Origin of the sequence: Rothia aerolata, assembly GCF_014635585.1 — a bacterium.
Taxonomy (GTDB): Bacteria; Actinomycetota; Actinomycetes; order Actinomycetales; family Micrococcaceae; genus Rothia; species Rothia aerolata.
Window position 1 is genome coordinate 1 of record NZ_BMDC01000003.1, and the last position, 57229, is coordinate 57229.

Annotated in this window: 54 protein-coding genes and 1 rRNA gene (1 of these 55 cut by a window edge); 38 read left to right on the forward strand and 17 right to left on the reverse strand. The window is 58.7% G+C overall.

Going from position 1 to position 57229, the window contains the following annotated elements:
• Window positions 1-82: ribosomal RNA gene (gene rrf, locus IEV00_RS07960) — 5S ribosomal RNA — on the forward strand; the annotation flags it as partial.
• A 127-nt stretch (window positions 83-209) separates the two neighbouring features.
• Here rrf and IEV00_RS07965 read toward each other — a convergent pair.
• Window positions 210-890 (reverse strand): SinI family restriction endonuclease, encoded by a 681-nt coding sequence (locus tag IEV00_RS07965; protein ID WP_188359839.1) that lies wholly within the window; start codon window positions 888-890, stop codon window positions 210-212.
• Between the two features lie 93 nt (window positions 891-983).
• Here IEV00_RS07965 and IEV00_RS07970 point away from each other — a divergent pair, with 93 nt between their 5' ends.
• From IEV00_RS07970 to IEV00_RS07990, 5 genes are all read left to right on the forward strand, one after another.
• Window positions 984-2393 (forward strand): DNA cytosine methyltransferase, encoded by a 1410-nt coding sequence (locus IEV00_RS07970; protein ID WP_229723148.1) that lies wholly within the window; start codon window positions 984-986, stop codon window positions 2391-2393.
• Window positions 2394-2824: 431 nt separating this feature from the next.
• A complete protein-coding gene (locus IEV00_RS07975) occupies window positions 2825-3931 on the forward strand; it encodes an enoyl-CoA hydratase/isomerase family protein (RefSeq protein ID WP_188359840.1) in 1107 nt (368 codons plus the stop codon).
• Between the two features lie 72 nt (window positions 3932-4003).
• Entirely contained in the window at window positions 4004-4279 is a 276-nt protein-coding gene (locus tag IEV00_RS07980) for a DUF6457 domain-containing protein (RefSeq protein WP_188359841.1), read from the forward strand.
• Window positions 4266-5099, forward strand: a complete 834-nt coding sequence (gene fdhD / locus IEV00_RS07985; RefSeq protein ID WP_188359842.1) for a formate dehydrogenase accessory sulfurtransferase FdhD — start codon at window positions 4266-4268, stop codon at window positions 5097-5099. The genes IEV00_RS07980 and fdhD overlap by 14 nt, the downstream gene beginning before the upstream one ends.
• Window positions 5100-5151: 52 nt before the next feature.
• Window positions 5152-7452, forward strand: a complete 2301-nt coding sequence (locus tag IEV00_RS07990) for an FdhF/YdeP family oxidoreductase (RefSeq protein ID WP_188359843.1) — start codon at window positions 5152-5154, stop codon at window positions 7450-7452.
• Between the two features lie 109 nt (window positions 7453-7561).
• On the opposite strand, the gene IEV00_RS07995 is transcribed toward IEV00_RS07990, so the two are convergent.
• The 6 genes from IEV00_RS07995 to IEV00_RS08020 form a co-directional block, all read right to left on the reverse strand.
• Window positions 7562-7780 (reverse strand): ferredoxin, encoded by a 219-nt coding sequence (locus IEV00_RS07995; protein WP_188359844.1) that lies wholly within the window; start codon window positions 7778-7780, stop codon window positions 7562-7564.
• Window positions 7781-7790: 10 nt separating this feature from the next.
• Complete coding sequence (locus IEV00_RS08000; protein ID WP_188359845.1) at window positions 7791-8993, reverse strand: NADH-ubiquinone oxidoreductase-F iron-sulfur binding region domain-containing protein; 1203 nt, start codon at window positions 8991-8993, stop codon at window positions 7791-7793.
• Window positions 8990-9553 (reverse strand): ferric reductase-like transmembrane domain-containing protein, encoded by a 564-nt coding sequence (locus tag IEV00_RS08005; protein WP_188359846.1) that lies wholly within the window; start codon window positions 9551-9553, stop codon window positions 8990-8992. Before IEV00_RS08005 ends, IEV00_RS08000 begins: the two co-directional genes overlap by 4 nt.
• Window positions 9546-10523, reverse strand: coding sequence for an FAD:protein FMN transferase (locus IEV00_RS08010; RefSeq protein ID WP_188359847.1), 978 nt, complete (start codon window positions 10521-10523; stop codon window positions 9546-9548). Before IEV00_RS08010 ends, IEV00_RS08005 begins: the two co-directional genes overlap by 8 nt.
• Entirely contained in the window at window positions 10523-10765 is a 243-nt protein-coding gene (locus tag IEV00_RS08015; protein ID WP_188359848.1) for a hypothetical protein, read from the reverse strand. Before IEV00_RS08015 ends, IEV00_RS08010 begins: the two co-directional genes overlap by 1 nt.
• A 155-nt stretch (window positions 10766-10920) precedes the next feature.
• Window positions 10921-12366 (reverse strand): glyceraldehyde-3-phosphate dehydrogenase, encoded by a 1446-nt coding sequence (locus tag IEV00_RS08020; protein ID WP_268234173.1) that lies wholly within the window; start codon window positions 12364-12366, stop codon window positions 10921-10923.
• 236 nt (window positions 12367-12602) lie between these two features.
• Here IEV00_RS08020 and IEV00_RS08025 point away from each other — a divergent pair, with 236 nt between their 5' ends.
• From IEV00_RS08025 to IEV00_RS08045, 5 genes are all read left to right on the forward strand, one after another.
• On the forward strand, window positions 12603-13541 hold the full coding sequence (locus IEV00_RS08025) for a carbohydrate kinase family protein (RefSeq protein WP_188359850.1): 939 nt from the start codon (window positions 12603-12605) through the stop codon (window positions 13539-13541).
• 31 nt (window positions 13542-13572) lie between these two features.
• Window positions 13573-14091, forward strand: a complete 519-nt coding sequence (locus IEV00_RS08030) for a YbhB/YbcL family Raf kinase inhibitor-like protein (RefSeq protein ID WP_188359851.1) — start codon at window positions 13573-13575, stop codon at window positions 14089-14091.
• Between the two features lie 3 nt (window positions 14092-14094).
• The gene (locus tag IEV00_RS08035) at window positions 14095-14901 is read left to right on the forward strand and encodes a Cof-type HAD-IIB family hydrolase (protein ID WP_188359852.1); all 807 of its coding nucleotides are present in this window, start codon (window positions 14095-14097) and stop codon (window positions 14899-14901) included.
• 10 nt (window positions 14902-14911) lie between these two features.
• Entirely contained in the window at window positions 14912-15703 is a 792-nt protein-coding gene (locus tag IEV00_RS08040) for a glycerophosphodiester phosphodiesterase family protein (protein ID WP_188359853.1), read from the forward strand.
• 777 nt (window positions 15704-16480) lie between these two features.
• Window positions 16481-17230 (forward strand): SGNH/GDSL hydrolase family protein, encoded by a 750-nt coding sequence (locus tag IEV00_RS08045; protein ID WP_188359854.1) that lies wholly within the window; start codon window positions 16481-16483, stop codon window positions 17228-17230.
• 58 nt (window positions 17231-17288) lie between these two features.
• Here the strand turns inward: IEV00_RS08045 and IEV00_RS08050 are convergent, their stop codons facing one another.
• Both IEV00_RS08050 and IEV00_RS08055 read right to left on the reverse strand, forming a co-directional pair.
• On the reverse strand, window positions 17289-18626 hold the full coding sequence (locus IEV00_RS08050; protein ID WP_188359855.1) for a uracil-xanthine permease family protein: 1338 nt from the start codon (window positions 18624-18626) through the stop codon (window positions 17289-17291).
• Window positions 18627-18743: 117 nt separating this feature from the next.
• Window positions 18744-19817 carry an alkene reductase gene (locus IEV00_RS08055; protein ID WP_188359856.1) on the reverse strand — a complete coding sequence of 358 codons (1074 nt, stop codon included), beginning with the start codon at window positions 19815-19817 and terminating at the stop codon, window positions 18744-18746.
• A gap of 386 nt (window positions 19818-20203) precedes the next feature.
• Between IEV00_RS08055 and IEV00_RS08060 the strand changes: the two genes are divergently transcribed.
• The 6 genes from IEV00_RS08060 to mnhG are packed head-to-tail and all read left to right on the forward strand — an operon-like array spanning window position 20204 to window position 26721.
• A complete protein-coding gene (locus IEV00_RS08060; RefSeq protein WP_229723149.1) occupies window positions 20204-23212 on the forward strand; it encodes a Na+/H+ antiporter subunit A in 3009 nt (1002 codons plus the stop codon).
• Window positions 23212-23763 carry a Na(+)/H(+) antiporter subunit C gene (locus IEV00_RS08065; RefSeq protein WP_188359858.1) on the forward strand — a complete coding sequence of 184 codons (552 nt, stop codon included), beginning with the start codon at window positions 23212-23214 and terminating at the stop codon, window positions 23761-23763. The genes IEV00_RS08060 and IEV00_RS08065 overlap by 1 nt, the downstream gene beginning before the upstream one ends.
• Entirely contained in the window at window positions 23760-25412 is a 1653-nt protein-coding gene (locus IEV00_RS08070; RefSeq protein WP_188359859.1) for a Na+/H+ antiporter subunit D, read from the forward strand. The genes IEV00_RS08065 and IEV00_RS08070 overlap by 4 nt, the downstream gene beginning before the upstream one ends.
• The gene (locus IEV00_RS08075) at window positions 25409-25957 is read left to right on the forward strand and encodes a Na+/H+ antiporter subunit E (RefSeq protein WP_188359860.1); all 549 of its coding nucleotides are present in this window, start codon (window positions 25409-25411) and stop codon (window positions 25955-25957) included. Before IEV00_RS08070 ends, IEV00_RS08075 begins: the two co-directional genes overlap by 4 nt.
• Window positions 25954-26382 (forward strand): MrpF/PhaF family protein, encoded by a 429-nt coding sequence (locus IEV00_RS11230; RefSeq protein ID WP_188359861.1) that lies wholly within the window; start codon window positions 25954-25956, stop codon window positions 26380-26382. The genes IEV00_RS08075 and IEV00_RS11230 overlap by 4 nt, the downstream gene beginning before the upstream one ends.
• A complete protein-coding gene (gene mnhG / locus IEV00_RS08085; protein WP_188359862.1) occupies window positions 26383-26721 on the forward strand; it encodes a monovalent cation/H(+) antiporter subunit G in 339 nt (112 codons plus the stop codon).
• Between the two features lie 5 nt (window positions 26722-26726).
• Here mnhG and pheA read toward each other — a convergent pair whose 3' ends face one another.
• Both pheA and IEV00_RS08095 read right to left on the reverse strand, forming a co-directional pair.
• Window positions 26727-27686: a prephenate dehydratase gene (pheA, locus tag IEV00_RS08090; protein WP_188359863.1), complete on the reverse strand. Its 960-nt coding sequence runs from the start codon at window positions 27684-27686 to the stop codon at window positions 26727-26729.
• A 66-nt stretch (window positions 27687-27752) separates the two neighbouring features.
• Entirely contained in the window at window positions 27753-28994 is a 1242-nt protein-coding gene (locus IEV00_RS08095) for a diacylglycerol/lipid kinase family protein (protein WP_188359864.1), read from the reverse strand.
• 74 nt (window positions 28995-29068) lie between these two features.
• Here IEV00_RS08095 and serS point away from each other — a divergent pair, with 74 nt between their 5' ends.
• From serS to IEV00_RS08115, 4 genes are all read left to right on the forward strand, one after another.
• Window positions 29069-30379, forward strand: a complete 1311-nt coding sequence (serS, locus tag IEV00_RS08100) for a serine--tRNA ligase (protein WP_188359865.1) — start codon at window positions 29069-29071, stop codon at window positions 30377-30379.
• 464 nt (window positions 30380-30843) lie between these two features.
• Window positions 30844-31791: a metal ABC transporter substrate-binding protein gene (locus IEV00_RS08105; RefSeq protein ID WP_188359866.1), complete on the forward strand. Its 948-nt coding sequence runs from the start codon at window positions 30844-30846 to the stop codon at window positions 31789-31791.
• Window positions 31788-32531 carry a metal ABC transporter ATP-binding protein gene (locus IEV00_RS08110; protein ID WP_188359867.1) on the forward strand — a complete coding sequence of 248 codons (744 nt, stop codon included), beginning with the start codon at window positions 31788-31790 and terminating at the stop codon, window positions 32529-32531. Before IEV00_RS08105 ends, IEV00_RS08110 begins: the two co-directional genes overlap by 4 nt.
• Window positions 32528-33418 (forward strand): metal ABC transporter permease, encoded by an 891-nt coding sequence (locus tag IEV00_RS08115; RefSeq protein WP_188359868.1) that lies wholly within the window; start codon window positions 32528-32530, stop codon window positions 33416-33418. Before IEV00_RS08110 ends, IEV00_RS08115 begins: the two co-directional genes overlap by 4 nt.
• Here IEV00_RS08115 and IEV00_RS08120 read toward each other — a convergent pair.
• Window positions 33345-34001, reverse strand: a complete 657-nt coding sequence (locus IEV00_RS08120; RefSeq protein WP_188359869.1) for a metal-dependent transcriptional regulator — start codon at window positions 33999-34001, stop codon at window positions 33345-33347. The two genes, IEV00_RS08115 and IEV00_RS08120, sit on opposite strands and share 74 nt — an antisense overlap.
• 108 nt (window positions 34002-34109) lie before the next feature.
• A complete protein-coding gene (locus IEV00_RS08125; protein ID WP_188359870.1) occupies window positions 34110-35660 on the reverse strand; it encodes an FMN-binding glutamate synthase family protein in 1551 nt (516 codons plus the stop codon).
• A 135-nt stretch (window positions 35661-35795) separates the two neighbouring features.
• Here IEV00_RS08125 and IEV00_RS08130 point away from each other — a divergent pair, with 135 nt between their 5' ends.
• The 7 genes from IEV00_RS08130 (at window position 35796) to IEV00_RS08160 (ending at window position 41969) form a co-directional block, all read left to right on the forward strand.
• The gene (locus IEV00_RS08130; RefSeq protein ID WP_188359871.1) at window positions 35796-36644 is read left to right on the forward strand and encodes an HAD family hydrolase; all 849 of its coding nucleotides are present in this window, start codon (window positions 35796-35798) and stop codon (window positions 36642-36644) included.
• Between the two features lie 202 nt (window positions 36645-36846).
• On the forward strand, window positions 36847-37488 hold the full coding sequence (locus IEV00_RS08135) for an ABC transporter permease (protein WP_188359872.1): 642 nt from the start codon (window positions 36847-36849) through the stop codon (window positions 37486-37488).
• Window positions 37481-38872, forward strand: coding sequence for a betaine/proline/choline family ABC transporter ATP-binding protein (locus IEV00_RS08140; protein ID WP_308936404.1), 1392 nt, complete (start codon window positions 37481-37483; stop codon window positions 38870-38872). The genes IEV00_RS08135 and IEV00_RS08140 overlap by 8 nt, the downstream gene beginning before the upstream one ends.
• Window positions 38869-39633: an ABC transporter permease gene (locus IEV00_RS08145; RefSeq protein ID WP_188359873.1), complete on the forward strand. Its 765-nt coding sequence runs from the start codon at window positions 38869-38871 to the stop codon at window positions 39631-39633. The genes IEV00_RS08140 and IEV00_RS08145 overlap by 4 nt, the downstream gene beginning before the upstream one ends.
• 2 nt (window positions 39634-39635) lie before the next feature.
• Entirely contained in the window at window positions 39636-40616 is a 981-nt protein-coding gene (locus IEV00_RS08150) for a glycine betaine ABC transporter substrate-binding protein (RefSeq protein ID WP_188359874.1), read from the forward strand.
• Window positions 40617-40625: 9 nt separating this feature from the next.
• Entirely contained in the window at window positions 40626-40994 is a 369-nt protein-coding gene (locus IEV00_RS08155) for a thiol-disulfide oxidoreductase DCC family protein (protein WP_188359875.1), read from the forward strand.
• A gap of 54 nt (window positions 40995-41048) precedes the next feature.
• Complete coding sequence (locus tag IEV00_RS08160) at window positions 41049-41969, forward strand: AEC family transporter (protein WP_188359876.1); 921 nt, start codon at window positions 41049-41051, stop codon at window positions 41967-41969.
• 20 nt (window positions 41970-41989) lie between these two features.
• Here the strand turns inward: IEV00_RS08160 and IEV00_RS08165 are convergent, their stop codons facing one another.
• The 3 genes from IEV00_RS08165 to IEV00_RS08175 all read right to left on the reverse strand — a co-directional run bounded on the left by IEV00_RS08165 (window position 41990) and on the right by IEV00_RS08175 (window position 46092).
• Window positions 41990-42601 carry a recombinase RecJ gene (locus IEV00_RS08165; protein ID WP_188359877.1) on the reverse strand — a complete coding sequence of 204 codons (612 nt, stop codon included), beginning with the start codon at window positions 42599-42601 and terminating at the stop codon, window positions 41990-41992.
• 35 nt (window positions 42602-42636) lie between these two features.
• Complete coding sequence (locus tag IEV00_RS08170) at window positions 42637-43296, reverse strand: hypothetical protein (protein ID WP_188359878.1); 660 nt, start codon at window positions 43294-43296, stop codon at window positions 42637-42639.
• A 78-nt stretch (window positions 43297-43374) separates the two neighbouring features.
• Window positions 43375-46092, reverse strand: a complete 2718-nt coding sequence (locus IEV00_RS08175) for a DEAD/DEAH box helicase (protein ID WP_188359879.1) — start codon at window positions 46090-46092, stop codon at window positions 43375-43377.
• Between the two features lie 296 nt (window positions 46093-46388).
• Between IEV00_RS08175 and IEV00_RS08180 the strand changes: the two genes are divergently transcribed.
• Window positions 46389-47525 (forward strand): CAP domain-containing protein, encoded by a 1137-nt coding sequence (locus IEV00_RS08180; protein ID WP_188359880.1) that lies wholly within the window; start codon window positions 46389-46391, stop codon window positions 47523-47525.
• 5 nt (window positions 47526-47530) lie between these two features.
• Here the strand turns inward: IEV00_RS08180 and dacB are convergent, their stop codons facing one another.
• On the reverse strand, window positions 47531-48904 hold the full coding sequence (gene dacB, locus IEV00_RS08185; protein WP_188359881.1) for a D-alanyl-D-alanine carboxypeptidase/D-alanyl-D-alanine endopeptidase: 1374 nt from the start codon (window positions 48902-48904) through the stop codon (window positions 47531-47533).
• 102 nt (window positions 48905-49006) lie between these two features.
• Between dacB and IEV00_RS08190 the strand changes: the two genes are divergently transcribed.
• The 9 genes from IEV00_RS08190 to folK all read left to right on the forward strand — a co-directional run.
• On the forward strand, window positions 49007-49525 hold the full coding sequence (locus IEV00_RS08190) for an inorganic diphosphatase (RefSeq protein ID WP_188359882.1): 519 nt from the start codon (window positions 49007-49009) through the stop codon (window positions 49523-49525).
• A gap of 193 nt (window positions 49526-49718) precedes the next feature.
• Entirely contained in the window at window positions 49719-50858 is a 1140-nt protein-coding gene (locus tag IEV00_RS08195) for an Rv3626c family coenzyme F420 biosynthesis-associated protein (RefSeq protein WP_188359883.1), read from the forward strand.
• Window positions 50842-51996 carry a tRNA lysidine(34) synthetase TilS gene (gene tilS / locus IEV00_RS08200; protein WP_188359884.1) on the forward strand — a complete coding sequence of 385 codons (1155 nt, stop codon included), beginning with the start codon at window positions 50842-50844 and terminating at the stop codon, window positions 51994-51996. The genes IEV00_RS08195 and tilS overlap by 17 nt, the downstream gene beginning before the upstream one ends.
• Window positions 51997-52039: 43 nt before the next feature.
• Window positions 52040-52591: a hypoxanthine phosphoribosyltransferase gene (gene hpt / locus IEV00_RS08205; RefSeq protein WP_188359885.1), complete on the forward strand. Its 552-nt coding sequence runs from the start codon at window positions 52040-52042 to the stop codon at window positions 52589-52591.
• Between the two features lie 240 nt (window positions 52592-52831).
• Window positions 52832-54994: an ATP-dependent zinc metalloprotease FtsH gene (ftsH, locus tag IEV00_RS08210; protein WP_188359886.1), complete on the forward strand. Its 2163-nt coding sequence runs from the start codon at window positions 52832-52834 to the stop codon at window positions 54992-54994.
• A complete protein-coding gene (gene folE / locus IEV00_RS08215) occupies window positions 54995-55564 on the forward strand; it encodes a GTP cyclohydrolase I FolE (protein WP_188359887.1) in 570 nt (189 codons plus the stop codon).
• 13 nt (window positions 55565-55577) lie between these two features.
• Window positions 55578-56459: a dihydropteroate synthase gene (gene folP, locus IEV00_RS08220; RefSeq protein ID WP_188359888.1), complete on the forward strand. Its 882-nt coding sequence runs from the start codon at window positions 55578-55580 to the stop codon at window positions 56457-56459.
• A 276-nt stretch (window positions 56460-56735) separates the two neighbouring features.
• On the forward strand, window positions 56736-57149 hold the full coding sequence (folB, locus tag IEV00_RS08225) for a dihydroneopterin aldolase (RefSeq protein WP_229723150.1): 414 nt from the start codon (window positions 56736-56738) through the stop codon (window positions 57147-57149).
• A protein-coding gene (folK, locus tag IEV00_RS08230; RefSeq protein WP_188359889.1) for a 2-amino-4-hydroxy-6-hydroxymethyldihydropteridine diphosphokinase crosses the window boundary here: on the forward strand, window positions 57146-57229 show its 5' portion. Its footprint extends 423 nt past the window's final position; the window shows 84 of its 507 coding nt (coding positions 1-84); the start codon lies at window positions 57146-57148; its stop codon lies beyond the right edge, outside the window. Before folB ends, folK begins: the two co-directional genes overlap by 4 nt.

Consider the following 57229-nt stretch of genomic DNA (forward strand, 5'->3'; position numbering starts at 1 on the left):
CATCCCGAACCCGGTAGCTAAGACCTGTTGAGCTGATGGTACTGCACTGGGGACGGTGTGGGAGAGTAGGTTGCCGCCGGTTTTTTGTTTGGGATGTTGGAAGGGGTCTGGGGTGTGGTGCTCCGGACCCTTTTCTATTTAAACTTATCAAAAGAAGACTGGGGCAAGTTGCCCCGGTCTTCCTTTTCTACCCATGCGTAGAGACAATTTTAATTTCCATAATATTCTTTGAAGTAGTTGTCTATAAATTTACGGAAACCTTCTTCTGTTAGTTTATTACCTTTTAAATCGAGGGGGAAGTTATCCCATTTAGTTTTTCCTGTACGAGATACGGTTCTATACCATTTTTGTATATCAGTCCCGTTCCTTATCGCAGAACTTGATGAGTTTTCAGAATTATCACGATTTTTGACTTGTAGGGATTCCCATTTAAATTTGGCTGAAGGGCGAATAAAATCTATGCTGCGAACAACTTCTCCAGCACACCAAATCCAATCGTTATCTTTTAAAACACTAAAGATATATCTTTCTAGCAGGTCACCTACTATATTTTCAGCTACCATAGCAACTCGATGTCCTTCGATTTGGGTCTTAACTTCATTCTTCGGAACTCCGTAACCACTAATCATAACTTCGGACAAGGCGGGATCTGGTTTAGTTTTTGGTTGAGGTAAATCTCTGTTCTTTCTGCCGTTAACAAATTTTTCTGCAAGCCATCTTAAATTTTGTTCGCTCTCGAATGAAGGATTAGGGTTATTTTTTGACTTCCTCTGTTTTACTGCAAATTCAGGATTGTCAAGCGAGAAAGATATAATTTTCACGAATGGTTCGCTTAGATTAGGGTCGATTTCATCCATGATTTTTCTAGCTTGTTGTTCGATGGATTCCAAGATAGCTCCTTTTTGTCTGGTCTACCTTTTAATAATTGCACTCCCTTAACTTATTGGTCAAATTCTTGTAGTGCTTTGCTCTCGGGGTGTAAAATGGTCTATGAAACAAAAAATTTATTTAGAATTGAAGACCATATGAATCAGTACCTGTCAGGGAAAGAAGTAGCGGAAAAACTTGGAGTATCATCTGCTGTTATTACTAGGCTTAGTAATAGGGGTGAATTGCAATATGAGGTAGTGGGTAAGCGAAAAATTTACCCAGCTAAGAGTGTGAAGCAATATCTTGTTGATAACAATCTCTGTGAAGCACCCAGTGATCATAAGCGCCGATTAAATAATAAGCCCAAAATTTCTGCCTTATCTTTCTTTTCTGGTGCAGGCGGATTGGATCTTGGTTTGGAAAATGTGGGAGTAACTAATTTACTCCATTGTGAAAATAATCGAGAAGCTCGAATGACAATTCAGTCAAATCGTCCAGAAGCTGCACTAATAGGTGATATTTCAAATACTACTGCAGGACAGATTCTTGAATTTGCAGGTCTGGATACTGATGATGAGGTTGATATTATGCATGGTGGGCCGCCCTGCCAAGCGTTTAGTACTGCCGGATCTCGCCGGGCTTTCAATGACCCAAGAGGAAATGTCTTTCTCCGCTACTTAGAATTGGCAGCTGAAATCCGACCTAAATATTTAGTAATTGAGAATGTACGTGGTCTCCTATCAACTCCGTACCCTCTTCGGAGGGGTGAAAACGCCGTTTCTGGTGGAGCTTTAACTCTGATTCTTAGAAATCTAGAAAATATGGGGTATGGTGTTTCATTTAACTTATACAATTCTGCAAATTTTGGTGCTGCACAGACCCGAGAACGTGTGATTTTAATTGCTAAACGCGATGGCTCAGTAATGCCTTGGTTAAAACCTACCAACAGTAATGATGAGTCATGGGGACTCCCCCGGTGGAAAACTTTTGGCGATGTTTGCAATGATCTTGATGTAATTGAACATCATTTTTCACAGTTTCCAGAAAAAAGATTGAAATATTTTAGAAAGTTAAAAGAAGGGGAATACTGGACATCCCTTTCAACGGAAGATCAAAAAGAAGCTTTGGGTAAAGCATATTTTTTGGGGGGAGGTAAAACGGGATTTTATCGACGTATTACTCGCAGTAAGCCTTCCCCTACATTGGTTACTAGTCCTACGATGCCTGCGACTGATTTATGTCATCCTATTGAACTGCGCCCATTAAGTATTGAGGAGTATAAGGCACTTCAAGGATTTCCGAGTGATTGGAATGTAGCTGGATCAATAAATGATCAATATAGACAGCTTGGGAATGCTGTTCCTGTTCCATTGGGCGAAGCCATTGGAAAGGCTATAATTGCTGATATGTCCGGAAATAAGTCAGATGAATATATCAATTTTCCCTACTCCAGATATAAAAATACTAGTCATTTATCATGGGGATATAATAATTTGCGGATGTGCGAAGAAAAACTTTTTTGACTCTTTGTTCTTTTTTGAGAATATAGCTATATATTTCATGAAAAATTTTTTAAATTTTGAAGATAGTGACAAGGAAATAAATATTATTTATTCCCGCATTGGTAAGCATACTGACCTAGCCTGCTCTATTATGGCTCAGCAGGGCGATTCACTTGTTGATTAAGTTCTGGCCATCGAGGACTACTTCAAAAAGTATCTAGAAACATTTACTAATGAAGACCTTGATGAGGCATTTGGCCGCAAGTGGGAATTTCCGTTTACCCGTAGTTCGCGGCTGGTCTTTATTATGGCCAATATTGCTTGGCGTCTGGCTCAAGCCAGTACGGGATTTGCTCGAAGAAATAGTTCATGCCACTTTGGGGTGGAGGGTCTTGACTTAACCCACGAAGTAAAGTGGTCTCAGAACACCGAATTGCAAAGGAGCACTGTTCGTGGCTGAAGAAAAGCAAGAAAACACCGCGCAGCCCCAGGAAGAGCTTGTTCTCGCCGAGATCCGAGGCAGGCTGGGCGTTATCACTCTCAACAGGCCCAAGGCCATTAATTCTGTCAACCTAGAGATGCTCCAGCTCATTGACCGCGCGCTGACCCGCTTCGAGGCAGATAGTAGCGTGGCCGGCGTCCTAATTCAGGGAGCGGGGGAGCGCGGTCTGTGCGCCGGCGGTGACATCGTGAGCCTTTACCGGGCTATTGAAGCTGAAGACGAAAAAGCGGGTATCGACTTCTTCCGCGCCGAGTACAGCACCAACTACCGTATTGCTACCTACCCCAAGCCCTTCATCTCGATTATGGACGGCGTGACCCTGGGCGGCGGCGTGGGCGTGAGTGCCCACGGCTCCCACCGTATTGTGACCGAGAAATCGCAGGTGGGCATGCCTGAGACCATTATCGGTTTTAGCCCTGATATTGGCGGCCTCAAGCTGCTGTCGCAGGCACCCCGCCAGCTGGGTACCGCCCTGGCGATGACCGGCATCTACATGAACGCCGGAGACGCCCTGCACAACGGTTTTGCTGACCACTATGTGCCCTCTGAACGGCTGCCTGAGCTCATTACCCATCTGGAAACCGCCACCGGCCCCGACTCAATCGAGCAGGTAATCACCCAGTACGCGGAGGAGCCGCCCGCCTCGCCCCTGGCAGAGAATGCCCACTGGATTGAAGAGGCTTTCAGTGGTGATGACGCCGTGGCGATTCGCAACCGCGTGGCAGAGTTCGCCAAGACCGAGGAGTTTGCCGCAGAGGTTCTACAGGCGCTGGAACACAATAGCCCTACCGGCATCAAGATGGCGCTCTACGGAGTTCGCCGTGCCGAGCAGACCACCTTGGCAGAGGTGCTCAATGCTGATTTTGCTATGGCAATCAACGCTATGCGCGGCCACGAGATGCGCGAGGGAATCCGCGCCCAGGTAATCGACAAAGATAAAACCCCGCGGTGGCAGCCTTCCCGCCTGGAGGAGGTTGAGGACGACGCCGCGGCTGCCTTCTTCGCGCTGCCGGAGGGAATCGAGCCCCTGGGTCTGGTTGAGGGAAAGAAGGCATAGACAGGCCGCCCTTGCCCCAGCTCACTTTGCTTAACTGCACAAAAACTTTAGTGTCGCGGTAAAGTAAATTGTATGAGCGAGAAAAAACCGGATGATCTGATCAGAGCTAAAGAGTTTCTCGGGCAGGTTTCGAAGGATCTAGAACTCAACCCGGAGATTATCGACGAGGTGATGCCCTACCTGCTGGGCATGACCAAGCATATTGCCCACGATGTTGTGCGCCCGGCAGCGCCCCTGGCGGCTTTCCTGGTGGGTCTCTCGGCCCAAAATGCTGATGTCGAGGTAATCAAGCAGCGGATTGCTGAGGTTGAAGAGGCAGTGAAGGGTTATCGGGATGGGCAGGCTTAACCGTTCGGCACCCATGCGCAAGGTGATCCGTCTTGAAGACGGTAGCTTCACCGTCAATAAGCGTAGCGACAACGTTACGGCTGAAGAGCCCCTGCAGATTCGCATGGGTGGTCAAACCATCACCACCACCATGCGCACTCCCGGCCATGACCTGGAGCTAACGCACGGTTTCCTGCACTCGGAAGGGTTGATTAAGAGCGCAGAAGACGTGGTCAATGCCCGCTACTGTGCCGGTGCGGTGGGCCCTAATGGGGAGAACACCTACAACACCCTCGATGTGCAGCAGTCGCTCTTTGTTAAGGCTCCCACCCTTGATAACCTGCGCCTGACCACCACCAACTCTGCCTGCGGAGTCTGCGGTTCAACCTCCATTGAGACCATTATGGATAAGCGCTACCGTGAGATTACCCCGGTTAAGCTCAAGCCAGAGCTGATTCTTCAGCTGCCCCAGAAGCTGCGGGAGAACCAGAAGATGTTTAAGAAAACCGGCGGTATTCACGCCGCCGCGGCTTTCGAATCTGACGGCACCCATCTTGTGACCCGCGAGGATATTGGCCGCCACAATGCGGCTGATAAGGTGATCGGTCACCTCATGCTCGAAGACACGCTGGACAAGCCGGGAAGAATCTTGGTGATGAGTTCGAGAGCCTCTTTTGAACTCGTACAAAAAGCCATTATGGCTGGCTTCTCCGCGCTGATCGCGGTCTCCGCGGCGTCGTCCTTAGCTATTGAACTCGCAGAAGAAGCGGGGCTGACGCTGGTAGCCTTCGCCCGCGACGACCGGTTCAATATTTACAGCGGCGAACTCGACCTCGATTAGTAAGCAACGATACAATTTGAAATACGCACTCCACAGTAAGTTAGGTTGAAAAATGAACGCCCCCCAAACCGACGCTCCTACCGTGAGCCGTATTAGCGCAGAAGCTAATGTGTACGATTACCCCAAGATTGGCAAGAAGTCCAAGGCAGCAGCGGGTAAGCACGGTGTCTACCACGCCATGAAGATGGCAGCCCCCAACAAGGCTGTTCCCACCCTGCTGAAGATGAACCAGCACGGCGGCATCGACTGCCCCTCCTGTGCCTGGCCCGAACCCAGCCAGAATGACCTCAACATTGTAGAGTTCTGCGAGAATGGCGCAAAGGCTGTTGCTGAGGAGACCGCTCCCGAAACCGCAACCCCCGAATTCTGGGCGAAGTACTCCGTAACCGAGCTCAAAGACAAGACCGACTTCTGGCTCGGCCACCAGGGTCGTATTACCGAGCCCCTGCTCTACGACCGCTCCTCGGGTGATGACCACTACCGCCCGATTTCCTGGGAAAAGGCTTTCTCCCTGATTAAGGATCAGCTGAAGAGCTTGGACGACCCCAACCAGGCGGTCTTCTACACCTCCGGCCGCGCCTCCAACGAGGCAGCCTACGCCTTCCAGCTGCTGGCCCGCCGCCTGGGCACCAACAACCTGCCCGACTGCGGTAACCTCTGCCACGAGTCCACCGGTGTGGCCCTGTCTGAGACCCTGGGCCTGGGTAAGGGCTCAGCCACCATGAAGGATCTGGAAACCACCGACCTCTTCATCTCCGTGGGCCAGAATCCCGGCACCAACCATCCGCGCTCGCTGACCACCTTCCACAAGATGAAGGAAAACGGCGGCAAGATGATTGCTATCAACCCCATGCCCGAGGTGGGCCTCATGGCCTTTGAGGAGCCCCAGTCGGTCAAGGGTGGCCTGGGTATCTCTGAGAAGCTGGCAGACGAGTACGTGCAGGTGCGCCTGGACGGCGACCGCGCGCTCTTCCAGCAGCTCAACCGCGAGCTGATTCGCCGCGATGCTATTGACCACGTTTTCATTGAGAAGTTCACCTCCGGCTTTGACGAGGTCAAGGAACACCTCATGAGCCTGGACGAGCGCGAGCTGGAGCGCGGCTCCGGTATCTCCGCAGCCCAGGTCTCCCGCATGGCAGATATGGTGGAGAAGGCTGGCTCCGTGGTGGTTGCCTGGACCCTGGGCGTCACCCAGCACAAGGACGCCGTCTTTACCATTCGCGAGATGGTCAACTTCCTGCTGCTCACCGGCAATATCGGCAAGCCCGGTGCCGGTACCGCCCCCTTCCGCGGCCACTCCAACGTGCAGGGTAACCGCACCGTGGGTATCTGGGAGAAGATGCCCGAGGCCTTCCTGAAGAACCTGGAAGACTACTTCGGCTTCCCCGTACCCCGCGAGCACGGTCTGGACTCCGTTGACTCTCTCAAGCAGATTCGCGACGGTGGCAACAAGTTCTTCATGTCCCTCGGTGGAAACCTGGTGCGCGTGGCCTCAGATACCACCGCCTGCCAGGAGGGCATGATGGCCCAGGAGATGACCGTTCACCTCTCCACCAAGCCCAACGGTTCCCACGCCTACCCCGGTGAGAAGTCCCTGATTCTGCCCGTTCTCTCCCGTACCGATGTGGACATGAAGAAGTCCGGCCCCCAGAAGATTACCGTGGAGAACTCTGCCGGTGTTGTCTCCGCTTCGATCGGCAAGCGCAAGGCTAACCTGGGCTACAACCTGCGCTCCGAGGTAGATATCATCTGCTCCATCGGCCGCGAGACCTTTGGCGATGACTTCTGGCAGGATCTGATTGACGACTACGGCAATATCCGTAACGCCATTGAGGGCACCATTCCCGGCTTCGAGCGCTACAACGAGCGCATCGAGAAGCCCGGTGGCTTCTACCTGCCCAACGGCCCCCGCGAGCGCGTCTTCAAGACCTCCACCGACCGTGCCCAGTTCTCGGTCAACTACACTAACGTGAAGGAACTGCCCGAGGGCTACTTCCTGCTCTCGACTGTGCGCTCGCACGACCAGTTCAACTCCACCATCTACGGTCTGGATGACCGCTACCGCGGTGTGTACAGCGGCCGCCGCGTCGTCTTTGTGAACCCCGAGGACCTCGCTGCTCGCGGTCTGCAGGACGGCGACCTGGTGGATATCGTTTCTGTGTGGGAGGACGGCGAGCGCCGCGCCCCCAGCTTCCGCTGCGTAGCCTACGACCACGCGAAGGACTGTGTCTCGGTCTACATGCCCGAGGGTAACGTGCTGGTTCCCCTGGATTCGGCCTCTGAGCGTTCCAACACCCCCGTCTACAAGTCGGTGCTGGTGCGTTTTGAGCCGGTGGGTAAGCGCTACATGTAGCCTTGAGCTTACATTAGGGACGCCGCCCCTTACCTTTCTAGTGGGTACACATTGAGAGCGCCAGTACATTTGTGTAAATGTACTGGCGCTCTCAATGTGTACTAAAAACCTAAATCAGCTTCAGCGCACGCAGAGGGCAGTCCGAGGCAGCCTGGCGGGCAGCTTTTTCTAGCTCGGCTGGAATTCTTACGTTGGTGCCTTCGGGGGAGTAGGGGTAGCCCCACTCGTCGGCGCTGAGCTTTTCTTCGAGAAGCTCGGTGCAGAGTCCCCGTCCGGCGCATTTGCCCCAGTTGATGTGGAGGGTTTTTTCTTGGAGTGCGGTTTTCACGGTTTTTCCTTTAGCTGTTTTGCAGGACGCGCGGGGGGCGGCTCGGTCTGTTCGCTGGGGTGAAGGTCTCTAGTGTGTGGAGAGCAAATCGGGCGGTGGCATCGGGGTGCTTGCACATGCCTCGTCCGCTGACTCCGCGACCCAGCCGGGCTACTTCTGCGGCCGCGCCGGGAATTCCCAGGGTGGCGGCGGTAAAGGCGTCTGCCAGGGCTGGGAGCCCGTTGACGCAGGGTCCGCACTGGCCGGCATTTTCTGCCGCTAGATAGTTGAGGAAGGAGGCTGCTACGGTGAGGGGGTCTTCTTTCTGGAGCAGGGGGTAGATGATTCCGGTGCCCGCGGCTATGGCCTGCTCTGAGCCCTCCCCGCCGGGAAGTGCGCCGAGTGGGGTATTTAGGGTTTCTCCCTTGACCCAGGTTCCCGAGAAACCGCCGGTAAGAACCGCGGGGGCAGCGGCAATTTCAAAGCCGGTAAAGCCCGCCTTTAGGAGAATTTCTCGGGTGGAGCTTCCGTGGGGAAGTTCAAGCACGAGGGCTCCGGCGCCGGTGCGGGTGTGGACGGTAAAGAGCCGGGTGCCCTTGCGTGCAAACCAATCTGACCCGTAGCGGGCGATGAGGGCGAGCTGGGCCAGGGTTTCTACGTTGTGTACCAGAATGGGCCCGCGCTCGGCTCTAAACACGTTCTTCGTGCCGGGCTCGGCACGGTTGAGCCGAGTTGTGCGATCCATGGGCTTAGAGATTCCCTGCAGGTAGGTGCGGGCAGCGGCAGAGGCCTCACCCGAAATATAGGTTCCCGGAGCCTGGATGAGTTCCACACCGCGAGCTCGTGCCAGGGCGGCAACCCCTGCCATCGATTCTTGGCGGGCGTAGAGCACCGGCCGCGAAGAGCCTACCAGGGCGCTCGCCAAAAGCAGGCCGTCTAGCACCAGGTGCGGTGCGTGCTCGAGGAGCATACGGTCTTTGAAGGAGAGGTATTCTCCCTCTGCCGCGTTGGCTATCACCGTGGTCTTCCGCCCGGTTTCGGTGCCCGCTAGCTTTGTATAGGTGGAGAAGCCGGCTCCGCCGCGTCCATCCAGGCATGAAGCCTGTACCTGAGCCAGAAGAGTATCGGCCGGAACCTGGGGAAAGTCCCCAAAGGTAGCGCGGTGGGCCGCTAGGTCAGCATGGTAGCCGGCGGCGAAGACCTGCGGTGTTGAAAGGTCGAGGCGGAGTGTCATGAGCGAACCTCCCGGGTTCTCTTGTGGGAATAATCCATAAATCGGCTGCGTAACCGGGCAACCAGAGCCAGCGCAACCACCCCTATGCAACCGATGCAAAGAGCCAGGAACCAGCTCTCACCCGAGTCAGAACCCGAGCCCAGTCCGTGGGCTAGGGCTAGCGGCCAGCAGGCGTAGGCGCCCCAGTGCACCAGGTGAAAGAGTCTTTCGCTGATGCGGGCCCGCAGAATCCCCGTGATAGCCAGGGCCAGTAGCAGGTCTAGGGCCAGGGTTCCCAAGCCGTTGGTGAGCGCGTCTGAGCTAGACATAAAGGGAACGAAGAAGTCCAGCAGGTTTAGCCCCGAGTAGCGATCGAAGAGCAGGCTCCCCACGTGCACCAGTACAAAGACCAGGGAGAGCAGGGAAACCGAGCGGTGAATCTGCATCACCGCAAAGCGCGGAATAAAGGGTAGGGGTCTTGCTGAACGAGTGGCCACACCCAGAGCAACCGAGGCTGTCAGCAGCAAAAGACTCATCACTCCGGTAGAGCGGGCGATCGCCCAAAAAACTTCATTAGTCACGGCTGGCTCCTGCCAGTTCGGGATCGGATCCCTGTTCGGTATTCTCCGGCCAGTTGTGGTGAATCAAGAGGTTCTGTGCGGTGACCAGCCTCGCCGCACAGTTACGCTGGGCCAGTTCCTCCTTGGCTTGCCTGCCCCAGACAATTGCCGCGGTTGCCAGCACATTGGCTACAGCCGCCGTCTCAGCAATCACGCTGGCCGTCTTGAGGTCTGGCTCGGCAGAAAGCCCGGTTCGGGGGTCGATAATGTGGTGCCAGCTGGCCTCTCCCCAGGTGCGCTTCTGTGAACTTGAGGTGGCGATTGCCCCGTTATTGATGAGCTCGACGACTGCCTGGGGGTCGCCCAGCAAATCTTCAACCACCACTGCCCAGCCGGGGTTTTTCTCCCGCGAGTAATAGGCACCGGCCGTAGAGATGTCTCCACCGAGGCTGAGAAGGACGGGCGCTTGGGCGGCTTCTGCCGCCGCTTCGGCTGCGAAGTCGGCGGCACATGCCTTGCCGATAGCGGTCAGATCCAGGGTGGCAGAGGTGGTCAGAAGCCACCCCTGATTCTCATAGTTGAGCTGCACCTGATCGTGTAGGTTCAGGGAGCCTGTCTGCTGGCAGACCAGCCTGCCCCCGGAGGTCACCTGAAGATCCAGGCTCTCCAGCCCCGCCCCATATCCCAGGGCCTGCAGGGAATCTTCTACGCGGGGGTCAAAGGCCCCGTCGGTGAAGTCGTAGGAGTAGAGCGCCTGCATGATGAGGAAGGCCAGGGTGTCGCTGACCTTGCAACTGACCGACCCCCGCGCTCGCACAGAGTCGTTGATAAGAGAGATTTCGCTGTGTTTGACCCAGCGGTTCATTACCCTCTCCACCGACTCCAGCTCGTAGGAGACCGCCCGGCGGGCGGCGGCCGCAGCGGCGTCGTCCTCGGTATCAACAGCGAGACGGCAGTCGGAGGTCCACTGAACCCAGTCAAAAATTTTCATTAGGATCCAGAGCTCCTGCCGGTGACCTTTTTCTGCGTGTTCTGCTGAACGTAGGGCGAGGTGGTTTTGGAGGAGGTCTCAGACGATTCGCTGTCTACCGAGCTGCTGCCGGCAACCTTGGAGGCAGTGGCCTCCTGAAAGATTTCGGAGCCTAGAATACCCGCGCCCGCTACGGAGAGAGTCAGCACGCCGGCAGTGGCAATTCTGTGGGCTGCCCGCCCCTGGCTACGCTTTTTCATCACGAAAACCCGCTTTCTAAGTTGATGTTCTCAGCTTAGAAAGCGGGTTTATGTGGAATGTATACCTTAGCTATGAATGAGCTGTGAAGGTTTTTGACCAGCTCTGGCCCCTGCGTGCGGTGCTTTCCGCGTTGAGGGCCAGAGTTGGTTAGGGACTCTTAGGACGCCGCGGGGAAGGTCGGCACGGAGTTGCCCGCCATCTTCTCGACCACGCGGATCACCTGGCAGGAGTAGCCAAACTCGTTGTCGTACCAGACGTAGAGAATGGCGGTGTTGCCGGTAACGATGGTTGCCAGACCGTCTACCACACCGGCGGTACGGGAGCCCACAAAGTCGGTGGAGACAACCTCGTGGGAATCGGTGTAGTCAATCTGGCGGCGCAGGGAGGAGTGCAGGGCGGCGTTGCGCAGCACCTCGTTGAGGGACTCCTTGGATTCGGGAGCCTTCTCCAGCTGCAGGTTCAGGATTGCCATGGAGACATCGGGGGTGGGAACGCGAATAGCGTTACCGGTGAGCTTGCCCTCCATCTCGGGCAGGGCCTTGGCCACTGCCTTAGCGGCGCCGGTCTCGGTGAGCACCATGTTCAGTGCTGCCGAGCGGCCGCGGCGGTCGCCCTTGTGGTAGTTGTCAATCAGGTTCTGGTCGTTGGTAAAGGAGTGCACGGTCTCCACGTGGCCGTGCTTTACACCGTATTCATCGCCCATAACCTTCAGCACCGGGGTAATGGCGTTGGTGGTGCAGGAGGCCGCCGAGAGCACCTGGTCTGAGTCGGTAATGATGTTGTCATTGACACCGCAGACGATGTTCTTCAGATCGCCCTTGCCGGGGGCGGTCAGCAGCACGCGGGAGACACCCTTGGACTTTAGATGCTGGGAGAGGCCCTCGCGGTCGCGCCAGCGGCCGGTGTTATCTACCACGATTGCATTGTTGATGCCGTATTCGGTGTAGTCAACGGTTGCCGGGTCTGAGGAGTAGATGAACTGAATGGGGGTGCCGTTAGCGATAATTACGTTGTTCTCGGCATCTACCCGGATAGTGCCGCGGAAGGCCCCGTGCACCGAGTCGCGGCGCAGCAGGGAGGCGCGCTTGAAGAGGTCTTTCTCGCCGTTCTTACGCACGACGACGGCGCGCAGGTTCAGGCCCGAGCCGGAGGAACGTTCGAGAAGGATTCGCGCGAGCAGGCGGCCGATGCGACCGAAACCGTAGAGGACGACGTCCTGGGTCTCAATCTCGGTCTCACCCTTCTTGCCCACTACCTCGGCAAGCTCGGTGCGCAGCCAGGCCGCCAGGTCTTCAGAGCCAGACTCTACGAACTTGTGCCACAGCTGGGCGATACCGACGGAGCAGGGGCCCAAATCGAGCTTGACGAGTTCCTGCAAAATCTTCAGGGAGTTAGCGGGGTCAAGCTCCTCAGAATCCACCTGACGAGCGAAGCGGTGCAGCTTCAGAATCTGAATAACTGAGCGGTTAACGAGGCTTCGGCCGTGAATGCTTACCACCACGCCGTTCTCGCGGTTGAGCTTACCAATCAGAGGAATCATTGCCTCTGCATCTGCCTCGCGAGTCAGCCACTGCTGGTGAGCGTTTTCGGTAGAAGTTGCCACGAATCTATCCTTCTTCCTCGATCGATTCGCCTTTGTATCGATCGGATAATATGCACTTGGTGTTACCGAAACCCAAGGCGTGCATCGTCGCATCGCCTTTGATTCGAGATAGCACATCAAGCATAACCTTGCCCCCTCTACAAGTGCAGGGTTTTTGTTCCACTTTGGGGCGCCCGGGCTAATATGTCGGTTTCATTACGACCCGACGGCGCAAACACTGCTGATACCATAAAACCATGTTGACAGTGATTGGCGAAGCCCTGGTAGACGTTGTAAACCGCCCCCATCAAGCTAAGCACGCCCACCCGGGCGGCTCACCCATGAATGTGGCGGTGGGCGTTGCACGTTTGGGTCACGAGGTTGAATACATTGGCCGTTACGGAAACGACGACTACGGCCGCATGATCGATGAGCACCTGCGTGAATCTCGGGTTGCTCTGCCGGTGGGAGCCGATAGCAAGAAGACCTCGGTTGCCCAGGCAAACATCGCTGAGAACGGCGCCGCTGATTATGAGTTCGACATTGACTGGTCACTAGAAGACGCGCGGCCTTCGCTGGAGAAAGCCGCCCGCACCTCATCTGCCGTTCACGTGGGTTCCATCGGTGCCATGCTAGAGCCCGGTGCCAGCCTGGTGGCTGAAACCGTGAAATCTGCCCACCAGCACGCGCTGGTAACCTACGACCCTAACTGCCGACCCAGCATTATTCCCGATGCCTCGCAGGCGCGGGCCTGGGCAGAGAAGGTTGTGCCGAACGCCGACGTCATTAAAGCATCGGATGAAGACCTGCTCTGGCTCTACCCGCACCGCACCGTTGAGGAATCAGCCAGGGCATGGCTGGAACTCGGTGCGGAACTGGTGATTGTGACCCGCGGCGAGATGGGCCCCTGGGCGATAACCCGCGCCCTGACCGGAGGCCTTGCCGTCGAAGCCCACCGGGTAGAGGTTGCCGATACCGTGGGTGCCGGTGACTCGCTGATGGCAGCCCTGATTACTGCCCTGCTCGACCGCGGCATTGAGGGCAAAGAAGCTAGCAAGAAAATTTCTCAGCTGGGCCAAGAAGAGCTGGCCGAGATTCTTACCTTCGCTGCTACCGCTGCGGGAATCACCGTCTCCCGAGCCGGAGCCAACCCGCCCACCCGCGCTGAACTCGAAGAGGTTCTGGCGGGCAAATAAACCAACCGAGTAGAAAAACAAAGGAGTAGTTATGCTCGACCGTGATCCCTACAAGGACCTCCCCGACCTGCCCACCTTCACCCTGACCTCTGAGAATCTTGAAGACGGCGGCAAGGCACCCACCTGGATGCTCTCCAAGCTCTTTGGCATTGAGGGCGGCGAGGATGTTAACCCCCAGCTTTCCTGGTTTGGCTTCCCCGAAGAAACCAAGTCTTTTGTACTGACCTGCTTCGATCCTGACGCCCCCACACCCAGCGGCTTCTGGCACTGGACTGTCTCTAACCTGCCGGTATCGGTGACCTCGGTGGCAAAGGGCGGCGCTGGCGCGCTCGGCGGCGTCAAGCACCTCAATGACGGCGGAACCCGCGAGTTCCTCGGTGCGGCACCTCCGGCTGGCCACGGCGCCCACCGCTACATCTTCTGCGTTACCGCCGTTGATACCGAAGAGCTCGATATTGACGAAAACACCTCACCGACCGTTGTTAACTTCAACCTCTTCTTCCACGGCATTGCCCGCGCTTTCTTGACCGTGACCCACGAAGAAAAATAGTTCATGATCAAACTGATAGCCAGCGACCTAGACGGTACCCTGCTGGGGAAGGACTTTACCTTCACTCCCCGCACCCTTGCCGCTCTTGAATCAGCTGCGGCGGCGGGCATAGGCATTGTGTTTGTGACCGGCCGCCCGCAGCGCTGGCTTGACCCTTTGAGGGAGCAGCTCAAATACGATTCCTACGCGATCTGCTCCAACGGCGCTGTGCTCTACCATCTGGGCAAGAACGAAGTGGTGGCTGCCCAGCTGACAGACATGGCAGATATTGCCGCTGTGCACCCGGTGCTTGAGGCCGAGTTCCCTCGGGCCACCTTTAACTTAGAAACCCTTGACACCGTCTACATTCAGGGCGAGTACGAGATGAGCCCGGTTCTTCAGGGCGCCACCATTGTGCCCGGTGCCCTAGAACCCGTGCTGGCAACCAACCAGGGGGTAGTGAAGTACCTGATGCGCCTACCCGGTGCTGACCCCGATGAGCTCTTTGAACAGGTGAAGCCGCTGGTATCTGACCGGCTCTCCCTCACTATGGGTATCAAGGGCCTACCCCTGATGGAAATGGCGCGCCCGGGCATGAACAAGGGCCAGGTGCTGGCCGAATTCGCCACAGCCCAGGGTGTTTCTGCCCACGAGGTGGTTGCCTTTGGCGACATGCTCAATGACCTCGAAATGCTCCAGTGGGCCGGCACCGGTTACGCTATGGCTTCGGGTTCCACCCGTTTGCAGAAGGTGGTGGGCAGGGTCTGCCCCGCTCTTGAGGAGGACGGCGTGGCCCAGGTGATAGAGCAGATTGTGGAGCGTCAGCGCTAAAGTAGTTCCCATGCCTTTTTCACGCGCAGAACTCTATGCCCACCGGGGGCTTTCTCTTGAGCACCCCGAAAATACCCTGGAAGCCTTCGAGGCAGCCGCGCAGCAGGGGGCGCGCTGGATCGAAACAGACGTACGAACCACCGCCGACGGCGTCGTCCTTATCTTTCATGACTCCACCCTCAACCGCGTGGCGGGCCGCCCCGGGCGGATTGACGAGCTGACCTTCGAGCAGGTGCGTGAGGTGGAGCTCGCCGGTGGCGCGCGGATTCCCACCCTGCGCGAGGCGCTGGACCGCTTTCCCGACCTCTCTTTCAATATCGATGTGAAGGACGACGCTTCGGCGGCCGCCCTGCCCGCCGTGGTGGTGGGTGCCGGGGCGGGGCAGAGGGTGCGTATCGCCTCCTTTTCAGAGAAGCGCCGGAGTGCTTGCCTGCGGGAATTTGCTGCCCTGGCGCCGGGACTCCGGGTGAAATCTAGCGCTGCTGTTGAGGGAACCACCCTCTTCTCCCTGGTCTGCCGCACCGTGCCCGCAGCCTGGCCGCTGGTGGCGCGCCTTGCAGGTCGCTGGGTGGAACCCTTTGACAGCCTACAGGTGCCCCGGCACTACCGGGTGCTGGGCAGGCGGGTGCCGGTGGTGACCCCTCGTTTTCTCGCTACCGCCCACCGGTTTGGCCTTGAGGTTCACGTGTGGACCATCGATAACCCCGAGCAGATGCGCGAGCTACTTGAGCTGGGAGCTGATGGAATCGTGACTAACCGGGCAGATCTTTTTAACCGGGAGCAGGAGCGCTCCGCCGCCTAGATCCGGGGAATTTGAGGGGTTTTGGCGGTAAGTATATGAAACCGTTACCAGTTTGCCAGCAAACTCCAAATATTTACTAACCCTGCTTATAGCTTGATGGTGTTAGATTTATATCAGAAGGTTCGAGAGAGCCTCATGCTGAGAAGCGAAAATGTGTGTGTGATGAAGAAGCCGGGCTGGGGAGCCCGGCTTCTTTTCTTATGCGGGGGTGCTGGGCGCGCCCCGCCCCTTGCTCAGGAGCCGATTCCTTTCAAACCAATGCTCGGGCACTTTGCCAGAATGGGGCAGTGCACCGAGTCGCCGTTTAGATTACAGACGCCGTTTCAGCGACGTTTCGCCGGTTCGTGACCGGCGAAACGTCGCTGAAGCGGCGACTCAATGAAACAGGGGCAACTGTACGGGCTACTTTGACTGGCGAGCGGCCATTTTTATACCGTTTTTCTCCGATTTTCGGTATAAAAATGGCCTCTCGGGAAAGCACGGTAGGAAAGGTACACGTTTCTTCTTGCCAGGCTGACGTTGGTACACCTGTATTCCCTGGGTACACATCTAGATGTGTACCCAGGGAATACAGGTGTACCTTTGGCCTCTTAACGGGAACTTGTGTGTACCTGAGGTCTATCTACAGGAATCTAGGTGTACGGGGAGCTTGTTTCCGCGGATAATCCATGACTGGCCCATATCGCAGGTGCTGGATTTTAGGCTTAAATCTTGCGATTTTAAGCCTAAAATCCAGCACTCGGCCATTAAAGAGAGCATCGGAGTATCTTAGAGAGCATGGTCTCTCATATCGCCACCCTGGGCTCATCTTTTGCCGCCGGGCCTTCAATTCAGCCGGTAGCCAGCGCCACTGCACTGCGCTCTGCCGCCAACTACTCAGCCCTGCTTGCCCGCCAACTCGGCGCTCGCCACACGGACCTTTCGGTCTCCGGTGCCGTCATTGCAAATATAGAGGACACCCCGCAGCGCACCAGAGCGGGCTTTACCTTTGCCCCGCAGATTCAGGGCCTGCCTGCTGATGCTGACCTTGTGCTCATCTCCTGCGGCGGTAATGACCTGGGCTTTTCCCGGCCCATGATTAGCAGGGCCCTGGGCTATGCCACTGCCTTTCGGGTGCCCGGGCCTGAGAAAATTGAGCGGGTTGGCACCGACCTTGCCCGCGCTGTGGAGGCAGCACGGCGGGTAGGTGGTGCCAGGGTGGTGCTGGTGGACTATCTGCCGGTGCTCGACGACGATCCCAGCCACTGGCTGCCCTGGTTCAGCGAGAGTGAGGGGGAGGCCCTGCTGGAAATTCAGGAGGGCGTGGTTGAGGTCAACGAGATAGCTGCTGAGCTCTCGGGTGCGGATTTGGTTCAGGCCTCTGCCCTGGGTGGCCACGAGCTCAACACCGACGACGCCTGGGTTTCGGGCCTGCTCGCCGGAGGTGACATGCCCGGTTCTTTCCACCCCAATGCCCGCGGCATGCAAGCGGTGGCGCGCTATATCCTGGACTCTCTGCCCTTGAAGCCTCCCTCGAACCACTATTAAGTGACCGAGCCACCAGTAGGTTGCTGGTGGCTCGGTCACTTACCGGTGGCTGGACGAACTAGAACTCTTCCCTGTGCAGCTCGGTGGGCTTGGAACTCAGTCGGAAGGGTTCTAGCGGCTCGGGCGCTGAACCGGTGGCACGGGCGATAAAGGCCATGAGGTGGTAGACCACCAGGGTGGCGGCGGTGCCCAGGGCGATGCCGGCAAACTGCAGGTCGCCAATATCCCAGGTGTAGTCGGCAATACCAACAATCAGGGCCACCGAGGCGGCGGTGAGATTGACCTGGTTAGAGAAGTCCACCCGGTTCTCCACCCAGATGCGCACGCCCAGCATGCCAATCATGCCGTAGAGAACGGTGGCGGCACCGCCCAGCACACCTGCGGGAACGGTGGCTACCGCAGCGCCAAAGACGGGGAAGATCGAGAGCAGCAGGGCAAAGATCGCGGCAACCCAGTAGGCAGCGGTGGAGTAGACCTTGGTCGCTGCCATCACGCCGATGTTCTCGGCATAGGTGGTGGTACCCGAACCGCCGCCAGCGCCTGCGATGGTGGTGGCAAGGCCGTCTGCCATCAGGGCGCGGCCTGAGTAGCGATCCAGGTTGTCGCCGGTCATCAGAGCTACCGACTTCACGTGACCGATATTCTCGGCAACCAGCACCAGAATCACGGGAATAAAGAGGCCCGCCAGATTCCAGTGGAACTCGGGAGTCTGAAAGTGGGGTAGGCCGATGAGCCCCTCGCTCTGCCAGGTCTGGTCAATCACAGAGAAATCAACTTCGCCGCGAACCACCGCGGTCAGATAGCCGATGATAACGCCCAACAGAATGGAGAGACGGCCCACCATGCCCCGAAAGAGCACCGAAATCAGAATGATGGAGGAGAGGGTCACCAGGGCCGTGACCGGTGCCTTCATAAAGTTGTCTTTGGCACTGGGCGCTAGATTGAAGCCGATAAGCGCCACGATAGAGCCGGTCACCAGCGGCGGCATGAGCTTGGTCAGCCAGCAGGTGCCCGCGAACTGAACAATCAGGCCCACCAGAAACAGGGCCACACCGGCCATAACAATGCCACCGAGGGCGCCGCCGGGGCCGTAGGAGTTGGACGCCGCCGCTAGGGGAGCGATGAAGGCGAAGGAGGAGCCGAGGTAGGAGGGCACGCGGCCTGCGGTGAAGAGCAGAAAGATGACGGTGCCCAGGCCCGAGAAGAAGAGGGTGGTTGCCGGTGGAAAGCCGGTAATCAGGGGCACCAGGAAGGTTGCGCCGAACATGGCAACCACGTGCTGGGCGCCAATGCCGATGGTGCGGCCCCAGCTGAGACGTTCCAAGGGGGCTACGACGGCGCCGGGGGCAACATTCTTGCCGTCGCCGTGCAGGCGCCAAGAAAAGGGAGAAGACATAAGAGAGCCTTTGGGTCAGCGTGCGAATCGCTGATAATTCTACGCTGGCCAGGTGCGAATGGTGGATTTTAGGCTTAAATCGCCAAGATTTAAGCCTAAAATCCACCGCTCGCGCGCTTAGGCAAAGGGATAATCCGTGTAACCTTCAGCGCCGGGTACGTAGAAGGTTGCCTCGTTGGGAGTGTTGAGTTCCAGACCTTCGTTCCAGCGGCGTACCAGGTCGGGGTTGGCAATCATCTGGCGGCCAACAGCAACGGCGTCTGCCAGGTTCTGATCAACAATCTTCTGAGCTTCGGGAAGTTCGGTGTAGTGGCCAAAGCCGCTGTTGAGAATGGTGAAGCCACCAAAGGTCGTGCGCAGGTGGGCCACCAGCTCGCCGTCAATATCTGCATGAAGAACTGAGAGATAAGCGAGGTCAAGGTCGGCGATACCTTCAAACAGGGCACCGTAGGTTGCCTTGACGTCGTCCATGTCGTTTTCGATAACACCCTGAACGTTGTGCTGGGGAGAGATACGCAAAGCGGTGCGTTCTGATCCAATAGCTTCTGCTACTGCACGTACGGTTTCAATTGTCATGCGGGCGCGATTCTCGGGAGAACCACCGTATTCGTCGGTGCGCTTATTGGAGCTAGGCGACAGGAACTCGTGCAGAAGGTAGCCATTGGCGCTGTGTACCTCAACGCCGTCAACTCCTGCCTCGAGTACAGCTCGGCGAGCGGCGTCGGCAAAGCCCTGCACAATGCCGGGCAGCTCGGAAGTTTCTAGTGCTCGCGGTGTGGGAACCTCTTCGCGACCGTTTGCGCCGTGCAATGAAGCATCGGGTGCAATAGCGCTGGGGGCCTGAGCTTGCTCGCCGTTGTTGATAGAGGGCAGGGTCATACGGCCACCGTGCATAATCTGCATAACGATGGTGCCGCCTGCCTGGTGCACCGCATCTGCAACTTTCTTCCAGCCTGCAACCTGCTCATCGGTAGTAATACCGGGCTGGCCCAGGAAGGCACGGTTGACATCGTCAAAGAAGGTGCCTTCGGTGACTACCAGGCCGGCGGATGCGCGCTGTGAGTAGTATTCACGATGCAGTTCGGTGGGTACGCCGTCTGAGCCGGCGCGTGAGCGGGTGAGCGCGGCCATGGTGATGCGGTTCTTAAGTTTGATAGAACCTGCCTGCGCGGGTTCAAAGAGCTTGCTCATTTTGTTCTTTCGATTGGGAAAAGATAACAGAGGGCATAACTGGTGGACTAGAGGCGGGTATTCCTGGTGAGGCTTAAAAGTGTTGAGCGTCTAGTTTTTCTTGGCTGGCCGGTGGGCTGGCTATGTTAGTGGGAGCAGGCGTTGTTAATTTATTGTGGCGTGATGGGAATAAAACTATATGTCTCATCGTTTGTATTAGATAAATGGAGCTAAAATACTATGTTTTTAGCTTGGAAAAGCCTCTTGGGGCTTTCCCAAATATGCTCAGATGGCTTATCATTAACTAAAGCTTGTACACACTGGACTAGAGGGTTTTGCACAACGTGGGTCTTATACTTCTTGCCTTTCTTGCGATATGGCTCTGTACCCCCTGGCTTCATCGTTTGATGGGTCATAAGGTTTTCTACCTACTGGCGGCCTTTCCCGCTGCGGCACTGGTGTTTGTGCTGACCAAAACTTCCCAGATTCTCGGGGGTACCCCCTGGGTTGAGAGTGTGCAGTGGATTCCCGAGCTCAATCTTGAGCTAACCTTCCGCATGGATACCCTCGCCTGGGTCATGAGCCTTTTGGTGCTGGGCGTTGGCTCCCTGGTGCTCTTCTACTGCGCCAGCTACTTTGAGCATTCAACATCGGGAGTGGGCGGTTTTGCCGCGCACCTGTTTAGCTTTGCCGCCGCCATGTTTGGCCTGATTACCGCCGATGACTTCATCGTGATGTTCATCTTCTGGGAAATCACCACCATTCTTTCCTACCTGCTGATTGGCTACAGCAGAAACCGCCTGTCTGCCCGCCGTTCGGCGCTACAGGCTCTGACGGTGACCACCGCCGGTGGCCTTGCCATGTTCATTGGCCTGGTGATGCTGGGTCAGTCGGCGGGCACCTACTCGCTGCACGAGCTGGTAGCGCGCGGGCCTGAGATTGTGGACGCCGCTGCGGCGGGTCAGGGGCCCATGAGCTGGGCTATGCTCTCTACGGCTCTGGTGCTGATTCTCTGCGGCGCACTCAGTAAGTCGGCCCTTTTCCCGGTGCACTTCTGGCTACCCGGAGCTATGGCAGCTCCCACCCCGGTCTCTGCCTACCTGCACGCGGCTGCCATGGTTAAGGCGGGTATCTACCTGCTGATCCGTCTCTCACCCGGTTACGGTGAGGTTCCTATCTGGCACTCGATACTGGTTCTCTTTGGCGCTTTCACCATGCTCTTTGGTGGCTGGGTGGCCCTGAAGCAGACCGACCTCAAGCTCATTCTCGCCTACGGTACTATCTCGCAGCTGGGCTTCTTGGCGCTGATTATTGCCGCCGGAACCCCCGATGCCCTTTACGCTGCTATCGCCATGATGCTGGCGCACTCGCTTTTCAAGGCAGCTCTCTTTCTCACCGTGGGCATTATCGATCACCAGGCTGGAACCCGTGATATTCACAAGCTCTCCGGCATCTATCGGCGCGCGCCCCGCCTCTTCGCTGTGGGAGCTATCTCGGCGGCGTCCATGGCTGGCCTGCCCCCGCTAGCAGGTTTCGTGGCGAAAGAGGCGGTGCTCGAGACCTCCCTGCACGAGCTGGGCACCGGAGATACTTTCGCCTTGCTCGATCTCATCAGCACGGGAGCGATTGTGCTGGGCTCGGTGCTGACCTTTGCCTACTCGGCCCGTTTCGTGTGGGGTGCCTTTGCCGTCAAGCCCGTCTCCTACCTCGAAGACGCCTCGCAGCTGGAATTCTGCGACGGTGCTACCATCGCACAGGCCGACCGCAAGGGCATGAGCCCCGATACCCTCTTCCACCCGGTCAGCCCCAGCTTTATTGCGGCCCCGGCGGTTCTGACCCTGCTGACCATCGCCTACGGCCTCTACCCTGAGCCGGTACACAAGTGGGCGGCAAGCTACGTGAAGCCTTTTGGCGACTATGAGTTGCATCTGGCTCTCTGGCACGGGCTGACCCCCGCCCTCTTCACCAGCTTAGGTATTATCACCGCCGGTGTTCTGCTCTTCCTGGCGCGCCGTCCCGTAGAAGAAGCGCAGAAGAAGCTCCCCAGCTGGCCGGCGGCGTCCATCGTCTACCGCGACATTATTGACGCGCTTGACCGCCTGGCGGTCTGGGTCACTGCCCGCACCCAGCGCGGTTCGCTGGGCTTCTACCTCTCGGTTATTCTCACCACCGCGGTGGTAGTGCCCACCGTGGTGCTCTTTGTGAAAGAGACCCCGCCGCTTGCCAACATTCAGGTGAAGGTCAATCCCGCCGAATGGGCGATTGCAGTGGTGATGATTATTGCCTCGCTGGTGGTGCTCTGGGCTCGGAAGCGCTTTCTGGCGATTCTGATGGTCTCGGTGACCGGCTACGGCGTGGCCCTGCTCTTTGCCCTGCGGTCGGCACCGGATTTGGCGCTGACCCAGCTGCTGGTAGAAACCATTGTGATGGTTGCCTTTGTGCTTGCCATGCGTGTGCTTCCGCGCAACATCCGCACCGAGAAGATCAAGAAGAACAGCGAAAGAGCCGGCCGCACCCTGCGCGTGGTGATTTCCGTTGGCTTCGGTCTGCTGATGATGGCGCTGGCTATGTTCACCTTCTCGTCGAGGGAGCTCGACCCGATTTCGCTCGCCCTGCCCAAGATGGCCTATGAAGACGGCGACGGCATGAACATCGTGAACGTGATTCTGGTTGATATTCGTGGCTGGGATACCTTCGGTGAGATTTCGGTGCTGGCGCTGGCGGCAACCGGTGTTGCCTCCCTGCTCTTTATCGAGGGCCGAGGCGACCGTGGTCGGGAGCGGAATCTCGATACCACCGCCATGAAGCGCATCGAGGCCTCTTTTGCCCGTCGCACCAACCTCTCCACCGAGCAGCGGGTAGCCGGCGCTTTCTCCAACGTGCGGCGCGATCCCTTTATTGTTGCAGGACGAACGCTTCCGCCCGAGCGCCGCTCGATTCTGCTGGAGGTGATGACCAGGCTGCTTTTCCACACCCTGATTATCATTTCCTTCTACATGCTGGTGGGCGGCCACAACCTCCCCGGCGGTGGCTTTGCCGGCGGCTTGCTGGTGGGCCTTGCGATGGCGGTGCGCTATCTGGCCGGCCGCGGCGAGGAGCTGCGAGCGGCTGCCCCCATGTCGGCTGGTACTTTCCTGGGCTTGGGCCTGGGTATCGCCGCCGCCTACGCCTTCTTCCCGATTCTTCTGGGAGACCCCGCCTTCACCAGCTACACCCTGGAATGGGACATGCCGATTTTCGGCCACGTGAAGTTTGTGACCGCGGTAATTTTCGATATTGGAGTTTACCTGCTGGTGATTGGCCTGGTGCTGGATGTTCTGCGTTCCCTGGGTGAAAAGGTGGATCAAAAGCTCGATGAAAACCGAAAGGCTCGCAATCAGAAAAAGAAAGCTAGTAGTGCAGGGGGCCAGCGGTAATGCCCATTGATCTCAGTCTGATTTTAGTCATGGGAGTCATGTACGGGGTGGGGGTCTACCTGATTCTCGACCGTACGATGACCCGCGTGCTGTTGGGGCTGATGCTCCTGACCAACGCCACCAATATTCTGATTTTCCACGCCAGCGGTGCCGCAGGGCTTTCCCCGCTCTACGACAAATCTATTGATCCGGCGGCCTACTCTGACCCGCTGCCGCAGGCGCTGGTGCTTACCTCCGTGGTGATTTCCTTTGCGGTGACGGCGCTGTTGCTCGGTATTATCTACCGCTCCTGGCTACTCTCCCGTGGAGACGCCATTTTGGACGACTACGAGGACCAGCAGGTGGCCGCCAAGGGTGCCTATGATCCTGAGGAGGACGCCGTGGCGGAGTTCGACGAGTCAGAGTTCGACAGTAACGAAAGCACCCGCGAGAGAGAGTTCGCTGCCTTTTCCCAGCGCCGCCAGCAGGCGGAGAAAAAGCTTGAAGAACGCAAGGAAAAGAAAGCCGAATCTACCCAAGACCGCCAGAACCAGGAAGGAGAGCGCGCATGAACACCGTAGCTCTTGCCCCGCTCTCAATCGTGGTGCTCTTCTTTGCCGCGGCAGTTACCTTTGTGCTCTCCCGCAGGGAAAAAGCCCAGCGACTCATCGCCTTCGTTGCCATTGTGGCGGTGCTGGCGGTAGAGGTGACCCTGCTGATTTCCTCTTGGAATTCCGGGCCCCAGACCGTTCAGCTGGGTGGCTGGCAGGCCCCCTTCGGCATCACCATGGTGGTTGACCAGCTCTCGGCGCTGATGTTGGTGGTCAGCTCCACCATCTCTTTGGCGGTGCTGGTCTATGCCACCGGCCAGGATATTGCTGACGACGACCACGAGGTTCCCATCTCGGTTTTCTACCCCACCTACCTGCTTCTGCTGGCGGGTGTCTCGAACGCCTTCTTGGCGGGGGATCTCTTTAACCTCTACGTGGGCTTTGAAATCCTGCTCATGGCAAGCTACGTGCTGATTACCATGAACGCCAATGCCCCACGTATTCGTGCCGGTACCACCTACGTGGTGGTCTCGGTGGTCTCCTCCCTGCTCTTCCTCACCGCCATCGGCTTTGTCTACGCCTCCACCGGCACCATCAACATGGCTGATCTGTCGATGAAGCTTCAGACCCTGCCCACCGGCACCCAGTACCAGCTACACCTGATGCTGCTGATTGCCTTCGGTATCAAGGCAGCGGTATTCCCGCTCTCCCTCTGGTTGCCCGACTCCTACCCCACGGCACCCGCTCCGGTTACCGCCGTCTTCGCGGGTCTGCTCACCAAGGTGGGCGTTTACGCAATCATCCGCACCGAGACCCTGCTCTTTCCCAGCGGTGGGCTCTCCACCCTGCTTTCCATCGTGGCGGTGCTGACCCTCTTCGTGGGAATCTTGGGTGCGCTGGCGCAGACCGATATCAAGCGTATGCTCTCCTTTATCTTGATTAGCCACATTGGCTACATGATCTGGGGCATCGCCCTTGATAGCGAGTTGGGTCTGACCACGGTGGTCTTCTACCTCGCCCACCACATTGTGATTCAGACCGGCCTCTTCTTGGTGGTTGGCTTGATGGAGCGTCGTGGCGGCTCAGCCAATACTCAGCGCCTGGGCGGTCTGCTGAAGATTACCCCCTGGCTGGCGGTGCTCTACTTTATTCCGGCCATTAATCTGGGCGGCATTCCTCCTTTCTCGGGCTTTCTGGGCAAGGTGGGGCTGCTCCAGGGTTCGGTTGAGGTGGGCACCTGGCAGGCTTACCTGATGGCGGGTGTGGGCGTGCTGGTCTCGCTACTGACCCTGCTGGCCCTTGCCCGCGTGTGGAACAAGGCTTTTTGGCGCCCGGCCAAGAACGCCGAGAAGCCCACCGCCTCTCTGCTGCGGGCTGAGAAGGATATTGAGGCCGACGGCGTGCTGGACGAGCAGGACTACAAGCGCATTAGCCCCACCATGGTTATTCCTACCGTTGGGCTGGTAGCAATCGGTGCCCTGCTCACCGTGGTGGCGGGCCCCCTCTTCCACTTCTCAGACCGGGCCTCTGACAACCTGCGTAACCCCGACCTCTACATTCAGGCGGTCTTTGAAGATCCCTCCCTGACCAGGCAGGGCTATCTCGATGAAAGCCTGGCCCAGCAAAACACTGAGTTAGAGAGCCAAGAGACCAAGGAGACTTCAGAATGAAATCATTCCTGATGCACTGGGTGCCCTCGGTTGCCTGGCTGACCTTTGTGTGGTGCGCCCTCTGGCAGGATTTCAAGCTGCCCAATCTTGCCATGGGTATTCTGCTATCGCTGCTGGCGCTGGCGGTCTTTAAGCTCCCCACCCTCTACCTTTCAAACCACTTTAACCTCTGGTACGCCCTGAAGTTCCTGGTTTATCTGGTGTGGAAGATTGCCCAGGCCAGCGTGCAGCTGCTCTGGGTGGCTATTACCTTCAAGCACCCGCTCAACAACTCGATTATTGCGGTGCAGTTGCGCACCAGTTCAGACCTGTGGATTACCGCTATCTCCCACTCCATGTCCGTGATTCCCGGCTCCGTGGTGGTGGAGGTAGACCGCACTATTTCGGTGCTCTACTTCCATGTGATTAACACTGAGACCGAAGAAGAGATCAACGACTTTATCAAGCAGGTGCGCACCGTAGAGACCATGATTCTCAAGGCGGTTGGCTCCCGCGAAGAATACGAACGGATTCTAGACGACGAACGAGAAGAGGTGGCCCTATGACGGCGGTACTCTGGATTGCCGGAATCATGCTGGTGCTGGCATCTTTCGGCACGCTCTACCGCATCTTTCGCGGCCCCACCCTGCTTGACCGCGTGCTTGCAACCGACCTCCTGCTCTCCATCTTCGTTGCCGCCCTGTGCATGCACATGATTGCCAGCGACTCCTACGAGCATGTGCTTCTTCTGGTGGCCGCCTCCACCATCGGTTTCGTGGGATCGGTGACCGTGGCGCGCTACGCCGAAAACACGCCGTCCGGAGAAAAGAAGCTGCGCCCCTCGCGCCTGCAGGAGGTCAACAAAAACGACCCGCGCTCGGCCCGGCGCCTAGAGGCAGTCCGCCGGCAGGCAGCTGCCCGCAAGCGCAAGAACAAGGGTGCCAAGTCCACTCGCGCATCCCGGCGTGTGAGTGCAGGAAAGGAGCAGTAAATGCTAGAAATTATCGTTGGTATTTGCGTGCTCGGAGGCGCAATCATGGCCCTGGGCGCTGCGGTAGGACTGGTGCGCTTTCCCGACCTCCTCTCCCGCCTGCACGCCGGAACCAAACCGCAGGTGTTTGGTCTGATGATGCTCCTACTGGCGGTGGGGCTCTACAGCGGTGACTGGAAACTGGCGCCGGTGCTGCTGGTTGCCCTGCTGCTCCAGCTGCTGACCATTCCCATCGCCGCCCACATGATGGGCCGCTCAGGCTACCGCAACAAGCACTTCCGCTCCTCGGATCTAAGGCGCGATGACCTGCGCGAGGTCATCGAAGAGGCAGACTCCTAAGCGGTCTACCAGTGCTTGTGGTGGCGCAACTGCTCGGGGCGGCCGCCGGGAAAGAGGCTTTCTACCCAGTCGCGGGCTGAATCAAAGGCATCTTCGCTGTGAATCGAGTCAATCTCAGCCTTGCGGAAATCAGCGCGCGGGTAGGAGCCAAGAAACTGGATACCCGGCGAGACCCGGTGCAGGCCGCGCAGGGCGGTGCGCATGCGGGCGTCATAAATATGTCCGTCGGCGTCAATGGAGAAGAAGTAAGACCCGAGAAACTCACCGGTAGGTCGGGATTCAATGCGGGAGAGGTTCACCCCACTGGTGGAGAACTGTTGCAGAAGTTCCAGCAGGGCACCGGGGCGATCCTCGGGCAGGGGAACCACCAGGGTGGTCTTATCGGCGCCGGTGGGGGCAGGAATATCGGGATCTTTCGCCACCAGAACAAAACGGGTTACCGCCTGCTTGTTATCCTCAATGTTTTCTTCCAGAACCACCAGCTCGGGATGGGCCTGGGCTACCGCGGGGGCGCAGATAGCGGCGTCATAGCCGGGCTTCTCATCTTCTAAGAGCCCCATCGCCGCACCGGCGGTAGACTGCCCCGGCACATACTCAGCCCGGGGAACCCGCTGCTCGGCCCAGAGCCTCACCTGCGCCCAGGCGTGGGAGTGGGTGGAGATTCTCTTAATATCTTTAATCTCGGTACCGGGCAGGGCCACCAGCACAAAGGTAATGGGCACCAGTACCTCCTGGATAATGCGCAGATTGTTATCCAGCGCTATGGAATCCAGGGTTGCGGTCACCCCGCCCTCCATCGAATTCTCAATGGGAACCATCGCGGCGTCAGCGACCCCCTCCCGAACCGCGTTGAGCGCTGCCGGAACGGAGTTAGACGGAAAGCGCTCGCCCACCACCGCGCTGGGCACGGTGAGCAGGGCTGATTCGGTGAAGGTGCCGGTGGGGCCGAGAAAGGTATAGCGCATGGCTTCTAGTGTATAGAGATTTACTCAAAAGCCAGCATTGGTGACAGCGGGTTTCTTTCCACCCGGCTAGTTCTGCTCAAACCACTTCATGACCTTGGCCGCGCGGTTTTCGGCGGTCTCAATGAACTCATCGAGCAGGGTTTCTGCCGAGTCGATGAGCTGCTGCTGAAGTTTGGCGCGGGAGTCAATCATCTCCTGGGGGATATCGGCCAGCTTGCGCACGCTCACGTGATCTTCGGGGTAGAGGGAGATATTGAGGCAGCCGGGCACCACGTGCGCGTCGAGCCGGGTGGCGGCATCCAGCACATCGCCGTCGATTTCCACCGGCTGCGACTCGCCCAGGAAGTCCACCGTTACCTTCTGGCCCACGGTGTGTTCGACGACGGGACGCCGCCGGTCAAAGACGTTGGGGCCCAGCAGGAAGCGGGAGGCGGTGCGCAACCAGCCCCAGACATTGCGGGGGGAGAGCACCACGACTTCGAGCTGACCATCGCGGGCATCGGTGGTGGCGGCCAGCTTAATGCCGCCCTGCACCTCGCCGCAGTTGGCAATGAGGATGGAGCGAATCTTGCGGTGGACCGGCGGGTGGTCGTCGATGACCATGCGCACAGAGCTGCGCGGGGTCAGCATGTTCTTGAACCCCGACTCCACGTAGGCAACCCAGCCAAAGCGGGCCTTGAGATCCTCGTTGGTGTCGGTCATAATCTGCGCGTCAAAGCCGGCACCACCCATCACCACAAAGCTGCGGACGGTCTGCTCGCCGTTTTCTCCGGTCATCTGCATCTTGACCATATCGATGGCCTCGATTCTGCCGTGCAGGGCCGAGTTCACGCAGGAGGCGATGTCCCAGTATTCCATCTGCAGGTTGCGCGCCAGCAGGTTGCCGGTGCCGGTCGGAACCACGCCCAAAGCGACGTCCGTATTCGCCAGCGCGGCAGCAACCTCCCGCACCGTGCCGTCGCCGCCAACGGCGATCACCAGCTCGGCGCCCTGGTCAATGGCGTCTTTGGCCATGGAGTAGCCAGGGTCATTCTCTTCGGTCTCGTAGAAGATAGGCTCCGCCCAGCCGGCCTCAGCCACCTGGTCGCGGATTACCTTGCAACCGTAGCGGGCGTTGGGCTTGGTGGGGTTGAAGACCACGGCAACCCGGCGCGGCTCACCCGGCTCCAGCATCACGTGCCAGGGCCTGTAGGTGGGAAAGATGTCGGGGCGCTTTTTCTGCCCGGACTTCACAATGAGCCAGGACGCCGCCGTGTAGGTGGCTCCCAGGGCGAGCGCACCGGCGGTTATTGCCTTCTTCTTATTCATCTGCATACTTACTATGCTACAGCTTGCTTATAGATTGGCAGCTTCCGCCCGGAGAATACGGTAAATTTAATGTCGTGATTGATATTAACCTTCTGCGCGAAAATCCTGACCTGTTCCGTGAATCGCAGCGTAAACGCGGCGCTGACGTGACTCTGGTAGACCAGATTCTTGAAGCGGACTCTACCCGCCGCTCGTCTATCAGTGAGTTTGAGTCTCTGCGGGCGGAGCAGAAAGCTTTTGGTAAGAAGGTTGTTGCCGCTAAGGGCGAGGAAAAGCAGGCCCTGCTGGCCGAGGTGAAGGAGCTTTCTCAGCGGGTTTCTGATGCCAAGGCTAACTCTGATGATGCCCAGGAGAAGCTGGATTCTCTGCTGCTGACCATTGAGAACCTGATTATTGACGGCGTTCCCGCCGGTGGTGAAGACGACTTTGAGGTGCTCAAGACCGTGGGCACCCCCCGTGACTTCTCGGCAGAAGGCTTTGAGCCCCGCGACCACCTGGAAATCGGTGAGCTGGTTGACGGTATCGATATGGTGCGCGGTGCCAAGGTCTCTGGCTCCCGCTTCTACTTTCTCAAGGGTTACGTGGCCCGCCTGGAGCAGGCGCTGCTGAGCATGGCGCTGGATCAGGCTATTGCTAACGGGTTTACCATGATGACCACCCCCACCCTGGTGCGCCCCGAGACCATGAACGGCACCGGCTTCAACGTCAAGCACGACGACGAAATTTACCGCCTTGAGCGCGATGACCTCTACCTGGTGGGCACCTCAGAGGTGGCGCTGGCCGGCTACCATGCCGATGAAATTATTGACCTTTCCGATGGGCCGCTGAAGTACCTGGGCTGGTCGTCTTGCTACCGCCGCGAGGCCGGTTCTGCCGGTAAAGACACCCGCGGTATTATTCGCGTGCACCAGTTCAACAAGGCTGAGATGTTCGTTTATGCGGCCCAGGAGGAGGCCGAGTCGATCCACGAGCAGATGCTCGCCTGGGAAGAAGAGATGCTGGCCAAGTGCGGCCTTTCCTACCGGGTGATTGATACCGCTGCCGGTGACCTCGGCGGTTCCGCTGCCCGCAAGTTCGACTGCGAGGCATGGGTTCCCACCCAGGGTACCTACCGCGAGCTCACCTCCACCTCGAACTGCACCACCTACCAGGCCCGCCGTCTGAACGTGCGCGAGCGTATGGCAGATACCGTAGACGCCAACGGCAAGCCCAAGAAGGGTTCCACCCGCCACGTGGCAACCCTCAACGGTACCCTGGCCACCACCCGCTGGCTGGTTGCGATTCTGGAAACCCACCAGAATGCCGACGGTTCGGTGAATATTCCCGAGGCCCTGCAGCCCTACATGGGTGGTCTGAAGGTAATTCCCGTGGCCGCGAAGAAGTAGCCGACTTGATGCGGCCATGCCTAGCATGCTCTGCCTAGGAAGGGTTTGCCCTGTGCGGTCATAGGACTACTGTTAATAGACTGCATTTTTAGGACGACGCCCCTCAGCTCCCCGTGAACTGTCAAGTTCACGGGGTGGCTGAGGGGCTTTTTCTTGCGCGGGGTGGGAGAATTTCGGGGCAGATTTTGTTTGGTACACATTCAGAGCGCCAGTACATGTGTAGATGTGTACTGGCGCTCTGAATGTGTACCGAGATGTTTTTGACTTGGAATACAGGTGTACCGAGCGAACCTGCCTGGCAATTGATGTGTACCAAAGGGTTTTGGCCCGGAATGTAGATGTACTGAAGGGTTCTAGACCTACTGAAACCCCGCCTTCAAACCCTCCGGCACAAAAAGTTCGTTGAGACGAACAATTTAAGCTACACTTTCTCCTAAGAACCATTCTCAAGAGAAAGTGGGCCCATGAAAAGAAAGCAAGATCCCGGCCATGGCGTGCATCTTCGCCCCCGCAAAGTCGCGGTGGCGCTGGCGGTGGTGGGCGGCGTCGTCCTTAGCGGCTGTAGCGCGCCGGGCAGTAACCAACCCGCAAGTAACCACCAGCCCACCGTGCTGGCAACCTTCACCGTGCTGGCGGATATTGCCCGCAACATCGCCGGGGAGCACCTTAGGGTCGAATCGCTGACCAAACAGGGGGCGGAAATCCACGAGTATGAGCCCACCCCCTCGGATGTCAAGAAAGCGCAAGATGCTGACCTCATACTTGCCAACGGCATGGGACTAGAGGGCTGGCTCGGCCAGTTCACGGCCTCTTCAAAAGCGCAGACGGTGACCCTCTCGCAGGGCGTGGAGCCCATCAGCATTGCAGACGGCCAGGCTCAGGGCCAGCAGAATCCGCACGCCTGGATGAGCCCCTCGAACGCGGAAATCTATGTGGATAACACGGTGCGGGCGCTTACAGAGTTAGACCCTCAGCACGCTCAAGATTTTGAAACCAACGCTGCTCGGTACAAGCGGGAGTTGCGCGAGATTCAGAAGGAGCTGCGGGGGAGCCTGGCAGGCCTGCCCGAGGGGCACAAAACCCTGGTGACCTGCGAGGGTGCTTTCAGCTACCTTGCCCAAGATGCCGGGCTCAGCGAGGACTACCTCTGGGCGGTGAACTCCGATGCCCAGGTCTCGGCACGAACCACCGCAGAAGTGATCGATAGGGTGAGAGAGAAGCGGGTTCCCGCGGTTTTCTGCGAGTCCACGGTCAATGATTCTGCCATGCGGCAGGTAGTAGCCGATACCGGGGCTAGCTTTGGGGGCGCGCTGTACGTCGATTCGCTTTCTGACGAGGGCGGCGATGTTCCCACCTACCTTGACCTGCTCCGCTATGATGTGCGGCTGATTGCTGAGGGGCTGACGAAATGATTGCTCTTGAATTTTCTAACGTGGGGGTGAACTACGGGCCGGTGCAGGCGCTGGAGCAGGCCAGCTTCCGCCTCGAAGCCGGTGTGCTCTGCGGTTTGATTGGCGTGAACGGCTCGGGTAAATCAACCCTTTTTAAAGCGGCCATGGGGGTGGAGCCCCTTTCCTGCGGATCAATCACCGTGCTGGGGCAGTCGCCCGAGCGTGCCCGCCAGTCCGGTCTGGTTTCTTACATGCCGCAGAGCGAACGCGTGGACTGGACCTTTCCGGTGAGCGTGCGCGAGGTTGTGGCAATGGGCCGCTATCGCGGTTTGGGAATCACCCGGCGGCTACGGGCGCAAGACCGCGCCGAGGTAGATGTTGCCCTGGAACGGGTGGGCCTTGCCCAGCTGGGTAAGCGCCAAATCGGTGAGCTCTCGGGAGGCCAGAAAAAGCGGGTCTTCATGGCCCGGGCACTAGCGCAGAAGGCGCAGCTCTTTCTGCTGGACGAGCCCTTTGCCGGTGTGGATACTGCCAGCGAGGCCCTGCTCATTGAGGTGCTAAAGGAGCTTCGGGACGACGGCGCTACGGTACTACTCGCTACCCACGGGGTAGAGGGGCTGGGAGCCTATGCAGACCGGGCAATTCTGTTGAAAAACAGGGTGCTTCTTCACGATAGCCCGCAGCTGGTTTTGCGGCCGGAAAACCTGGCGCTGGCCTTTGGCATGGATAGTGCGGTTCACGAGAGAGGGGAGCGGTCATGAACCTGATAGAGATACTCTGGGAGCCTCTGAGCTATGGCTTTTTGCAGCGGGGCTTTGCCGTGACCCTGGTGGCCGCCCTGGTCTGTGCCCTGCTCTCCTGCTGGTTGATTCTCATCGGCTGGTCGCTGATGGGCGATGCGATTTCCCACGCGGTTCTGCCCGGCGTGGTGCTCTCCTACATTCTGGGTCTGCCCTTCACGGTGGGTGCCCTTGCGGCAGGGCTACTAGCTGTTGCACTGATTGGCTGGGTGAGAAATAGCGGGCGGCTCAGAGAAGACTCAGCCATTGGAATCGTGTTTACCACCCTCTTTGCGGTGGGTTTGATTCTGGTGTCGGTGACCCCGTCGCAGACCGATTTGCACAGTGTGCTCTTTGGCAATGTTCTGGGTGTTTCGGGCTCAGACCTGCTTCAGGTGCTTCTTCTCAGCGCCCTGGTGATTGCGGTTCTGCTTCTCAAGCGCAAGGATCTAACACTCTTTGCCTTTGACCCCGACTTTGCCCAGGCGGCGGGGCTACGCCCCAAGCTCATGGGAGGTTTGCTTCTGGTGCTCCTTGCCGCCACCAGCGTGGTTGCCCTGCAGGTGGTGGGCGTGGTGCTGGTGGTTGCCATGCTGGTGATTCCCGGTTCCACGGCCCGGCTACTCACCCACCGCTTCAACCGTATGCTCCTTATTGCTTCGGCGGTCTCCCTGCTAGGTTCCCTCACCGGCCTCTATGCCAGCTACTACCTGGATATTTCCGCAGGTGGCGCGGTGGTGGTAGCCCAGGGAAGCATCTTCTTTGCAGTCTACCTCTTCGCCCAGTGGCAGGCAGCTACAGTGCGCGCACAAACACCGCGGCGGCGTCCTCGGCTGAAAGCTTCAGACTCTGCCCGCCGGGCAGGGTAAAGCCGCCGGCGGAGTAGCTCAGAATGACGCCGGGGGTCAGCTCTATCTCGGCGAAGCGGCGCAGTAGCGCGGGGTCATCGTCTGAGATGCGTTCGACCACCAACCGCGTACCCTCGGCCGGGGAAACCACGGCGAGGGTGAGCATGGTGGGCACCCCTACCTCGCCGGTGGGGGTGGGGATGGGGTCGCCGTGAGGGTCCCGCACCGGGTGGCCCAGCACCGAGTCCATACGGTCAACCATAAAGTCAGAGACGGCGTGTTCGAGGGACTCCGCCTCGTCGTGCACCTGATCCCAGGTGTAGCCCAGCACCTGCACCAAAAAGGTCTCAATGAGGCGATGCCGCCGCACCATCTGCACCGCGTAGTAGCGCCCGCTTTCGGTCAGCTGCACCGGCTGGTAGGGGTGGTAGTCCACCAGGCCAGCGGAGGAGAGGCGCTTGAGAGCATCGGAAACCGAGGAGAGGCGGTTGCCGGTGCGGGCGGCAATCACGCTGGTGGTGGCTTGATCCCCAGACCATTCCGAGATAGCCCAAATGGTCTTGAGGTAGTTCTGGGTGCTTTCAGAGAGATCGGAGAGGGGCATGGGGAAAAGACTCTGCTTTCGGACTTGGGTGAGTGGCCGTGATGACGCCGAATGGCCGCGTTAGTCACGGCCGTTCGGCGCTATTGCGGCCACTCGATGGAAGAACACCTAGGCACGCTGGTGCTTGCGGTGCTCGGGGGTGAAGGAATGGGCGTTTGCTCGATCCCAGCGCTCCTGCCACTCTTCGGGAACATTGCCGGTGAGGAAAGCTCCCGGTTCAAACCAGTCGTAGAGGCGGGCATAGGAGAGGGCGTGGGTGGAGTCGGTGCGGTGGAAAACGTGCTCGGGGCCGAGATCCTTGAAAGAGCTCAGGCCCATTGAGGCGAGAATTCGCTTGGCAGAGTTCATCACGCCAAAATGATAGTTGCGCACGCGGGTGCCCTTATCGCCGGGGTCAATACCGCGCTGAAGCCACTTGCTCTGGGTGGCAACGCCCGAGGGGCACTCGTTGGTGTGGCACTTCTGGGCCTGAACGCAGCCGGTGGCCATCATCATGCCGCGGGCGGAATTGGTGAAGTCAGCGCCTAAGGCAATGCGGCGAATGACGTCGGCGCCGCCGGTAATCTTGCCGGCTGCACCGATAGAGACCTTATCGCGTAAACCGGCGCCCACCAGGGCATTCTGTACAATAATGAGCCCGTTGGTTAGCGGAACCCCCACCGAATCCTCGAACTCGATCGGGGCGGCACCGGTGCCGCCCTCAGCGCCGTCCACGGTAATCCAGTCGGGGCAAATACCGGTCTCAATCATCGCCTTGCACAGCGCCAGCACCTCAATCTCTGACCCCACGCAGAACTTAATACCGATGGGTTTTCCGCCGGAGAGCCTGCGCAGCTGCCCGATAAACTCCATCAGCTCGCAGGGGGTGGAAAAGGCAGAGTGGGCGGCGGGGGAGATGCAGTCCTGGCCCATGGGCACGTGGCGGATTTCGGAGATTTCCCGGGTGATTTTATCTGCCGGCAGCAGGCCGCCCAGGCCGGGCTTTGCCCCCTGGGACAGCTTGATCATAATGCCCTTGACCTGCGGTAAGGCGGCATTCTTAGCAAAGAGCTCGGGGTTGAAGTTACCCTCTTCATCGCGGCAACCGAAGTAGCCGGAACCGAACTCCCAGATGAGGTCGGCGCCGTATTCCAGGTGGTAGGGGGAGATACCTCCCTCACCGGTTTCATGGGCAAACCCACCCATGGCAGCACCCTTGTTCATGGCGCGCACCGCGTTGGCGGAGAGGGCGCCGAAGCTCATGGAAGAGATATTGAAGAGGGAAATGTCGTAGGGCTGGGTGCAGTCTGGCCCGCCCAAACGCTGCCGGGGCTCGGCCTCCATTACGGGAACGGGTGCCATGGTGTGGCGTACCACGTCGTAGCCGATTTCAGACAAATTCTGCTCGGTGCCGAAGGCCTTTTCCCCGCTCTTACCCTTGGCATATTCATAAATCATGCCGCGGGTATCGCGGCTGAAAGGGCGGCCATCGCGGTTGGACTCAAAGAAGTACTGGCGAATCTCCGGGCGAATAAATTCAAAACCGTAACGAGCCCGGCCCAGCACGGGAAAGTTGCGAAGAATAGCGTGCTTTTTCTGCAGAGCATCGTGGGCTGCCAGGCCGGCAAGGGAGGCACCGGCGGCGGCGCCGACGGTTTTTAGAATGTCAGAAGACTTCACTCATACTCCTAAAAGTCGTGATTACCTTAAATCTACCTGCTCTACCTTAAGCCCTAAAAAATATTCACTCTTTCTTTGCTTGAAGGAAAGGTAGAGTCTTTTTCAGACGATAAGACTGAAAGCGTGATTGCAGTAATGGAACATTTAAGAGTGCATCCGCCGGTTTCGGGTAACTGGCTCAAAGAAGAAGGTGCACGGTATTTAGTAGCTTTGGATATCGATGGCACCCTGGTGCACCACGATGGCACCATGACCGAGCGCGTAAAAACCGCCGTTGCCGAGGTGGTGGCTGCCGGACACGTTGTGGTGGTTTCCACCGGGCGTTCGCGGCAGGCCGCCCTACCGGTGGCGCGGCAGCTGGGGATTGAAAGAGGCTTTTTGGTGACCTCCAACGGAGCGGTGACCCTGGAGCTTTCCCCCGAGTATGAGCGCGGCTACCGGGTGCGCGATTGCGTGAGCTTCAACCCGCAGCGGGCGGTGTCGATTTTGCAGGAGAAGATTCCTTACGCGCAGATGGCGCTGGAGTCGCCCACCGGCGAGATTTTTGCTACCGATGATTTTCAGGACGGTTCTTTTGGCGCCGCCTCCACCCCTGTCTCCAAGGAGCAGCTGCGCGAGATGGGCAAGGCAACCCGCGTGGTGGTTTTTGCCGAGGACGTTTCGGTGGAGGACTTCAAGCGCGCTATTTATGCCGCCGGTCTGCACGGGGTCAACTACGCGGTGGGCTGGACTGCCTGGTTAGACTTGGCCGCCCACGGTGTTTCCAAGGCATCTGCCCTGGAACAGCTACGGCGTCATCTGCACATTGACCCAGCGCACACCATCGCGGTGGGCGATGGCCACAACGATATTGAGATGCTGCACTGGGCAGCGCGCGGGGTGGCTATGGGCGAGGCCCCCGATGAGGTAATCGATACCGCCGATGAGGTAACGCTCAGTGTCTATGAGGACGGCGTGGCGGAGGTTTTGGATTCGTTGCTCTAGGCTCACCCTCCCTCCCGCGAGGGGTCACATATCGTTCAAAAAAGAGCTGTTTTAGGCCAATTCTTGAACGATATGTGACCCCTCGGGGCTTTAAAAGGGTGCGGATGACCAATAACGTCATAGACAGTCTCACTCCTTGGAAAAAATAAGCACCCTGATAAGGTGGGTTAATGATTGATACACCGCAGGGCGGAGGAGTTCCATGGGATCTTATCTATCTGATCGGTGGGAACAGATACTCTCAGCAAGCTGGCAACATTTTTCCCTGGTTGCCCAGTGTCTGATTCTTGCCACCGTTATAGCTATCGCCATAGCTGCCTTTTGTTATCAGAACAAAACGCTCTCTGGCATTGCTAATTCTGTTTCAGCGGTGGGCCTCACCATTCCATCCTTTGCCCTCATCGGTTTGATGATCGCTCCCCTTGGTTTTGGCGTTGCCCCGGCTGTTACCGTGGTGACCTTCTACTGTCTGCTCCCCATTTTGCGCAATGCTCTGGTGGGTTTGAGCGGGGTTGACCGCAGTCTGGTAGAGGCTGCCCGCGGTATTGGCATGTCTCGGGTTGCCACCTTTTTCAGGGTGGAACTGCCCCTGGCCTGGCCGGTGATTCTAGCCGGTATGCGGGTTTCTGCCCAGATGACTATGGGCGTTGCCGCCGTGAGCGCCTACGTACTGGGCCCCGGCTTGGGTAGCTTTATTTTCTCTGGCCTGTCCCGTTTGGGAGGGGCCAATTCTTTTGAATCCGTGGTCACCGGCGTGGTTGCGGTGGTTGTTATTGCTCTTATTCTTGATGGCCTGCTTGTTCTGCTGGGTCGTTTGACTACTTCACGAGGTATCCGTGTCTAATTCATCGAAAATTACCGGCGCTACTATTCTGCTGGAAAATGTCACTAAGTCTTACGGTAGTAAAAAGCCAGCGGTCAACCAGCTGACTCTTGAGATTCCCGCGGGCCAGACCGTGATGTTCGTTGGCCCCTCTGGCTGTGGTAAAACCACCACTCTCAAGATGATTAACCGGCTGATTGAGCCTACTTCGGGCCGCATCGTTATCAACGGTGAAGACGTCACCAAGATGAACGGCGACGATCTGCGGCGTCGTATTGGTTACGTGATTCAAGCCGGCGGTCTGCTGCCACACCTGACGGTGGGCGCTAACGTGGGCCTGGTTCCCAAGATGCTCAAGTGGGATAAGGAGAGAATCAGGCAGCGCACCGATGAGCTGCTTGACCTGGTTTCTCTTGACCCCGAGATCTACCGCGACCGTTACCCCAAGCAGCTCTCGGGCGGCCAGCAGCAGAGAGTCGGCGTGGCTCGTGCCCTGGCGGCTGACCCGCCGGTTTTGCTGATGGATGAGCCCTTCGGCGCGGTGGATCCGATTACCCGCCAGCGCCTGCAGGAAGAGCTGATTCACGTTCAGGCGGAGCTGCATAAGACCATCGTTTTCGTAACCCACGATTTCGATGAGGCAGTGAAGCTGGGCGACTGGATCGTGATCTTCAACGAGGGCGGAAAGATTGAGCAGTACGGTACCCCAGAGCAGATTCTTGCCCACCCCGCTAACGAGTTCGTGGAAGACTTTATCGGCTCCGGCGCGGGTCTGAAGCAGCTGGGCCTGGCTCGCGTTCGCGACGTGCGCATGCGCCAGCTGCCCACGGTGGATTTGGGTGAGGACGCCGCCGCGGCGGCTAACCGCCTCACGGAAGCGCACGCGATCCGCGGCGTCGTCCTTGATCAGCACGACCGCCCGGTGGGCTGGATTTCCCGCAGGCATCTGGAGAAGATGTCCACGGTAGTTCTTCCCGATGAAAAGGGTGTGCCCACAGTGGGTGAATCCTCGACCCTCGACGACGCCCTGGATACCATGCTGGTGGCCGGCTCATCGGAGGCGGCGGTGACCGGCGCTCGCGGCCGCTACCGGGGCGTGATTACCGTGAACACGGTGATTCGCGCTATTGAGGGTCTCTCGCACGAGGCAGTGGAGGAGGTCTCGGTTCCGGTGGGCCACAACACCGGCGCTATTCCCGTGGCAACCACCGCTGAGAACGGGGTGATTACCTATGAGATGGCTGAAGACGATCAGCAGAAGGAAGACGAGTGGCTGACCTCGGCTAACCGGGAGTGGTCTGAGACCGACCGCCAGAAGTGGGAAAACTACAGTAGCCTTGACCCCGCTGAGGACGTGGTGGGGGAAGACCCTAACCTCAAGGGCTCGGGGAGTGAGCGTGCATGAGCGCAACAACAAGCGAGAAAACTGCGGATCTCACAGCCGGCAGTAGCTGGAAGGCCCTGGTTATTCAGCCCATTGCGCTGGCGGTGATTCTGGGGCTGATGGTGTGGTGGTTGTTTGCCGCTGACCTCACCGAGACCGAGCGGATTACCCTGGATCCTGGCTACCTGTGGGGTCTGACCCTTCAGCATCTGAAGCTCACGGCGGTTTCTGCCCTCTTCGTGCTGATTACGGCGATTCCGCTGGGAATTTTGCTGACCCGCAGGCCTTTCCGCGGCGTATCCGGGCTGTTTATGGCTCTGGCTAACATCGGCCAGGCTGCCCCCATTGTGGGTCTGATTGTGCTGTTTGCTTTCTGGATGGGCTTTGGCACCCCCGCAGCGATGGTCACCCTGGTGGCCTACGCTTTTCTGCCGGTTCTCAAGAACACTATGGTGGGCTTGGACGCTGTGGACGCGCGGCTCATCGAGGCCGCACGGGGCATGGGCATGAGCGCCCTGACCGTGCTGTGGAAGGTTGAGCTTCCCCTGGCTGTGCCGGTGATGCTTGCCGGTATTCGCACCGCCCTGGTTCTGCTGGTGGGTTCAGCTACCCTGGCGACCTTTATTGACGGCGGTGGCTTGGGTCTGCTGATTACCACCGGGGTGAATTTGGCTCTGGACCGGGTGCTGATTTTTGGTTCTTTGCTGGTGGCTGTTTTTGCCTTGATTATTGACTGGATTGCTCGCGTGGTCGAGTACCTTGCAACTCCGAAGGGGCTTTAGACATGAAGACTTCAAGAATGCGTAGCCTTGCTGCTATTGCGGCGATTTCGGTCTTGGGCCTCACCGGGTGCGGGTTAAAGCCCTCTACCTCTGAGGTACCTGCGGCCGAGGCTGGCAGTATTCAGCCGGTGCCCGGCGCCGAAGGGCAGAGCCTGACCATCGGTTCTAAGAACTTTACCGAGCAGTTGATTCTGGGCAAGATTGCTGTGCTCACCGCCCAGGCAGCGGGTTTTGACGTGGTGGATATGACCAACATTCCCGGTTCCCAGCCTGCCCGCGAAGTGCTGGTCAATGGTGAGGTTGATATGGAGTGGGAGTACACCGGTACCGCCTGGCTCTCTTACATGGGCAAGGGCACCACCATTGCCGATAGCGCTGAAATGTATAAGGCGGTGCATGATGCTGACCTGGAGAACGGCCTAACCTGGGGCGAGCCCAGCCCGCTGAATAACACCTACGCTATGGCGGTGCGGTCTGACTATGCGCAGGAGAAGGGCATCAGCAAGCTCTCCGACATGGCGAAGGTTCCGGTTGAAGAGCGCACCATGTGCTTGGAGACCGAGTTCAATTCCCGCCCCGATGGCTTCAACGGAATGCTTGAGGCATACGGGCTAGAGCGCGGTGCCGCAGACGGCGTGCCGGAGTCTAATATCTCGATTATGGATACCGGTACGGTCTATACCGCTACAGACCAGGGCACCTGCAATTTCGGTGAGGTTTTCACTACCGACGGCCGTATTAACTCCCTGGATTTGACCGTGCTCGAAGACGACCGCCAGTATTTTCCCGCCTATAACGCTTCAGCGGTAATGGGAACCGACGTGGTTGAGCAGTACCCCGAGCTGGCCGATGAGTTCAATAAGGTGGGCCAGGCGCTCAATAACGATGTTATGCGCGAGCTGAACCTGAAGGTGGATGTTGAGGGCCAGGAACCCGCTAACGTTGCCTATGACTGGATGAAGCAGGAAGGCTTTATCCAGTAGGCTCACAACATGATTCTTTTCTTTGACCCCGACTGCGGTCTCTGCGCTCGCGCTGCTACTTTTCTGGGGCGTTTAGATTTGGGTGTGGAGATTGCTCCGGGTTGGAACGAGGAGCTTCTGGTTCACGGGGTTGATTTTGGGCGTTTTGCCCGGGCGATTCCGCTGGTGCTGGAGGGCGGGCAGGTCTGCTACGGTGCGGTGGCGATTGCGCTGGCTTTGAAAACGAGTGGACGCCGCTGGGTAAGGTGTGCCGGTGCCCTGATGCTGGCGCCGGGGTTGAGGCCGGTGGCGGAGAAGGTCTATAGGGCTGTGGCAGAAAACCGCTGGCGGCTACCCGGTTCAACCTGTACGGTTTCGCCGAGTCATGGTGGGAAATAAGAGGGTAGAGGGCGCTAGCTTTCAGTAGAATTTCCCTTGAATTTGGGAGGTTTCATGCTGGGCGTTCTTGAGGGTTTTTCGATTATTGGCATTGTGGTGGCAGTGGGCTACCTGGTGGCAAGACTTGAGATTCTTGAGAAGAACGCCGGGCTGGTGCTCAACCGTTTTGCTTTCTTCATCGCCCTGCCGGCGCTGATGTTTGTGACCCTCTCGCAGGCTGATCTTTCGGTGATTTTTAGTGGCCGCCTACCGGTGGCTGCGGTGAGTTTTGTGGTGGTGGCGGCCCTCTACGGGCTGGTTTTTGGGGTGCTGGCGAAGAAAGGGGCAGGCCGCACCATTATGGGTGCTACGGGGGCGGGTATGCTCAATGCCAACAATATGGGCCTGCCGGTCTCGATCTATATTTTTGGAGACCCTGCCCAGGTGGCTCCCATTCTGCTTTTTCAGTTGATTTTTCTTACCCCGCCTCTGCTGGCTTCTATGGATATTATTGCCCACGGTAGGTTCCGGCCCAGGGATGTTCTGACCCAGCCCGTTCGTAACCCCCTGGTGATTGGTTCGGCACTGGGCATTGCGGTTAATGCTCTGGGCTGGGGCGTGCCCGAGGTGATTTTTGAGCCCCTGGATATTATTGGCGGTGCGGGTATTCCGCTGATTCTAATTTCTTTCGGTATGTCTCTGCGGGGTAATAGGCCGCTGACGGTCAAAGACCAGCGGGCTGAAACCCTGACCGCGGTTTTTCTTAAGGTGGCGGTAATGCCCCTGGTTGCCTATCTTTCGGGAAAGTACCTCTTTGCCCTGCCCCAAGACGACCTGGTGGCAGCCACTATTCTGGGTGGTCTGCCCACCGCTCAGAACCTCTTTAACTATGCGGCGCGCTACCAGCAGTCAGTGGTTTTGTGCCGAGATATTGTTTTGCTTTCAACGGTGGCGGCTGTTCCTGCCATGCTACTGATTTCTTGGTTGCTGCACTGATACCGCGAGGTCAGGGAGTGCTAAGGCTGATCTAGTCTAATCATGAGTTCCACCAGTGCGGGCAGGGCTGCTTCCTGTTCCTGGTAGAGGGCCCGCACCAGGGTTTTGCTGACCGCCTGGGCCGAGATTCCCAGGGCTGCCGCGATTGCTTTTTGCTGGCCGCGCACCCCGGGCACAGCCAGGTCGATGACCCGATTTTCCGCCGTCGTGCGGTTGGCCGCTACGCGGTAGAGCAGCCGCGCCAGGCCGGTGGCCTGCTCAGAGAAGGTACGGTCTGCTGAAAGAATGACGACGCCGCGGGCCGGCGAGCCGGTTTGTGCCTGTTCGACTGCCAGGCGGGTGAAGTCGAGAGAGTCGCCGGTGCAGTCGGTGGTGGCTACTGCGCCTAAGGCTGAGGCAAAGCGGGGCGCTTTGAGCTCACCGATTCCGATTCCTACCCAGAAGGCGTTATTTTGGGCGGCCAGAAGCATGGCTCGGGCGGCGGATTCGGCGGTGTCAAAGGCGCCCTGGAGTTCATCGGGGTAGGTTTGGGTGAAGCCGATGCTGGGTTCGACTGCTTCAAGCCTGCCTAGCAGGGCTTCTGGGGTGAGCGTTGCCTGGGCGTTGCGGCGGATTAGGGTGAGAAGGTACATGGTTCCAGTATGGCGGAATTTTAGGGGGAGTGAGCCTATTCCCAGAACAAAGACTCCACATCAACGCCCACCAAAAACAGCTCCTCCTCAAGGGCGTGGCGGCAGGAGAGAGGCAGGGCAAGGCAGGAATAACGGGCAGAATCATCAAGATAGCCGGTTGCCTGATCAAAGCCCGAGCGAATTCGCCCCAGCTCCCGGCAGAGGTTCATTACCTCATCCAAATCATCGGCAGACCCCAGCACCCAAAAAGAATCAGGGTCGGTCAGCTGAAAGAGGCCCACCGGCTGGCCTGCTCCCTCACGGCTAGCCACTCGCGCCCAGCCGCCCATGCTGCCGGGCCCATCGGGAGGCAAAATCGGGTCAAACTCCCAGGCGCGCGCATTGGCCAGCCACTGCGGAGTCTCCGGCATAAAAAGGGGTGCATTGCCCACCGGCCACTGGGCCGTGGCAAAGACTCCCCGCTCAACCGCCGTCCAAAAATCTTCCCGGTCTAGGTCGCACCCCACGGAATTGAGCAGATTATAATCATCGGGAGCCGCAAAGCCAGCAAACCCCTCAACCCCGGCCACCTCTAAGTCTGGATTATCCTGGGCAGCATCTACCAGGTAGGCCTGATCCCAAAAAGTCGGCCGCGTGGCCTGCTTTGCCTTGAGAAGCAGCTCGTTAATCTCATACAGAAACCGCGGCTCACCCATGGCCACTGTTTGCCCCTGAAAATGAAACAGATAGGGCGTGCGCGCCATATGCGTAGGATGCAAGACCATAAAACCTCCCTAATTTCCACCATACTCGCCAGCCCCAGCACCGTGCGCCCCGCCCAAGGGCCGTGCCGAAGAATTCAGCTCTAAAAACCTGCCCAGCTGGTTCAGCCCCTGCACCGTGGTGGGCAAATACCTGGTCAGCTGCGTTGACTCAATAAGCACCGCGCACCACTGGCCGCGGGAAATCGCTACGTTCAGCCGGTTGGCAGAGAGCAGGAACTCCGCCCCTCGCGCCGATTCCCCCGCAGAGGATGCCGCCATAGACACTAGAACCACCGGAGCCTCCTGCCCCTGGAACTTATCTACCGTACCCACCCGCACCTCGCTCAAACCGGCTGCCGCCAGCTTCTCGGCAATCAGATCAACCTGCGCATTATAGGCGGCAACCACCAGCACGTCAGCGCCGGTCAGCGGGCGCGGGGCAGTTGAGCCGAGCTGCGGCGTCCAGAGGGCTCCCTCAAATTCGCGCACCCAGCGCACCACCTCATCAGCCTCCTGCACCGAGGCGGTGGTGTTGCCCGAGTGCTCCACCTGGGCCAGAAAAACCCCCGGCTCCCAGCCCTCCAGCAGGCGCTGCGAACCAGCCTGCGCCGAACCTAACTTTCCCTCGTAGGAGAGGGCAGAAACTGGGGCGCACAGGGCCGGATGCATTCGCCAGGAAACATCCAAGAAATAGCCCAGCTCAGCCGGTAGAGTCTCGTTCTCGGCGCAGAGCCAGCCCAGCGCAGAGGTATCCACCGGATAATCGTGTTCGCCCTGGGTAACCTGAGGTAGCTGCTGCGGGTCGCCGAGTAGCAGCAGGTTCCGGGCCGACCGCGCCACCGCCAGCGTATTCGCCAGAGAATACTGGCCCGCCTCATCAATCACCAGCAAATCTAGGGACTGCTCGGGAAACTTCTTTTCCGAGGCGAAATCCCAGGCGGTACCGCCAAACAAGAGCCCCTCGGGTGCCACCAGTGCCTCGGAGAGCTCTGCTTCAGAAATTTCACCCCAGGGAGCATCCTCCATCTTGGTTTTTCCCGCGAACTTAGCTACCCGCTCAGCCCGCACGGTGCCCTTCTTAATGCAGCCCGCCAGCACGTTCTCCACCACCGCGTGCGACTGCGCCACCACGCCAATCTTCCAGCCCCTATCAATCAGCCTGCCAATCACGTGGGCACCCAGGTGGGTCTTGCCCGAGCCCGGAGGCCCCTGCACCGCCACATAGGAATCATCCAGGGCAGAAACCGCCTGAAAAATTGCCTCGATGGTGGCATTGCTACCGTGGGCGGCTTCATCGCGGGCGGGTAGGTCTGCCCCACCTTTAAGACGAGGACGACGCCGCCGCAGGATGTCGACTCCGGCGGTCAGCGGGAGCTCGGGCAGGGCTGCGCCTACCTGCTCGGCAAGCTGTTTCAAGGCTGACTCCTGGGCCTTGGTAGTTATGGGTTGGCCCTCGGTCAGGGCCAGGGGCAGCTGGGTGAACTCGGTGCCACCGCGCGGTAGGCTCTCGCGGATTTTCAGAAAGGTGGAACCGTTGGGGCCCGGCTCAATCTCTTCGACGCTTGCCTTGAAGGCACCGAAGCGTACCGAATCAAACTCGTGGTGTTCCCCGGCTCGCGCTACCTGCTTGGCAAAGTCGGCGGCAACGTGTGGTGGAAAGGGAGCCCGGTACATGAGAAAGAGACCCGAGTCGCCGGGCTTGAAAGACGAGCCCTCGCCCAGCCTGGCCCGCACCCCCAGCAGGCGGCTGGGCTGGGCTCTGGGGCGCTCGGGGTCTTTAGCCCAGTCTTTTTCGACTGCCACTCGGTCAAAGATAGCCACGTTGCGGGCCTGCTCCCAGCTTTCAATATCGTTGGCAAGGCGCTGAAAATGGTCGGTCCAAAACTGGCTGCGCTCCCGGCGGTGGTAGCCGGTAGCAGATGCCACCATGGCGATAGCCAGCTCATCGGGGCTAAGTTGATCGGCACCGGCTAAGCCCGCCACATAATCTTCCAGAGCAATTTCTGCTGCATCTGCTTCTTCATCTTTGCCAGCGGCTTCTAGAAGCGCCTGGGCTGTGGAGTCACCCTCAACCGACCATAGCTCAGACTCAAAACCAAAGTAATCGAGCAGGGCGGCGTCGTCCGGATAAACCTCTTCTACCTGCTCGGGACTCAGCCAACCCAGCTGCACCGCCGCTGCGTTCTTGAAAGCCTGCACCCGCGCGGGCAGGGAGCCGTAGCGGGGCTCAAGGGCAGCCAGCTGCTCAATCGTATGGATTCCAAAATCGCGCACAATCTCGTTGCGGGTTTTCATGCTGAGACCGGGAACCAAGAGCATGTCCCGGTGCTTCTTGACCTGCCGACGGCACTCGGGGCAGACGCCACATTTGCCCACCTCAGGAGTAAACCAGTCAAGAAACTTGCCGCCGGCCACATAGGTAGCTACCAATTCTTCCAGGTCGGTTTTGCGGGCGGCGGCCACCGGCAGAATATGAGAGATGTCGTGAAATTCCTCCGTGATATTTTCGCCCTCTGGACCGTCGTCGCGGAAGAAAATGCTAACCTCACCTGCCGGTTTACCGTCAGCCTCCTTTTCTTGCAGGGCCGAAAGAGCCGCGGAAAGTAGTGCTTCGAGCCTGCTAGGGGCCGGGTGAGACGAGCTGGGAAGATCACCTCTTAAAGCTCGTGTGAGTAGTGAAAACTCACAGCGGGCAGCTGCTACTAGGTGGGCGGCAGTCACCTCAAAGTCAGGTGCTGAAACAGCCATAAGAATCCCTTTCCGGTGAAGCTAGGAAAACATGTTTTTACCCTAGCAAGGGGGACTGACAAAATAAGCCCAAAAATTTAAAACATCGAAAAAATTTTCGAGATAAGACGCCTGATTACTTATAAATCGAACTTAAATAAACAAACACTTTCGAAAATCATACAACTTTTTAAAAAAATTAAGATTAAGGTTTGATAAAGCATTGCTCCCAAAGGTCACGATTCTATAAAGTTCCCCTTGGCTACCAGTCACAATCACTGCGCACCCCACGACTACAACCTTGGAGAAACAGCCCCATGCTAGAGACCCAGCTCAGCCGCCGCACCGCAGGCAAACTAGCTTTTGCTGCCCTCGGCGCCGCCAGCCTCAGCCTCGCAACCGCTAACCCTGCCCACGCGGCGTCCTCCCACATTCGTACCGTGAGCGATTCCTACCGCAAAGCAGACGCGCAGAAACTGCTGGACGCCATCAACGCCTACCGGGCCGCCAACGGCCGCGGCCCTGTGAAGCACTCCGCCCGCATCGCCTCGGTCATGGACGGCGAGGCTCGCCGCCAGTTCATCGCGGGCGCCTTCTCCCACAGCAACACTTTTTTGACCACCCCCGTGGCAGCGGGCTACTCCTTCGCCCGCGAAGTGATTGCGCTGAGCTACAACGACGACATCAACCAGCTCATGGCCTTCTGGAAGAGCTCGCCCGCCCACCGCGATGCAATCCTAGCCCCCGAAGCCAACACCGTGGGCATTGGCCTGTGCTACGGTACCGGCTCCGGCCTACCCTGGCGCGTGCTCGGCAACGTGGGTATCTACCGGTTCAACGGCGCAGGCCCCGGCGATATTCAGACCCGCGTAGACGGCGGCGGACTCTCGGTGCAGAGCAGTGCGGCAAGCGGAACAACCCTCAACCACCCCGTCGTCGGCGGAATCTCCTCCCGCTTCTACGCAGACGGCGGCCTAGACCACTACGGCCAGCCCAACGGCCCTGAATACGGCGGTCTGGTGGGCGGCGGCTACTGGCAGAGCTTTAGCAAGGGCAGTGACCGCCACACCATTCTCTGGAGCCCCAGCACCGGTGCCAACGCGGTGAAAGAAACCGGCGCTATCGGAAGCCACTGGCGCTCAATCGGCGTAGAAAACACCGTGGGCTACCCGATTATGAACGAGCGGAGCGGACTCATTAACGGGGGCTGGTGGCAGCAGTTCCAGACTGTTGAGGGCCACCGCCGCACCATCATTTGGAGCCCGAACACCGGTGCCCACATGGTCAAGGAAGGCACTCCCTTCGCCCGAGCCTGGCGGGACTCTGGCGCCGAATACGGCTTCGGCTACCCCACCACCGACGAATACTGGGTAGGCCTGGAAATCCGCCAGAACTTCTCCAACGGTGTAACTCTCGCCTGGAACTCCGTAACCGGAGCCCTGCGCCAGTTCTAAAGTTGCTATAACTCAGTCACCGCCGCCACCGACTCATCCAGAGCGTCCCTGGCGGCGGTGGCGCTTTCTACGTCGTTGGTAATAAAGGAATAGATAAGGGTGTGGCCGCTCTCCGTGGTGGTGTAGCCGGTCAAAGAAATCACCGAGTTCAGTGTGCCGGTCTTGGCGCGCGCCCAGCCCCGGGCGGCAGCCTCATCGGAGCCATCGAAGCGATCTTCCAGGGTGCCCGAACCACCTGCCACGGGTAGACCCGCCAGAGAAGCACTTGCCGGCCCCTCGCCGTCCACCATCTTCTGCATAATCTGCACCAGGGTCTGGTTGGTCACCCGGTTATCCAGCGAGAGACCGCTGAGATCGCTGATGGTTAGCTGGTCGGTAGAAATACCCCGGCTGGTCAGGGTGTCTAAGACCAGCTGCCGGGCAGACTCAAAGGAGCCGTCGCCGCCAGAAGCCACCGAGGCATTGCGGGCCAGCGTTTCGGCCAGCATGTTATCTGACTCCTGCATCATCAGCGCAGACTGCTCGGCAACCGTTGCTGATTCCACCGAGCCAACCGTCTCTGCGGCCTCGGCGGCCTGCGTCTCAGAGCCCAGCTCAAAGGTCAGCCCCTGCCCCTTACCCAGCTCGTTGAGGTCATCGACAAGATACTGCTGCACCTGCTGGTCTGCGTTCTCGGGCCGCTGCTCGGTAGACTTGCCGTTCTCGCCGGGGGAGTGGTGGGAGTAAAAAGCCAGCGGAGAAATGCGGCTGACGAAGCCAGCGTCAATGTCTTCCTGAGCCCAGGCGGGGTTAAGATCCGGCCCAGAAAACCGCGAGCTGTCAAGGTCGAGGGTGTAGGTACCGGGCTCGAGCGAGTCCACCACCTGCTGGGCCAGGGTGCGCAACCCCGCATGGCCCACCACCTGATTTTCTTTCGACTCACCGGTGCCTAGCAGGGTATCGCCCCCCGCCACCAGGGTGAGGTTCTGCCCGCTTTGCTTCACCTCGGTGCGGTAACGCGCCGACGGGTCTTCTACCTGAAAGAGAGTAAAGTCGGTGAGCAGTTTAAAGTTGGACGCCGGCACGCGCGGCTGATCTGCCCCCTCAGCGTAGAGGGTCTGCCCGCTCTCGGCATCAACCACCATGCCGGTGATAGTGCCCCCGGTGAAATCCTCCGAAATCTTTGCCAGTCGAGACTCTAGCGCGGCGGTATCAACCTCGCCCTTTTCCTCCACCGTAGCCGGCGCCTGAGCCGCCGGGGCAGAATAAGCCGAATCCGCGCCGTCCCGCATATTCTGAGCCGAAAAAAACTGCGGAAGCGCCCACGCCCCGCTACCCAGGCAGGCCACCACCAGCACGGTAGGAACAACCCACCGCTTGCCAGACTTCACAGAAGACACAGACCCTCCCCCATCAAGGCGCAACAATTACCCAATGGGATAGACTGTACACCGAATAAAAGGTGCTTGAAACGCAAGCGCCCGCTCAAACCAAGGAGAATCATGGATCTCGACGTCACTATCGAAATCAACCGCGGCTCCCGCGTGAAGTACGAAATCGACCACGAAACCGGCCGCGTACGCCTGGACCGCGTGCTGTTCACCTCCATGCAGTACCCCACCGCCTACGGCTACTTTGAAGACACCCTGGGCGAAGACGGCGATCCGCTGGACGCCATGGTGATCGTTGACTTTGAGCTGGCCCCCGGCGTGATCGTAGAGGCCCGCCCCATCGCGGTTTTCAACATGACCGACGAGGCTGGCGGCGACGCCAAGGTGCTCTGCGCCCTCTCTGACAAGCGCTACAACAACTACCAGGAACTCGAAGACGTTCCCGAGCACCTCAAGGCAGAAATCCAGCACTTCTTCGAGCGCTACAAGGATCTCGAGCCCAACAAGTGGGTTAAGGGTGAGGGCTGGGCAGGCCGCGAAGCCGCCGAGAAGATGGTTCTTGAGGCCCAGGAGCGCTTCAAGCAGTCCCACTACGAGTCAGCTGCAGAGGCTGAGGCTGACGAGAACTAGCCTGTTCGGTTTCTAGCCTGTTCGGTCTGGTTGATTCGGACCCGTTCGGTCACTGGAACAGAAAAGCGGTTTTCGGTTGCGAATTTGCAGCCGGAAACCGCTTTTCTGCACCATTGACTTTAGCCTCGGGTCGAGGACGTCGCCCGCCCGCCACCCTGCCCCCGGCGCCTGATGCCCGCTAGACTGGGAGACGATGACTTCTTCAAACCAAACCCCCCAAGCCAACATCATCGACTGGGCGGCTGCCGGAAAAATTGCCGCCGCTCTGGCTCCCGCCGGCCCCAAGCTCAGCAAAAGCTCCCGGCTGAACCAGAAAAAGATGAACGCTGCCGTGGAGTCCATGCGCTATGCCGCCCTGGAATCGGTGGACTACGTCTATGAAATTACAGGCCTAGAAGTCGCCAAGAACCTGCGTGATTCCGAGGTTCTCATTGTTGACCGAGCAACCTGGGCCAAGGCCAACACCCAGTCCTTTGGCGTGATGCTAGACCCGGTGGGGGAGTCGGTGATGGGCAAGAAGTTTGCCGAGCTCACCGAGGCCCAGAAGACAGTTACCCGCTATGCGGGAGCGGCTGAACTCGGCGGCGTCCTTGCCTTTATGGCAACCCGGGTGCTGGGCCAGTACGAGCCCTACGCGGCGCTCGCCGGGCACGGGGCAGCGGGTGGTCGCCTGATGATTGTTGCCCCCAACCTGCTCAGCGTGGAGCGGGAGCTCAACCTCGACCCGCAGGATTTCCGTCTCTGGGTGTGCCTGCACGAGCAGACCCACCGCGTGCAGTTTGCCGCCGCCCCCTGGCTGCGGGACTACATGCTCGATTTGATGCAGCAGATGGCAACCAGCCTGGGCGCTACCACCGATAACCTCTGGAGCCGGGTGCTAGACTCCGCCGTTTCTGTCAAGGACTCCCTGCAGAAGGGTAGGGCGGGCAGGGAAAAGGGCTCCCTGCTGCTCAACGCCGAGGCCAAGGAAACCATGAGCCGCATTACCGCGGTGATGAGCCTGCTGGAGGGCCACGCCAATGTGGTGATGGACGCCGTGGACTCTTCGATTGTGCCCACCGTCAAGACCATTCGCCAGCGCTTCAACCGGCGTAGTGAGTCGCAGAAGTTCCTCACCAAGCTGGCCTTTAAGCTGTTGGGTATGGAACGGAAGATGCGCCAGTACAAAGACGGCCAGAAGTTCGTTCAGTTTATTGTTGACGCCGAGGGAATGGAGCGTTTCAACCGCATTTGGGAGTCTCCTGAAACCCTGCCCACCGAGGCCGAAATCCACAACCCGCAGGCCTGGATTGACCGCGTATTGAAGGACGGCGCTCATGCAGACCGGGCGTAAGGGGCGACTTTCGCCGGCGGTGGGGCGCGCGCGTTTTGAGACCGCGCGGGTGCTCAATGAGTTTTTGGGGCCGGGAAGCGTGGCGGCATCGGGCAAGCCTTCTCAAAATAGGGAGCCCCTAGATGCCAAGCCGCTCTTTCTGGTGGGTTGCTCCGGTGGCCCCGACTCGCTGGCGCTGGCGTCGGTGGCGGCGCACTTTGTACGACGGCAGGACGCGCGGGTGGGCGCGGTAATCGTGGACCACCAGCTCCAGCCCGGGTCGGCACAGGTGGCTGAAACCGCCGCTGATCGGTGTCGAGCCCTGGGACTTGACCCGGTTGTGGTGAAAACCGTGATCGTGGATTCTGCTGCCGGGGGCCCCGAGATGGCGGCGCGAACAGCCCGCTACGGTGCCTTTGCTGAGGCGGTGGCAGAGACGGGGGCAAGCGGCGTCCTACTAGCGCACACCCTCGACGACCAGGCAGAGACAGTTTTGCTGGGGCTGGCTCGAGGGTCGGGTACCCGGTCGCTGGCGGGCATGGCTGAGGTGCGGCGGCAGGGGGAGCTGACCCTGATTCGCCCCCTGCTGAACCTGCGCCGGGCAGATATTGAAGAGATCTGTGAGGCAGAAGAGCTGGAGCCCTGGTACGACCCAACCAATGCTGACGAGTCGCTGATGCGGGCGCGGGTGCGGCATACTATTTTGCCCTTCCTCGAAGAGCAGCTGGGCGGGGACGTAGCTACATCGCTGGCAAGAACAGCGCAGATTTTGGGCCCGGACTCGGACTACCTAGACCGGCAGGCGCGCCAGCTGGTGGAGGATGAAACTTTTGTAATTTCAGCGAATCTGGCCCTGCCCGCCGAGGTCGAGGGGGAGCAGATTCTGGTGCTAGACCGGGCTGAAATTGCGGCCCTGCCGGAAGCCCTGCGCCGCCGCGTGCTCTCCCTGCTGGTGCAGAGGGTCGGCGGGCACGCGGCGTCCTTCGAAAGACTCGCAGCGCTAGACGCTTTCGTGCGGGAGCTGGCGGTGGCGGGGCCGGTGCAGATGTCGGGGCATGTGAGTGCCTGGAAGATGAGGCCGGCGGGCCCCCTGAGAAAAAGGGGCGTGCTGGTGCTGGGAGCAACCCAGAGTTCGAAAAATATGCTCTTGAAGCGATAGACTAGACCTCAACGCGCAAAACAACGTCAAAGGAAAATTAATCGTGGACGCAAATGATGTAAAAGACGACATCAAGCACGTGCTCTTCTCTAAGGAAGAAATCGACGCCAAGATCACTGAGCTTGCGAACCGTATCGATGAGGATTACAAGGGTAAAGACGTTCTGCTGGTGGGCGTGCTCAAGGGCGCAATCATGGTCATGGCTGACCTCTCTCGCGCGCTGAAGAGCCACTACACGATGGACTGGATGGCAGTGTCATCCTACGGTTCCGGCACCAAGTCTTCTGGCGTTGTGCGCATTCTCAAGGATCTCGATACCGATTTGACCGGCCGCGATGTGCTGATTGTTGAAGACATCATTGACTCTGGCCTGACCCTGCAGTGGTTGCAGGGCAACCTGAAGTCTCGAGGTGCTGCTTCGGTTGAGATCTGCACCCTGCTGCGCAAGCCCAAGTCGGTCAAGACCGATGTTGAGGTCAAGTACGTGGGCTGGGATATTGAGCCCGAGTTTGTGGTGGGCTATGGCCTGGACTTTGCAGAGCGTTACCGTAACCTTGATTGCATTGCTACCCTGGCTCCGCACGTTTACTCCTAAAGATGTGTGTGAGTAACGGCCTCGTTGCCCTTCAGAAGAGGGGCGGCGGGGCATTTTCTTACCTCAATTGTTTAGCCATGAGGTGAACCTTGACTGACTCTCTGCAAGCTTTCAGCCAAAGCGGGTAGATTAGAGTGCAGTTTTTATGATTGCCAGTGCTGGCTTTTACCCTTTTAAGGCGGGTGAAGCGGGTGCCGGTGATTTTGCTTGGCAACAGCCGGTACTTTGGAGGACTTTTCATTGGCGCAGAACACCAATCAAAACCCTGATAATCAGAAGAAGGGTTTCTGGGGCAAGCTCATTTCGGGCCCCTGGTTCATTGCCCTGGTTGTCTTGATTGTTATTGGGTCTATCTCTATGGGCGGGCTTTTTAGCAGCTCTAACCAGGTAGATACCAATGTTGGCGTGCAGCTTCTTGAAGATAAGAAGGTAACCAGCGCGAAGATTTATGACGGCGACCAGAAGGTTGAGCTGGAGCTCAAGGATAATTACACCAATTCTGAGGGCCGTGACCTGGGTAAGAACCTGACCTTCTACTACGTTGAGCCCCGCGCTAATGACGTAGTGCAGGCGATGGATAATGCCGATTTGGAGAGCTACACTGACCAGCCGGTGGAGAACAACTGGTTCCTCTCCATGCTGAGCTTTATTGCGCCCCTGCTGATTATGGTGCTGATTTTCTGGTTCTTGATGACCCGCATGGGCGGTGGCGGCTCCCAGATTATGAACTTCTCTAAGTCCAAGGCGAAGAAGTTCAATAAGGATAACCCCACCGTTCGGTTTGCCGATGTTGCCGGTGTTGATGAGGCCCTTGCCGAGCTTGAGGAAGTTCGTGAGTTCCTGGCGGAGCCCGAGAAGTTCACCCGTCTGGGCGCCAAGATTCCTAAGGGTGTGCTGCTTTACGGCCCTCCCGGCACCGGTAAGACCCTGCTGGCTAAGGCTGTGGCTGGCGAGGCGGGCGTGCCCTTCTACTCCATCTCCGGTTCTGACTTTGTGGAGATGTTCGTGGGTGTGGGTGCCTCCCGTGTGCGTGACCTCTTCAAGGAGGCCAAGTCCAACAAGTCCGCCATTATCTTTGTGGACGAGATTGACGCCGTCGGTCGCCAGCGCGGCGTCGGTATGGGCGGCGGCAATGACGAGCGCGAACAGACTCTGAACCAGCTGCTGGTTGAGATGGACGGCTTCGATGGCACCTCCAACATCATCGTGATCGCCGCGACCAACCGCCCCGACGTCCTTGATCCCGCCCTGCTGCGCCCCGGCCGCTTCGACCGCCAGGTGGGTGTTGACGCCCCCGATCTGAAGGGGCGCCAGCGCATTCTTGAGGTGCACGCAGCGGGCAAGCCCATTGACCGCCGCGTTGATTTGGCATCCGTGGCTAAGCGCACCCCCGGCTTTACCGGCGCAGACCTCGCCAACGTAATGAACGAGTCTGCCCTGCTCACCGCCCGCGACGGCGCGAACGTGATTGACGAGCGCGCCATTGACGAGGCGATCGACCGCGTGATGGCCGGCCCGCAGCGCTCGTCCCGCATTATGAGCGAGCACGAGCGTAAGGTAACCGCCTACCACGAGGGCGGCCACGCGCTGGTGGCGGCGGCGCTGCGCAACTCGGCGCCCGTCACCAAGATTACGATTCTGCCCCGCGGCCGCGCCCTGGGCTACACCATGGTGATGCCCCAGGACGACAAGTACTCCACCACCCGCCACGAGCTGCTTGACCAGATGGCCTACGCTATGGGTGGTCGTGCTGCCGAGGAGCTGATTTTCCACGATCCCTCCACCGGCGCCTCCAACGATATTCAGAAGGCAACCGATACCGCCCGCAAGATGGTGACCGAGTACGGTATGTCTGCCAAGGTGGGCTCGGTGCGCCTTGCCTCCAAGGAATCTGACCCCTTCTTGGGCGGTGGCGCAGGTGCGGGCAATAACTACTCCGACGAGATGGCCTTTACCGTTGACCAGGAAGTAGCCCAGCTTCTTGAGACCGCCCACGACGAGGCCTACGAGATTCTGCGCGATAACCGCGATGTGCTCGATGCCCTGGCCCTTGCCCTGCTGGAGAAGGAGACCCTGCTGGAGAAGGAACTGGCAGAGATTTTCTCCAAGGTGCGCAAGCGCGAGGAGCGCGCCTACTGGTACTCCAAGAACAACCGCCTGCCCTCTGACCTGCCGCCGGTCAAGGCCCCCTCGGAGCTTGAAGCCGAGAAGGAGCGCGCCGGTTCGGCTCCCGCAGGTAGCGAGAATGCAGGGGGTCAGGACGACGCCGGTTCGGCTCCCGGGGAAAACCACGGGGACGACGAGACCGAGGTAATCGTTCAGCAGCCGGTGATCGACCCCGACACCACCCCGAACGATCCTCCGGCAACGGACATCAACAATCCCTGGGACGGCGGGCGCTAAATGACAGTAGACCAGCCCCGCATTGAGGCTGCGGTACGCGAGATTCTGATTGCGATTGGGGAAGACCCTGATCGGGACGGTCTGGTAGACACTCCCGCACGGGTTGCCCGCGCCTATGAGGAAATGTTCGCCGGTTTGCACTCCGATGCTTCCGAGCACCTGTCTAAGACCTTTGACATCAACCACTCCGAGCTGGTGCTGGTCAAAGACATTCCTTTCTACTCCACCTGCGAGCACCACCTGGTGCCCTTCTTCGGGGTGGCGCATATCGGCTACATTCCCGGGGAATCCGGCAAGGTCACCGGCCTCTCAAAGCTGGCGCGCGTGGTAGATGTTTTTGCCAAGCGCCCCCAGGTGCAGGAGCGCATGACCACCCAGATTGTCGAGGCCCTGGAAGAGAACCTGGAACCTGCCGGTGCCATTGTGGTGGTTGAGGGCGAGCACATGTGCATGAGCATGCGCGGGGTGAAGAAGCCCGGCACCAAGACCGTGACCTCAGCGGTGAGGGGCCAGCTTCGCAGCGAGGCGACCCGGGCTGAGGCGATGAGCCTGATTCTGCATAAGGGGTAATACCGGTAGAACCATGAGCATTCTGCAACAGCTTCCCCAGAACCGTACCCTGGTGATGGGCATCCTCAACGTTACCCCCGATTCTTTCTCAGACGGCGGGCTCCACTACGCGCCTGAACAGGCGGTAGAACATGCCCTTGACATGGTCAAACAGGGTGCCGACCTCATCGATGTGGGCGGCGAGTCTACCCGCCCCGGCGCCGTCCGCATTAGCCCCGAAGAGGAGCAGCGGCGCATCCTGCCGGTCATCCGCGAGTTGGCGGCTCGCGGCGTCGTCATGAGCGTTGACACCATGAACGCTTCCACCGCCCGCGCGGCGGTTGAGGCGGGCGCCCACATTATCAATGACGTCTCGGGCATGAGCGTGAGCGCGGAAATGATTGAGACGGTGGCCCAACTGGGCGTGCCCTACATCCTCATGCACGCGCGAGGGGATTCGACCACGATGGATTCGAGGGCCTCCTACGAGAACACGGTGGCAGAGGTGGTGCAGGAACTAGCCGGTCTCAAACAGCGTCTGCTTGAAGCGGGTGTGAAGGAACGGAACATCATTGTTGATCCCGGTCTGGGCTTTGCCAAGGCGGGCCTGCAGGACTGGCAGCTGATTGCCGGAATCGAGGAGCTCAAAAAGCTGGGGCCGGTGCTGGTGGCGGGTTCGCGTAAGCGCTTTGTGGCTACCCTGCTCAAGAACGAGGACGAGCGCCGCACCGGTGCCGAGGTGCAGCTGCGGGATTCTGAGGGCAGGGACGTCGCCACCGCAACTATTTCTGCCTTTTCGGCCCTGCACGGGGCGTGGGGGGTTCGCGTGCATGCCGTGCGGGAAAGCGCAGATGCCATTGCAACAGTGAGTGCGATTCGGGCGGCTGAAGATGAAGCCGATTTCGCCCGGCCGTAACAAATGAGTTCTGGGTAACCTACCCGCTGTAAAGAACCAACATGCTATACGTTTGACACACAAAGTCGGTGTGTGACTTTAACCTCTCTTGCATATTTATACAGGTTGAACAATGCCCGAAAAACCGCGAAATTTAGCCTTTTGCCTGCTCCGGGCCAGTTTTAGCTGTGGAAGTCCGCACGCTGACTCTCCTCAGGTTTATGGGTAGATTGTGGTGATAATGAGAGTACCGGTAGCTACCGGTCTCAGGGTCTCAAAGAGAAAAGGAGCCTGCGAGTGACTGTAGAGAACGCGACTGTCTCAACTCACTTGAGCGAGCGATTAGCTCGGGCTGACCGTATTACGCTCACTGGCGTGGGTTGCGTGGGCTACCACGGGGTGCTGGATTCTGAGAAGCAGACCGGCCAGCCTTTCTTTGTGGACATCACCATGTTCACCGACTTTGCCAGGGCGGCAGAAACAGACGACGTGGCGCACACCGTCAACTACGCTGAGGTAGCTGAGTGCATTCGCGACGTCGTCACCGGCGAATCCCTGGATCTGATTGAGACTCTTGCCGAACGTATTGCTTCATCGGTGCTGGAACGGTTTTCAGTAATGGCGCTGGAATTGACCGTGCACAAGCCCAAGGCACCGATTGACGTGACCTTCTCGGATGTTTCGGTCACTATCTTCAGGGAGAATACATGAGTGTAAAAGCTATCTTGGCTCTGGGATCTAACCTGGGGGAGAAAGAAGATACCCTAATCAGCGCAATCGGTGATTTGTGC

Bases quoted from the DNA above. Each gene is read 5' to 3' on its own strand.
- IEV00_RS08150 (WP_188359874.1), top strand. From the start codon at position 39,636: ATGAAGACTTCAAGAATGCGTAGCCTTGCTGCTATTGCGGCGATTTCG.
- IEV00_RS08065 (WP_188359858.1), top strand. From the start codon at position 23,212: ATGCCCATTGATCTCAGTCTGATTTTAGTCATGGGAGTCATGTACGGG.
- IEV00_RS08095 (WP_188359864.1), bottom strand. From the start codon at position 28,994: ATGAATAAGAAGAAGGCAATAACCGCCGGTGCGCTCGCCCTGGGAGCC.
- IEV00_RS08060 (WP_229723149.1), top strand. From the start codon at position 20,204: ATGGGTCATAAGGTTTTCTACCTACTGGCGGCCTTTCCCGCTGCGGCA.
- mnhG (WP_188359862.1), top strand. From the start codon at position 26,383: ATGCTAGAAATTATCGTTGGTATTTGCGTGCTCGGAGGCGCAATCATG.
- IEV00_RS08050 (WP_188359855.1), bottom strand. From the start codon at position 18,626: ATGTCTTCTCCCTTTTCTTGGCGCCTGCACGGCGACGGCAAGAATGTT.
- IEV00_RS08135 (WP_188359872.1), top strand. From the start codon at position 36,847: ATGGGATCTTATCTATCTGATCGGTGGGAACAGATACTCTCAGCAAGC.
- IEV00_RS08145 (WP_188359873.1), top strand. From the start codon at position 38,869: ATGAGCGCAACAACAAGCGAGAAAACTGCGGATCTCACAGCCGGCAGT.
- IEV00_RS08030 (WP_188359851.1), top strand. From the start codon at position 13,573: ATGCTCGACCGTGATCCCTACAAGGACCTCCCCGACCTGCCCACCTTC.
- IEV00_RS08120 (WP_188359869.1), bottom strand. From the start codon at position 34,001: ATGCCCCTCTCCGATCTCTCTGAAAGCACCCAGAACTACCTCAAGACC.
- IEV00_RS08155 (WP_188359875.1), top strand. From the start codon at position 40,626: ATGATTCTTTTCTTTGACCCCGACTGCGGTCTCTGCGCTCGCGCTGCT.
- IEV00_RS08055 (WP_188359856.1), bottom strand. From the start codon at position 19,817: ATGAGCAAGCTCTTTGAACCCGCGCAGGCAGGTTCTATCAAACTTAAG.
- fdhD (WP_188359842.1), top strand. From the start codon at position 4,266: ATGGGCAGGCTTAACCGTTCGGCACCCATGCGCAAGGTGATCCGTCTT.
- IEV00_RS08040 (WP_188359853.1), top strand. From the start codon at position 14,912: ATGCCTTTTTCACGCGCAGAACTCTATGCCCACCGGGGGCTTTCTCTT.
- IEV00_RS08115 (WP_188359868.1), top strand. From the start codon at position 32,528: ATGAACCTGATAGAGATACTCTGGGAGCCTCTGAGCTATGGCTTTTTG.
- IEV00_RS08010 (WP_188359847.1), bottom strand. From the start codon at position 10,523: ATGAAAATTTTTGACTGGGTTCAGTGGACCTCCGACTGCCGTCTCGCT.
- IEV00_RS08180 (WP_188359880.1), top strand. From the start codon at position 46,389: ATGCTAGAGACCCAGCTCAGCCGCCGCACCGCAGGCAAACTAGCTTTT.
- IEV00_RS08110 (WP_188359867.1), top strand. From the start codon at position 31,788: ATGATTGCTCTTGAATTTTCTAACGTGGGGGTGAACTACGGGCCGGTG.
- IEV00_RS11230 (WP_188359861.1), top strand. From the start codon at position 25,954: ATGACGGCGGTACTCTGGATTGCCGGAATCATGCTGGTGCTGGCATCT.
- folE (WP_188359887.1), top strand. From the start codon at position 54,995: ATGACAGTAGACCAGCCCCGCATTGAGGCTGCGGTACGCGAGATTCTG.
- IEV00_RS08045 (WP_188359854.1), top strand. From the start codon at position 16,481: ATGGTCTCTCATATCGCCACCCTGGGCTCATCTTTTGCCGCCGGGCCT.
- IEV00_RS08170 (WP_188359878.1), bottom strand. From the start codon at position 43,296: ATGGGTGAGCCGCGGTTTCTGTATGAGATTAACGAGCTGCTTCTCAAG.
- tilS (WP_188359884.1), top strand. From the start codon at position 50,842: ATGCAGACCGGGCGTAAGGGGCGACTTTCGCCGGCGGTGGGGCGCGCG.
- IEV00_RS08025 (WP_188359850.1), top strand. From the start codon at position 12,603: ATGTTGACAGTGATTGGCGAAGCCCTGGTAGACGTTGTAAACCGCCCC.
- IEV00_RS08160 (WP_188359876.1), top strand. From the start codon at position 41,049: ATGCTGGGCGTTCTTGAGGGTTTTTCGATTATTGGCATTGTGGTGGCA.
- IEV00_RS08130 (WP_188359871.1), top strand. From the start codon at position 35,796: ATGGAACATTTAAGAGTGCATCCGCCGGTTTCGGGTAACTGGCTCAAA.
- IEV00_RS07990 (WP_188359843.1), top strand. From the start codon at position 5,152: ATGAACGCCCCCCAAACCGACGCTCCTACCGTGAGCCGTATTAGCGCA.
- IEV00_RS08035 (WP_188359852.1), top strand. From the start codon at position 14,095: ATGATCAAACTGATAGCCAGCGACCTAGACGGTACCCTGCTGGGGAAG.
- IEV00_RS08000 (WP_188359845.1), bottom strand. From the start codon at position 8,993: ATGACACTCCGCCTCGACCTTTCAACACCGCAGGTCTTCGCCGCCGGC.
- pheA (WP_188359863.1), bottom strand. From the start codon at position 27,686: ATGCGCTATACCTTTCTCGGCCCCACCGGCACCTTCACCGAATCAGCC.
- IEV00_RS08070 (WP_188359859.1), top strand. From the start codon at position 23,760: ATGAACACCGTAGCTCTTGCCCCGCTCTCAATCGTGGTGCTCTTCTTT.
- IEV00_RS08175 (WP_188359879.1), bottom strand. From the start codon at position 46,092: ATGGCTGTTTCAGCACCTGACTTTGAGGTGACTGCCGCCCACCTAGTA.
- IEV00_RS07980 (WP_188359841.1), top strand. From the start codon at position 4,004: ATGAGCGAGAAAAAACCGGATGATCTGATCAGAGCTAAAGAGTTTCTC.
- IEV00_RS08165 (WP_188359877.1), bottom strand. From the start codon at position 42,601: ATGTACCTTCTCACCCTAATCCGCCGCAACGCCCAGGCAACGCTCACC.
- folP (WP_188359888.1), top strand. From the start codon at position 55,578: ATGAGCATTCTGCAACAGCTTCCCCAGAACCGTACCCTGGTGATGGGC.
- IEV00_RS08105 (WP_188359866.1), top strand. From the start codon at position 30,844: ATGAAAAGAAAGCAAGATCCCGGCCATGGCGTGCATCTTCGCCCCCGC.
- IEV00_RS08195 (WP_188359883.1), top strand. From the start codon at position 49,719: ATGACTTCTTCAAACCAAACCCCCCAAGCCAACATCATCGACTGGGCG.
- IEV00_RS08075 (WP_188359860.1), top strand. From the start codon at position 25,409: ATGAAATCATTCCTGATGCACTGGGTGCCCTCGGTTGCCTGGCTGACC.
- IEV00_RS07970 (WP_229723148.1), top strand. From the start codon at position 984: ATGGTCTATGAAACAAAAAATTTATTTAGAATTGAAGACCATATGAAT.
- IEV00_RS08190 (WP_188359882.1), top strand. From the start codon at position 49,007: ATGGATCTCGACGTCACTATCGAAATCAACCGCGGCTCCCGCGTGAAG.